The 55,140-nt window shown below is 42.9% G+C and carries 69 protein-coding genes, 1 pseudogene and 1 riboswitch (2 of these 71 only partly in view); of the genes and pseudogenes, 27 read left to right on the top strand and 43 right to left on the bottom strand.

The window, feature by feature from the left end; genetic code table 11:
* Positions 1-776, top strand: a protein-coding gene (locus CZ434_RS21670; RefSeq protein WP_095742929.1) for an IS3 family transposase; it begins 582 nt to the left of the window's first position. Within the gene, positions 1-776 belong to an annotated coding region that runs on past the window's edge; the region does not span the whole gene.
* Positions 777-1,446: 670 nt separating this feature from the next.
* On the opposite strand, the gene thiD (CZ434_RS16215) is transcribed toward CZ434_RS21670, so the two are convergent.
* Positions 1,447-2,259: a bifunctional hydroxymethylpyrimidine kinase/phosphomethylpyrimidine kinase gene (thiD, locus tag CZ434_RS16215; protein WP_077624105.1), complete on the bottom strand. Its 813-nt coding sequence runs from the start codon at positions 2,257-2,259 to the stop codon at positions 1,447-1,449.
* A 130-nt stretch (positions 2,260-2,389) separates the two neighbouring features.
* Between thiD (CZ434_RS16215) and CZ434_RS16210 the strand changes: the two genes are divergently transcribed.
* A complete protein-coding gene (locus CZ434_RS16210) occupies positions 2,390-2,686 on the top strand; it encodes a DUF3817 domain-containing protein (protein ID WP_077624104.1) in 297 nt (98 codons plus the stop codon).
* Between the two features lie 43 nt (positions 2,687-2,729).
* On the opposite strand, the gene CZ434_RS16205 is transcribed toward CZ434_RS16210, so the two are convergent.
* The 12 genes and pseudogenes from CZ434_RS16205 to lepB all read right to left on the bottom strand — a co-directional run bounded on the left by CZ434_RS16205 (position 2,730) and on the right by lepB (position 11,310).
* A complete protein-coding gene (locus CZ434_RS16205; protein WP_245831010.1) occupies positions 2,730-3,215 on the bottom strand; it encodes a DUF456 domain-containing protein in 486 nt (161 codons plus the stop codon).
* A 132-nt stretch (positions 3,216-3,347) separates the two neighbouring features.
* Entirely contained in the window at positions 3,348-3,872 is a 525-nt protein-coding gene (locus CZ434_RS16200; RefSeq protein ID WP_077624103.1) for a type 1 glutamine amidotransferase domain-containing protein, read from the bottom strand.
* Positions 3,873-3,957: 85 nt separating this feature from the next.
* Positions 3,958-5,334 carry a BCCT family transporter gene (locus CZ434_RS16195; protein WP_281252280.1) on the bottom strand — a complete coding sequence of 459 codons (1,377 nt, stop codon included), beginning with the start codon at positions 5,332-5,334 and terminating at the stop codon, positions 3,958-3,960.
* Between the two features lie 80 nt (positions 5,335-5,414).
* Positions 5,415-5,471, bottom strand: a pseudogene (locus CZ434_RS22695) (hypothetical protein); the annotation flags it as partial.
* 193 nt (positions 5,472-5,664) lie between these two features.
* Positions 5,665-6,300, bottom strand: coding sequence for a thiamine phosphate synthase (gene thiE, locus CZ434_RS16190; protein WP_077624102.1), 636 nt, complete (start codon positions 6,298-6,300; stop codon positions 5,665-5,667).
* Positions 6,293-7,108 (bottom strand): hydroxyethylthiazole kinase, encoded by an 816-nt coding sequence (gene thiM, locus CZ434_RS16185; RefSeq protein ID WP_245831009.1) that lies wholly within the window; start codon positions 7,106-7,108, stop codon positions 6,293-6,295. Before thiM ends, thiE begins: the two co-directional genes overlap by 8 nt.
* Positions 7,092-7,931 (bottom strand): bifunctional hydroxymethylpyrimidine kinase/phosphomethylpyrimidine kinase, encoded by an 840-nt coding sequence (gene thiD, locus CZ434_RS16180; protein ID WP_077624101.1) that lies wholly within the window; start codon positions 7,929-7,931, stop codon positions 7,092-7,094. The genes thiM and thiD (CZ434_RS16180) overlap by 17 nt, the downstream gene beginning before the upstream one ends.
* Positions 7,928-8,632, bottom strand: coding sequence for a thiaminase II (gene tenA / locus CZ434_RS16175; protein WP_077624100.1), 705 nt, complete (start codon positions 8,630-8,632; stop codon positions 7,928-7,930). The genes thiD (CZ434_RS16180) and tenA overlap by 4 nt, the downstream gene beginning before the upstream one ends.
* Positions 8,633-8,770: 138 nt before the next feature.
* A riboswitch (TPP riboswitch) is annotated at positions 8,771-8,873 on the bottom strand.
* A gap of 54 nt (positions 8,874-8,927) precedes the next feature.
* Positions 8,928-9,956: a spore photoproduct lyase gene (gene splB / locus CZ434_RS16170; protein ID WP_077624099.1), complete on the bottom strand. Its 1,029-nt coding sequence runs from the start codon at positions 9,954-9,956 to the stop codon at positions 8,928-8,930.
* Positions 9,949-10,206: a transcriptional regulator SplA domain-containing protein gene (locus CZ434_RS16165; RefSeq protein WP_077624098.1), complete on the bottom strand. Its 258-nt coding sequence runs from the start codon at positions 10,204-10,206 to the stop codon at positions 9,949-9,951. Before CZ434_RS16165 ends, splB begins: the two co-directional genes overlap by 8 nt.
* Positions 10,207-10,413: 207 nt before the next feature.
* On the bottom strand, positions 10,414-10,632 hold the full coding sequence (locus CZ434_RS16160; protein ID WP_425442062.1) for a TIGR02328 family protein: 219 nt from the start codon (positions 10,630-10,632) through the stop codon (positions 10,414-10,416).
* A gap of 129 nt (positions 10,633-10,761) precedes the next feature.
* Positions 10,762-11,310, bottom strand: coding sequence for a signal peptidase I (gene lepB / locus CZ434_RS16155; protein WP_077624097.1), 549 nt, complete (start codon positions 11,308-11,310; stop codon positions 10,762-10,764).
* A 285-nt stretch (positions 11,311-11,595) separates the two neighbouring features.
* Here lepB and CZ434_RS16150 point away from each other — a divergent pair, with 285 nt between their 5' ends.
* A complete protein-coding gene (locus CZ434_RS16150) occupies positions 11,596-12,801 on the top strand; it encodes a CynX/NimT family MFS transporter (RefSeq protein ID WP_077624096.1) in 1,206 nt (401 codons plus the stop codon).
* 41 nt (positions 12,802-12,842) lie between these two features.
* Here the strand turns inward: CZ434_RS16150 and CZ434_RS16145 are convergent, their stop codons facing one another.
* From CZ434_RS16145 to CZ434_RS16125, 5 genes are all read right to left on the bottom strand, one after another.
* Positions 12,843-13,877, bottom strand: a complete 1,035-nt coding sequence (locus CZ434_RS16145) for an EAL domain-containing protein (protein ID WP_077624095.1) — start codon at positions 13,875-13,877, stop codon at positions 12,843-12,845.
* 12 nt (positions 13,878-13,889) lie between these two features.
* A complete protein-coding gene (locus tag CZ434_RS16140; RefSeq protein ID WP_077624094.1) occupies positions 13,890-14,318 on the bottom strand; it encodes a hypothetical protein in 429 nt (142 codons plus the stop codon).
* 102 nt (positions 14,319-14,420) lie between these two features.
* Complete coding sequence (proC, locus tag CZ434_RS16135) at positions 14,421-15,212, bottom strand: pyrroline-5-carboxylate reductase (RefSeq protein ID WP_077624093.1); 792 nt, start codon at positions 15,210-15,212, stop codon at positions 14,421-14,423.
* A 17-nt stretch (positions 15,213-15,229) separates the two neighbouring features.
* Entirely contained in the window at positions 15,230-15,703 is a 474-nt protein-coding gene (locus tag CZ434_RS16130) for a GNAT family N-acetyltransferase (RefSeq protein WP_077624092.1), read from the bottom strand.
* A gap of 12 nt (positions 15,704-15,715) precedes the next feature.
* On the bottom strand, positions 15,716-16,348 hold the full coding sequence (locus CZ434_RS16125) for an SGNH/GDSL hydrolase family protein (RefSeq protein ID WP_077624091.1): 633 nt from the start codon (positions 16,346-16,348) through the stop codon (positions 15,716-15,718).
* A 113-nt stretch (positions 16,349-16,461) separates the two neighbouring features.
* Between CZ434_RS16125 and CZ434_RS16120 the strand changes: the two genes are divergently transcribed.
* Entirely contained in the window at positions 16,462-17,250 is a 789-nt protein-coding gene (locus CZ434_RS16120) for an ion transporter (protein ID WP_077624090.1), read from the top strand.
* Positions 17,251-17,303: 53 nt separating this feature from the next.
* Here the strand turns inward: CZ434_RS16120 and CZ434_RS16115 are convergent, their stop codons facing one another.
* On the bottom strand, positions 17,304-17,723 hold the full coding sequence (locus CZ434_RS16115; RefSeq protein WP_077624089.1) for an organic hydroperoxide resistance protein: 420 nt from the start codon (positions 17,721-17,723) through the stop codon (positions 17,304-17,306).
* Between the two features lie 184 nt (positions 17,724-17,907).
* On the opposite strand from CZ434_RS16115, the gene CZ434_RS16105 reads away from it, so the two are divergent.
* From CZ434_RS16105 to CZ434_RS16095, 3 genes are all read left to right on the top strand, one after another.
* Positions 17,908-18,189 carry a DUF1292 domain-containing protein gene (locus tag CZ434_RS16105; RefSeq protein WP_077624087.1) on the top strand — a complete coding sequence of 94 codons (282 nt, stop codon included), beginning with the start codon at positions 17,908-17,910 and terminating at the stop codon, positions 18,187-18,189.
* Positions 18,190-18,209: 20 nt separating this feature from the next.
* Positions 18,210-18,458 (top strand): hypothetical protein, encoded by a 249-nt coding sequence (locus CZ434_RS16100; protein ID WP_077624086.1) that lies wholly within the window; start codon positions 18,210-18,212, stop codon positions 18,456-18,458.
* A 246-nt stretch (positions 18,459-18,704) separates the two neighbouring features.
* Positions 18,705-19,337, top strand: a complete 633-nt coding sequence (locus CZ434_RS16095) for a LysE family transporter (protein ID WP_077624085.1) — start codon at positions 18,705-18,707, stop codon at positions 19,335-19,337.
* 4 nt (positions 19,338-19,341) lie between these two features.
* On the opposite strand, the gene CZ434_RS22260 is transcribed toward CZ434_RS16095, so the two are convergent.
* From CZ434_RS22260 to CZ434_RS16075, 5 genes are all read right to left on the bottom strand, one after another.
* A complete protein-coding gene (locus CZ434_RS22260; RefSeq protein ID WP_179107294.1) occupies positions 19,342-19,488 on the bottom strand; it encodes a hypothetical protein in 147 nt (48 codons plus the stop codon).
* 114 nt (positions 19,489-19,602) lie between these two features.
* Positions 19,603-19,767, bottom strand: coding sequence for a YvrJ family protein (locus CZ434_RS16090; protein WP_077624084.1), 165 nt, complete (start codon positions 19,765-19,767; stop codon positions 19,603-19,605).
* Between the two features lie 128 nt (positions 19,768-19,895).
* Positions 19,896-21,230: an amino acid permease gene (locus CZ434_RS16085; protein WP_077624083.1), complete on the bottom strand. Its 1,335-nt coding sequence runs from the start codon at positions 21,228-21,230 to the stop codon at positions 19,896-19,898.
* Positions 21,231-21,327: 97 nt separating this feature from the next.
* Positions 21,328-22,758 (bottom strand): DHA2 family efflux MFS transporter permease subunit, encoded by a 1,431-nt coding sequence (locus tag CZ434_RS16080; protein ID WP_077624082.1) that lies wholly within the window; start codon positions 22,756-22,758, stop codon positions 21,328-21,330.
* Between the two features lie 10 nt (positions 22,759-22,768).
* The gene (locus CZ434_RS16075; RefSeq protein WP_077624081.1) at positions 22,769-23,653 is read right to left on the bottom strand and encodes a TetR/AcrR family transcriptional regulator; all 885 of its coding nucleotides are present in this window, start codon (positions 23,651-23,653) and stop codon (positions 22,769-22,771) included.
* Between the two features lie 743 nt (positions 23,654-24,396).
* On the opposite strand from CZ434_RS16075, the gene CZ434_RS16070 reads away from it, so the two are divergent.
* Positions 24,397-25,278 carry an SDR family oxidoreductase gene (locus CZ434_RS16070; RefSeq protein ID WP_077624080.1) on the top strand — a complete coding sequence of 294 codons (882 nt, stop codon included), beginning with the start codon at positions 24,397-24,399 and terminating at the stop codon, positions 25,276-25,278.
* Between the two features lie 107 nt (positions 25,279-25,385).
* Complete coding sequence (locus CZ434_RS16065) at positions 25,386-26,552, top strand: iron-containing alcohol dehydrogenase (RefSeq protein WP_077624079.1); 1,167 nt, start codon at positions 25,386-25,388, stop codon at positions 26,550-26,552.
* 54 nt (positions 26,553-26,606) lie between these two features.
* On the opposite strand, the gene CZ434_RS16060 is transcribed toward CZ434_RS16065, so the two are convergent.
* Both CZ434_RS16060 and ytzI read right to left on the bottom strand, forming a co-directional pair.
* Positions 26,607-27,341, bottom strand: a complete 735-nt coding sequence (locus CZ434_RS16060; protein WP_077624078.1) for a YqjF family protein — start codon at positions 27,339-27,341, stop codon at positions 26,607-26,609.
* Between the two features lie 110 nt (positions 27,342-27,451).
* A complete protein-coding gene (ytzI, locus tag CZ434_RS16055; RefSeq protein WP_077624077.1) occupies positions 27,452-27,601 on the bottom strand; it encodes a YtzI protein in 150 nt (49 codons plus the stop codon).
* Positions 27,602-27,810: 209 nt separating this feature from the next.
* On the opposite strand from ytzI, the gene CZ434_RS16050 reads away from it, so the two are divergent.
* The gene (locus CZ434_RS16050) at positions 27,811-28,233 is read left to right on the top strand and encodes a pyridoxamine 5'-phosphate oxidase family protein (protein ID WP_077624076.1); all 423 of its coding nucleotides are present in this window, start codon (positions 27,811-27,813) and stop codon (positions 28,231-28,233) included.
* A 36-nt stretch (positions 28,234-28,269) separates the two neighbouring features.
* Here the strand turns inward: CZ434_RS16050 and CZ434_RS16045 are convergent, their stop codons facing one another.
* The 5 genes from CZ434_RS16045 to CZ434_RS16025 form a co-directional block, all read right to left on the bottom strand.
* A complete protein-coding gene (locus CZ434_RS16045; protein WP_077624075.1) occupies positions 28,270-29,031 on the bottom strand; it encodes an STAS domain-containing protein in 762 nt (253 codons plus the stop codon).
* A complete protein-coding gene (locus tag CZ434_RS16040) occupies positions 29,018-29,668 on the bottom strand; it encodes a cobalamin B12-binding domain-containing protein (protein ID WP_077624074.1) in 651 nt (216 codons plus the stop codon). Before CZ434_RS16040 ends, CZ434_RS16045 begins: the two co-directional genes overlap by 14 nt.
* Positions 29,658-30,056: a globin family protein gene (locus CZ434_RS16035; protein WP_077624073.1), complete on the bottom strand. Its 399-nt coding sequence runs from the start codon at positions 30,054-30,056 to the stop codon at positions 29,658-29,660. Before CZ434_RS16035 ends, CZ434_RS16040 begins: the two co-directional genes overlap by 11 nt.
* Positions 30,053-30,358, bottom strand: a complete 306-nt coding sequence (locus CZ434_RS16030; protein WP_077624072.1) for an antibiotic biosynthesis monooxygenase family protein — start codon at positions 30,356-30,358, stop codon at positions 30,053-30,055. The genes CZ434_RS16035 and CZ434_RS16030 overlap by 4 nt, the downstream gene beginning before the upstream one ends.
* 539 nt (positions 30,359-30,897) lie before the next feature.
* Entirely contained in the window at positions 30,898-32,031 is a 1,134-nt protein-coding gene (locus CZ434_RS16025) for a zinc-dependent alcohol dehydrogenase (RefSeq protein ID WP_077624071.1), read from the bottom strand.
* A 144-nt stretch (positions 32,032-32,175) separates the two neighbouring features.
* On the opposite strand from CZ434_RS16025, the gene CZ434_RS16020 reads away from it, so the two are divergent.
* Complete coding sequence (locus CZ434_RS16020; protein ID WP_077624070.1) at positions 32,176-32,976, top strand: SDR family NAD(P)-dependent oxidoreductase; 801 nt, start codon at positions 32,176-32,178, stop codon at positions 32,974-32,976.
* A 55-nt stretch (positions 32,977-33,031) separates the two neighbouring features.
* On the opposite strand, the gene CZ434_RS16015 is transcribed toward CZ434_RS16020, so the two are convergent.
* The 4 genes from CZ434_RS16015 to CZ434_RS16000 all read right to left on the bottom strand — a co-directional run bounded on the left by CZ434_RS16015 (position 33,032) and on the right by CZ434_RS16000 (position 36,876).
* Positions 33,032-33,721, bottom strand: a complete 690-nt coding sequence (locus CZ434_RS16015; RefSeq protein WP_245831008.1) for a lysozyme family protein — start codon at positions 33,719-33,721, stop codon at positions 33,032-33,034.
* Positions 33,722-34,183: 462 nt separating this feature from the next.
* Positions 34,184-34,531: a DUF1360 domain-containing protein gene (locus tag CZ434_RS16010; protein ID WP_245831007.1), complete on the bottom strand. Its 348-nt coding sequence runs from the start codon at positions 34,529-34,531 to the stop codon at positions 34,184-34,186.
* A 123-nt stretch (positions 34,532-34,654) separates the two neighbouring features.
* Positions 34,655-35,110: a GNAT family N-acetyltransferase gene (locus tag CZ434_RS16005; protein ID WP_179107293.1), complete on the bottom strand. Its 456-nt coding sequence runs from the start codon at positions 35,108-35,110 to the stop codon at positions 34,655-34,657.
* Between the two features lie 782 nt (positions 35,111-35,892).
* The gene (locus tag CZ434_RS16000; protein WP_077624067.1) at positions 35,893-36,876 is read right to left on the bottom strand and encodes a sodium:calcium antiporter; all 984 of its coding nucleotides are present in this window, start codon (positions 36,874-36,876) and stop codon (positions 35,893-35,895) included.
* 186 nt (positions 36,877-37,062) lie between these two features.
* On the opposite strand from CZ434_RS16000, the gene CZ434_RS15995 reads away from it, so the two are divergent.
* From CZ434_RS15995 to CZ434_RS15985, 4 genes are all read left to right on the top strand, one after another.
* On the top strand, positions 37,063-37,398 hold the full coding sequence (locus CZ434_RS15995) for a hypothetical protein (protein ID WP_077624066.1): 336 nt from the start codon (positions 37,063-37,065) through the stop codon (positions 37,396-37,398).
* A 24-nt stretch (positions 37,399-37,422) separates the two neighbouring features.
* Positions 37,423-37,548: a hypothetical protein gene (locus CZ434_RS22690; RefSeq protein WP_281252279.1), complete on the top strand. Its 126-nt coding sequence runs from the start codon at positions 37,423-37,425 to the stop codon at positions 37,546-37,548.
* 209 nt (positions 37,549-37,757) lie between these two features.
* A complete protein-coding gene (gene katA / locus CZ434_RS15990; RefSeq protein ID WP_077624065.1) occupies positions 37,758-39,215 on the top strand; it encodes a catalase KatA in 1,458 nt (485 codons plus the stop codon).
* A gap of 159 nt (positions 39,216-39,374) precedes the next feature.
* Complete coding sequence (locus CZ434_RS15985; protein ID WP_245831006.1) at positions 39,375-39,986, top strand: DNA-3-methyladenine glycosylase; 612 nt, start codon at positions 39,375-39,377, stop codon at positions 39,984-39,986.
* 39 nt (positions 39,987-40,025) lie between these two features.
* Here the strand turns inward: CZ434_RS15985 and CZ434_RS15980 are convergent, their stop codons facing one another.
* Complete coding sequence (locus CZ434_RS15980) at positions 40,026-40,481, bottom strand: DUF2188 domain-containing protein (protein WP_077624064.1); 456 nt, start codon at positions 40,479-40,481, stop codon at positions 40,026-40,028.
* Between the two features lie 299 nt (positions 40,482-40,780).
* On the opposite strand from CZ434_RS15980, the gene ectA reads away from it, so the two are divergent.
* The 6 genes from ectA to CZ434_RS15950 all read left to right on the top strand — a co-directional run bounded on the left by ectA (position 40,781) and on the right by CZ434_RS15950 (position 45,621).
* On the top strand, positions 40,781-41,368 hold the full coding sequence (gene ectA, locus CZ434_RS15975) for a diaminobutyrate acetyltransferase (protein ID WP_077624063.1): 588 nt from the start codon (positions 40,781-40,783) through the stop codon (positions 41,366-41,368).
* Positions 41,369-41,421: 53 nt separating this feature from the next.
* Positions 41,422-42,705 carry a diaminobutyrate--2-oxoglutarate transaminase gene (gene ectB / locus CZ434_RS15970; RefSeq protein WP_077624062.1) on the top strand — a complete coding sequence of 428 codons (1,284 nt, stop codon included), beginning with the start codon at positions 41,422-41,424 and terminating at the stop codon, positions 42,703-42,705.
* Between the two features lie 52 nt (positions 42,706-42,757).
* Positions 42,758-43,156: an ectoine synthase gene (locus tag CZ434_RS15965; protein ID WP_077624061.1), complete on the top strand. Its 399-nt coding sequence runs from the start codon at positions 42,758-42,760 to the stop codon at positions 43,154-43,156.
* A 177-nt stretch (positions 43,157-43,333) separates the two neighbouring features.
* On the top strand, positions 43,334-44,158 hold the full coding sequence (locus tag CZ434_RS15960) for a glutamine ABC transporter substrate-binding protein (RefSeq protein WP_077624060.1): 825 nt from the start codon (positions 43,334-43,336) through the stop codon (positions 44,156-44,158).
* Between the two features lie 99 nt (positions 44,159-44,257).
* Entirely contained in the window at positions 44,258-44,899 is a 642-nt protein-coding gene (locus CZ434_RS15955; protein ID WP_077624059.1) for an amino acid ABC transporter permease, read from the top strand.
* The gene (locus tag CZ434_RS15950; RefSeq protein WP_077624058.1) at positions 44,899-45,621 is read left to right on the top strand and encodes an amino acid ABC transporter ATP-binding protein; all 723 of its coding nucleotides are present in this window, start codon (positions 44,899-44,901) and stop codon (positions 45,619-45,621) included. The genes CZ434_RS15955 and CZ434_RS15950 overlap by 1 nt, the downstream gene beginning before the upstream one ends.
* A 110-nt stretch (positions 45,622-45,731) precedes the next feature.
* Here CZ434_RS15950 and CZ434_RS15945 read toward each other — a convergent pair whose 3' ends face one another.
* Positions 45,732-46,358: a flavodoxin family protein gene (locus CZ434_RS15945; protein ID WP_077624057.1), complete on the bottom strand. Its 627-nt coding sequence runs from the start codon at positions 46,356-46,358 to the stop codon at positions 45,732-45,734.
* Between the two features lie 179 nt (positions 46,359-46,537).
* On the opposite strand from CZ434_RS15945, the gene CZ434_RS15940 reads away from it, so the two are divergent.
* The 3 genes from CZ434_RS15940 to CZ434_RS15935 all read left to right on the top strand — a co-directional run bounded on the left by CZ434_RS15940 (position 46,538) and on the right by CZ434_RS15935 (position 47,447).
* Positions 46,538-46,960 carry a CBS domain-containing protein gene (locus CZ434_RS15940; RefSeq protein WP_077624056.1) on the top strand — a complete coding sequence of 141 codons (423 nt, stop codon included), beginning with the start codon at positions 46,538-46,540 and terminating at the stop codon, positions 46,958-46,960.
* A 25-nt stretch (positions 46,961-46,985) separates the two neighbouring features.
* Positions 46,986-47,144, top strand: coding sequence for a hypothetical protein (locus tag CZ434_RS22255; RefSeq protein WP_179107292.1), 159 nt, complete (start codon positions 46,986-46,988; stop codon positions 47,142-47,144).
* A 129-nt stretch (positions 47,145-47,273) separates the two neighbouring features.
* Positions 47,274-47,447, top strand: a complete 174-nt coding sequence (locus CZ434_RS15935; protein ID WP_077624055.1) for a YfhD family protein — start codon at positions 47,274-47,276, stop codon at positions 47,445-47,447.
* 29 nt (positions 47,448-47,476) lie between these two features.
* Here the strand turns inward: CZ434_RS15935 and mscL are convergent, their stop codons facing one another.
* The gene (mscL, locus tag CZ434_RS15930; RefSeq protein ID WP_245831004.1) at positions 47,477-47,977 is read right to left on the bottom strand and encodes a large conductance mechanosensitive channel protein MscL; all 501 of its coding nucleotides are present in this window, start codon (positions 47,975-47,977) and stop codon (positions 47,477-47,479) included.
* A gap of 183 nt (positions 47,978-48,160) precedes the next feature.
* Here mscL and CZ434_RS15925 point away from each other — a divergent pair, with 183 nt between their 5' ends.
* On the top strand, positions 48,161-48,631 hold the full coding sequence (locus CZ434_RS15925; RefSeq protein WP_077624054.1) for a YueI family protein: 471 nt from the start codon (positions 48,161-48,163) through the stop codon (positions 48,629-48,631).
* A gap of 117 nt (positions 48,632-48,748) precedes the next feature.
* A complete protein-coding gene (locus CZ434_RS15920) occupies positions 48,749-48,934 on the top strand; it encodes a YjzC family protein (RefSeq protein ID WP_077624053.1) in 186 nt (61 codons plus the stop codon).
* Positions 48,935-49,790: 856 nt separating this feature from the next.
* Here the strand turns inward: CZ434_RS15920 and CZ434_RS15915 are convergent.
* Genes CZ434_RS15915 through CZ434_RS15905 form a run of 3 tightly spaced genes read right to left on the bottom strand, consistent with a single transcriptional unit; the run spans position 49,791 to position 52,082 of the window.
* A complete protein-coding gene (locus CZ434_RS15915) occupies positions 49,791-50,537 on the bottom strand; it encodes an amino acid ABC transporter ATP-binding protein (RefSeq protein ID WP_077624052.1) in 747 nt (248 codons plus the stop codon).
* A gap of 14 nt (positions 50,538-50,551) precedes the next feature.
* A complete protein-coding gene (locus tag CZ434_RS15910) occupies positions 50,552-51,256 on the bottom strand; it encodes an amino acid ABC transporter permease (protein ID WP_077624051.1) in 705 nt (234 codons plus the stop codon).
* Entirely contained in the window at positions 51,240-52,082 is an 843-nt protein-coding gene (locus tag CZ434_RS15905; protein ID WP_077624050.1) for an amino acid ABC transporter substrate-binding protein, read from the bottom strand. The genes CZ434_RS15910 and CZ434_RS15905 overlap by 17 nt, the downstream gene beginning before the upstream one ends.
* Positions 52,083-52,307: 225 nt before the next feature.
* On the opposite strand from CZ434_RS15905, the gene CZ434_RS15900 reads away from it, so the two are divergent.
* Positions 52,308-53,438 carry an NAD(P)/FAD-dependent oxidoreductase gene (locus CZ434_RS15900; protein WP_425442060.1) on the top strand — a complete coding sequence of 377 codons (1,131 nt, stop codon included), beginning with the start codon at positions 52,308-52,310 and terminating at the stop codon, positions 53,436-53,438.
* Positions 53,439-53,486: 48 nt separating this feature from the next.
* On the opposite strand, the gene CZ434_RS15895 is transcribed toward CZ434_RS15900, so the two are convergent.
* A complete protein-coding gene (locus CZ434_RS15895; RefSeq protein ID WP_077624048.1) occupies positions 53,487-54,665 on the bottom strand; it encodes an aminotransferase in 1,179 nt (392 codons plus the stop codon).
* A protein-coding gene (locus CZ434_RS15890; RefSeq protein WP_077624047.1) for an Lrp/AsnC family transcriptional regulator crosses the window boundary here: on the bottom strand, positions 54,662-55,140 show its 3' portion. It continues 22 nt past the right edge of the window; 479 of the gene's 501 nt are visible here — the last part of the coding sequence; the start codon falls outside the window, past its right edge; it ends in the stop codon at positions 54,662-54,664. The genes CZ434_RS15895 and CZ434_RS15890 overlap by 4 nt, the downstream gene beginning before the upstream one ends.

Here is a 55,140-nt window from a genome sequence, read left to right as displayed (position 1 = left end):
GTACGTATTATTACTGGGTGAGCACATTTGACTGCCCTGACAAAGATGCCGAATTAAAAACGTTGATTCAGTCCATTTATCATGAACATAAAGGGCGTTATGGCTATCGCCGTATTCAAGATGAGTTAGAAAATAAAGGACATAAGGTGAACCACAAAAAAGTGCAGCGATTAATGAAAGAGTTAGGTTTGAAAAGCATCGTCCGCATGAAGAAGTACCGATCATACAAAGGCAAAGTTGGCAAAACCGCTCCAAATATCCTGGAACGGAACTTCCAAGCAGACAAACCAAATGAGAAATGGGTTACCGATATTACAGAATTTAAATTACTAGGAGAGAAACTTTACCTATCTCCCGTTCTGGATTTATTCAATGGCGAAATTATCACCTACACCATTGGTTCACGTCCAACTTACTCCCTAGTCTCAGAGATGTTAGAAAAATCTTTTGAACGCTTGAAGGATAGGGATGAACTATTGATCCACTCGGATCAAGGCTGGCATTACCAAATGAAACAGTACCGCGATGCTTTAAAGGAGCGAGGCATCACACAGAGTATGTCACGAAAAGGAAACTGTTATGACAACGCCGTTATCGAGAATTTCTTTGGCATTATGAAATCTGAATTTCTTTACTTAAATGAATTCGAAAGCATCGAGCAATTTAAAAAGGAACTGGAAGAATACATGGATTACTATAATCAAAAACGGATAAAGACCAAATTAAAAGGCAAGAGTCCGATCGAATATCGAACTCTATACCAACAAGCCGCTTAACCAAAATCTGTCCAACTTTTCGGGGTCACTTCAAAGCGCTTCTTGCGGGGTCTTCGGACTCGTGGGACTGCGGTTACTCGCCCCATCGAAGACCTTTCGCTGTTCCCACAGGATAAGGAAGGCTTCGTCAGCAATACCTCGCACGAAGAAAATCGATTTGTATTTTCGAGGAGTCTGCGTGTTCTGCCTCCGCTGTTAGATTTTTTCTGAATTTTGGTTAGGGAGTATCCCATGTTAAACAAATTTAGGACCACTTCCCACTTGTTCAGAAGTTCTATCCAAAGCGGAGGAAAAATGCGAGACTCCTTGAAAATTAAGTTCGATTTTCTGCGTGCGGTGTAAGTTCACGGAGGTCTTTTCAAAGTCCAGTGGGAAAGGAACAGTCTGAAGACCCCGCAGTGATGCGTCTGCGTCTTCTAGTATCGCTTCGTAGTAAGCTTCCTCGACGCAAAGGTTTTCGGTGGGACGAGTAACCGCAGTCCCAAGGGAGCAAAGGAGCCCACCCAAGTAGTACCCTGGCTGAAGCGTTCCCCACGGAAAGCGAGTATTTTTCCGCAGCGCCGGCTCAGCACTCATTCCGAAAAGGATGGGAGGAAGCTACACTGGAGTATGTCGCAGTGTATGTTTTTTACGGATAGGTAGTCTTATAGAAAAGATTTGCTGCCAAATGTCATTGGTCATGCTTGTCGGCGTATTTCCGGTATGCTGCATGATAGGTTGAGCCTATTCCTCTTCCAAATGACAAGGCATGTTTTATGGCGTAGGTCACATATGCTTTCGCCAGGGTGACTGCTTGTTCCATTGTCTGTCCTTTGGCTAGTTCGGCGGCAATTGCGGCGGAATAGCTGCATCCCGCTCCACTGGTATGAATAGTGTCAATCCGTTCCTGTGGGAGCTCCATGAAGTCTTTCCCATCGTACAATACATCGACTGCTGAGTCTTTAAGGGCTCCCCCTTTTACAAGAACATAATCAGGTCCGAATTCATGAAGCTCTTTAGCAGCCTCTTTCATCGCTTGCAGCGTGTTTATGTTTCCCATGTCCAGAATTTTCTCTGCTTCATGAAGATTGGGGGTAATCAACGATGCCAGCGGAAAAATGCGTTCCTTCATTGCTTCGATCGCATCATCCCTTAATAATTGGGACCCCATTTTTCCGATCATGACTGGGTCTACTACCAGTTGCGGGGGCGTGTGGTTTGATAACAACTCTGCTGTCTTTTCGATGATTTCCTTTGTAAACAGCATTCCTGTTTTGACAGCATCAAAACCTACACTTTCATTTGCGGCATGAAATTGAGCTTCCACTGCTTCTAAATCGCTGGTGAAAATGCTGCTTTCTGTGACAGGGTTTTTTGCCACTATCGCGGTCACTACTGCCATTCCGTAAACATCCCTTTCCTGGAATGTTTTCAAATCGGCTTGAATGCCCGCACTACCTTGTGCAGCTGAACCCGCAATTGTCAGGACTCTTGGTAAAACCATTATATTACGCTCCCTTTTCACAGTTGATTTATTGCTTGATTAAGTGAGGAACTTCTCTCCGAAGTATAGTGTAGCATCTTGTTATGCATTATACTATTGAATAGAAAGACAACTGAATGGAGGAATGAATATGCAACCAAATTCTTTACGCTTGTTCAGACTGCTGGGCATCATTGAAGGTACGTCTCTGATCGTTCTGCTTTTTATTGCCATGCCATTGAAGTATATGGCTGATTTGCCTGAAGTTGTGACCGTTGTCGGCTCCCTGCATGGATTCTTTTTCGTTCTGTACATATTGATGATTGCATTTCTGACATTTAAAATCCGTTGGGCATTTAAATGGGTTTTCAGCTCCGTATTAGTAGCTTTTATCCCATTCGGAAATTACGTATTGGACTACAAACTCCAACGTTCCTATCTAAGATAAAAACGAATCCGGAGTTGGGAGGGGAGGGTAAGACCTCCCGTTCCTACAAGTAAACATCAAGAAAAAACCATATTATCATGATTAACTGAAGGACAACTTTGGCAAAGGCTCCCCCGAGAAATCCAATCAAGGAACCAATGGAAGCTCTTATGGATTCCTGCATAGTCCTTTGCTGAATCATCTCTGTTGCAAACACTGCTATAAACGGCACAATGATTATACCGAACGGCGGCACGATGAAAGAACCCACGATCACTGCTACTGCAGCTACTCTCTCTCCCCATTTGGAACCTCCGTATTTTTTCACAAAATAACTGTTGGCGATAATATCGGAAACAATCAATATGACGGTCAAAAAGATCATCCCCAGCCAAAAAACCCATGATAATTCATCGACGTTAAGGAAAAAGAAGTACAGCAAGAAGCCGATCCATAACACGAGCGGAGAGGGGATTAACGGAAATATAATCCCGGCAAAGCTTAATGCAAAACAAACAATTATTAATATCCATAACACAATATCCATCATCACAACACTCCTTTCCTTCTCTGTGTGCCCATTTCACTTACTATGTAATCATGAATGTTTGTATCCGTAGTTTATGATTTATCACTAAAAAAACAGCGGGACGGAATGTAATCCGGGCCGCTGTTTTTTTGATTAGGATTCTGCCAGCAAGTCAGCAAATTCTTTCATATACGGCGGGAGGTCAGGTGGTCGGCGGCTTGAGACGATATGGCCGTCGACAATGACTGGAACGTCCTTCCAATTGGCTCCTGCGTTTGTCATGTCATCCTTGATCCCTGGTGTGCTGGTAACATTACGCCCACGTACAATATCGGCTGAAATCAACACCCATCCAGCATGGCAAATCTGTCCGATCGGCTTCTCAAAATGATCCATATGACGAAGCATCTCCAGCACTTCCGGATACCTTCTTAATTTATCTGGAGCCCATCCCCCAGGAACAAGGATTGCGTCATAATCCTCCGCTTTCACGTCTGTAAAAGCGTAATCGGAAACTGCCGGAACGCCATATTTTCCAATATATTTTTCACCCGCTTTTTCTCCCACCAAATGAACTGTTGCTCCTTCCTCCTGCAAACGAAGGATCGGATACCAAAGCTCAAGGTCTTCAAAATCGTCTGATACTAAAGCGATAACCTTTTTATCTTCAAGTCTCAATTGAACAACCTCCTTAACTGAACGCTACTGTTAGTATTATAGCACGGTATCATGACCGAAAAAAAACAGAAAGATTTTCTTGTATTTAATGGATAGCTGTACTTTCGCGGTCTCTTCGGTCTCTTCTCCCTCTTTTCTTCTCTATTGTTTTAGTAGACTTAACTTCTTTCCTGGCAGCCTTATAAAATGATAAACCCATCAACAATATAACAACTGAAAACGGCAGGGCCGCAATGATCAATACATTCTGAAGCCCCTGTGTCCCTCCGAAATACACGACAATAGCAGCCATGGCTGACTGGGTCAGACCCCAAACAATTTTGATGGTATTAGAGGGATTTAGAGAACCGGATGTACTCAACATACCTAAGACAAAAGTGGCCGAATCCGCCGATGTGATGAAAAAGATCGCAATGACAAAGATGGTAAGTATGGACAGGACGGCGCCCCAAGGATAATTCTGCAAAACACCGAATGTTGCTGTTTCCAATGACAAGCTGGAGATTTCTGCAATACCGTTTTGTTCAAGATTCAATGCGGATACACCGAAAACCGCAAAGAAGATGAAGCATACCAATGACGGAACAACGAGGACCCCGAGCATGAACTCCTTAATTGTTCTGCCCTTTGAAATTCTGGCAATGAAAATGCCGACAAAAGGAGCCCACGAAATCCACCATGCCCAATAAAATATCGTCCAATTATCAATCCATGTCCGATTTTGCTCATTCAAAGGCGCCAAGCGGAAGCTCATATCAAAGAAATTGGCGATATACCCGCCCAGGGTCGTCGTAAACATATTGAGGATATAAAGGGTAGGCCCAACGATGAACAAAGCCAACAGCAATATAAATGCCAACCCCATGTTGATATTGCTTAAATATTTGATTCCTCGGCCGACTCCAGTCCATGCCGAAAAAACAAACAACAATGTGGCTATAATCAAGATGAGAAGTTGGATAGTGAAAGTGGCAGGTACACCGAACAAATAGGAAATTCCACCGTTAATCTGAGCAGAACCAAATCCCAATGTGGCCGCCACCCCCACTACTGTAGCGATAACTGCTAGTGTATCAATTAATTTACCGGGAACGCCTCTCATGCTGTTTTCCCCGAAAAGCGGAACCAGAGTGGCACTCACTAAACCTGGCGCACCTCTATGGAACTTGAAGTAGGCAAGAACGAGTGCTACAATTCCGTACACTGCCCAAGCATGTACACCCCAATGGAAAAAAGAATACTGCAAGGAGTCACGGATCGCTTGGTCTGACCCAGGCTCTGCACCAGGCGTGCTTTTAAAAGCATGGGAGACTGGCTCTGCTGTTGTCCAGAAAACCATTCCCATCCCCATCCCTGCACTGAATAACATGGCAAACCAAGTCGGAAGGCTGAAATCCGGTGTGTATCGTGCTCCTTGCCTAACTTGATTTTCCCGAACCGTGAAAATATTAAATAGACACAAAAAGCGAGCATTAACATAACAATCAACAAATAATACCAGCCAAACACTTCAGAAATAAAAGCGGTAACACTTGCCGATACCTTTTCTAAATTTCCCGGGGCAACTGCTCCCCATAGAACAATTCCGAGACAAATCACGATTGCATTCCAAAAAACAATAGATACCTTCTTCACAAACTCACCTCTGTCAAATTTGATACGATCGGTCAAATCCTTTCTAGCATATGTACTTCCCCACTCTTACACTAACCAAACAACTTACCGCCAACTTGATAGAAACATAAAAAACTAGAGAGGCCGCATCTCTCTAGTTTTTTTCACTATATTCTTTTTAAAACTCTGTCAGACTGCTTAATTCCCGGGCGGCACTTTCTGGTTCATCTGCCTGGCTGATCGCGGAAATAATTGAAATCCCGGCTGCACCTGAATCCATGATGGCTTTGGCATTGGAAGCATTGATGCCTCCAATCGCTACTACAGGGGTACCGCCAGCGAGCCGGCTTATTTCCTTTATCCCTTCCAACCCAATCGGGGTTTTGGCATCTGTCTTTGTTTTCGTAGCAAATACGGGGCCTGCTCCTATATAATCCGCACCATCAGCAACGGCCTGTCTTGCCTCCTTAACATTGGTAGCAGAAACTCCGATGATAAAATCTTCCTGGCAATATTTCTTTACAGAGGTGATCGGTTCATCCTCCTGTCCTATATGGACCCCATCAGCCTTTACTTCCAAGGCCAAAGAGACATCATCATTGACAAAGAACGGCACCCCATATCGATTACATAGTTGTTTCATATCAGCAGCAAGAGACTTTTTTTCCTCCCCCATTTTGGCCCCGGGTCCTTTTTCCCGAAACTGAAAAGCGGTAATGCCGCCTCGCAATGCCTTTTCCAGTACAATCAGCGGATCACCGGTACAATTGTTTGTACCCATGATGAAGTAATTACGCAGCATATTTTTATTCATGCACAATCTCGCTTTCTATCCATTCATTGATGGTTGCTTTTTTCTCTAATATCTTTTCCGTGATCAAATAAAGACTATCCAGGAATGCAGGTTGGAAGGTACCCGGACCGTTACCATCGGCTACAGCTATTTCTGCAGCAACCCCGTACGCACTCACTGCCGCAGCCGCAGCTTCCAGACTGTCTTCCCCAACAGCCAAGAAAGCACCGACAACAGAGCTTAACAAACAGCCTGCACCGGTAACTTTGGTTAGAAGTGGATTTCCATTACTCACAGTAAATCCTTTTACCCCATCCGTGATGATATCTTCTGCTCCAGTGACAATAACGGGAATCCCGAGATTGTCAGCGGCCTTAATGGCAATGGCCCGATTATTGCCCGCAAAAGCAGAATCCACTCCTTTCATTTGTGTATCAACTCCGGCAAGGAACGCTATCTCCCCGGCATTACCTCTGATGATCGATACTTCGACCTCATCCAGAATCCGTTTGGCCGATTGGTTACGGTAAGGTGTCGCCCCCACTCCTACTGGATCAAACACTACAGGAATACCTTTTTGATTGGCCGCTTTCCCTGCAAGAATCATGGCTTCTACTTGTGGACTCGTAAGTGTGCCGATATTGAGAATTAGAGCATCGGCTACTCCAGCCATATCGGCCGCCTCCTCCCCGGCATTGGCCATCACCGGTGAGGCTCCCAAAGCCAGCAATCCGTTGGCAGTAAAATTAATCACTACATTGTTAGTGATATTATGGATCAATGGCTTTTCTTCCCTTAATTTGATCAATAAATTAGTAATTCCGTTCACGATTCATCCCTCCTAAATGAGCAGGAACCCCTTTGATCCGGTAGCCCCAATGGTTAGTCGGGCCATTCCCTTTACCTATTTCGAGAGAATAGCTGATAGCATCTGTGATAAATGCTTTGGCAGTCGCAACGGCATCGGCAATACTCCTGCCTTTGGCCAATTCTGCTGTTATAACGGCGGAAAAAGTGCAGCCCGTCCCGTGTGTATGCTTGGTTTCTGTCCGCGATGACGCAAAGTAATAATAATCGCTGCCATCATATAAAACGTCCAAAGCTTCGCCTTCCAAGTGACCGCCTTTCACTACGGCAGCTGTGGCTCCCAGTTCACTAACTATTCGTTTGGCCGCCCTTTCAGAATCTTGTTTATTATGAATCTCGAAACCTACCAATATCTCTGCTTCTGGCACATTCGGAGTAACAACGGCTGCCAAAGGGACAAGCTGGTCCCTGATCACTTTTTTTGATTCGTCTTCCATTAGCGAGTGACCGCTTTTAGCCACCATCACTGGGTCGATTACATAGGGGACTGAATGCCTGCTGATTTCCGATGCAATCAGTTCCATCATTTCTTTCTTTGCAATCATACCTGTCTTGACAGCCTGGGGCTCAATATCATTCAATACGGCATGAAGTTGTTTTTCCAGAAAAGAGATTGGCAAATGATAAACATCTTCCACTCCAAGGGTATTTTGGGCGACTACTGATGTCACGACACTCATCCCGTACACTTCTCTCTCCTGAAAACTTTTCAAATCGGCCTGGATTCCTGCACCGCCGGTGGGATCCGTGCCGGCTATAGTCAAAGCACTTGCTATCGCCGTCATTTGATCCCCTCCCCGATTTGACTTAATTCAAAGGCAAAAGGCCATTCTTCCTCTTCATAAGCCATGTCCCAGAATTTGTACTCAAGCTGGCAGCTCTTAATGAAAGCAGTTGCTGCCTTTTCTTTATCTGTGCTACTTGCCGTCTCAGCCCATCTGTCGAGTTTACGCCTGATTTCTGCTGTGACACCTCTTATCTCGCCTTGCGCATAAAAGGTGATCCATTCATGAAAAGGGTGGGAAGCCTGCGGATGGTGATTTTCCATGATATACTGACCGATTTCCAAATATGTCCATGGACATGGAAGCAGGGCCGCAAGCAATTCCCCAATGCTTCCTCCCATGGCTGTTTTCATCATATGGCTGACATAGTGATCAGCTGTCGGAGGGAGCGGATTTCCCTGTAAATCATCGTAATCGACTCCTGCTACCTCACAGAAATTTTCATGGGGATGAATTTCACTATTCAGGACGAATCCAATCTGCTCTTGAAAAAAACTCATATCCTCCCGCTCTGCACATTTGGAAATGGCAATACCATAAACTCGATTGAAAGCACTCAAATATTCATAATCTGCTTTCACATAGTGGATCAAAGCTTCTTTCGGAATATTTCCTTCCGCGATTCCTTTAATAAAGGGGTGGTGAAAAATCCCTTCATAAATGTTGTCTGCCCTTTTTCTTAAATCGTCTGTGAATGTCATCTAATTCCTCCTCAATTGGAGGAAGTCCACTTACATGCAGGAATCAGCTCAAACTGGCCCGGTTTTTACATACAAAAAAACCGCTCCATGATAAAACTGGAGCGGTTTGTCGACATACATAAATAACCAAAAATGAAACTTATCCCGTCTCCACTTTCCTACGCTGGTATTAACCATTTCAGGTTCAAAGGGACCAAGGATTACTCCTTATCTCAGCCATCTGGCGCCCCTAGTGGACTTCCTTTATTTAGTTACTTTTACTAAAACATGAATACAAAGATCTGTCAAATCTTCGTCATGTGAAGTATTCTATCTTCGAGTCTGGGAAAAGTTTGCCGATATGCCCTTTCAACGTATCCTTCATTTCTTCCTGTTCGGGATCCGTGTACACATATTTCCCTATGCCGTACCGGCCCCATTTCCACTTACGCTTGGATTCATCCAGTTCCAGCTTGGACATCGGATAATTTTTTTGAATCACCCGCTTAGCCGGTTGTGTGAACCGGTGCTGGATCAGTTCAAAGGTAAGATCCTGCTTTGCTTTCTGCGGCAGTGCTTCTGCCAACCTTTCCAGCATTTCCCCATACCCTTTCTTCCATCCTTCATGCAGATAAATCGGTGCAATAATAAAACCTAGAGGATACCCTGCTTCTGCCACTTTCACGGCAGCTTCGATCCGCTCCGGAAGCCTTGACGTGCCAGGCTCAAAATACTTAATGACATAATCATCATTAATGCTGAAGCGGAATCTCGTCCTGCCTTTATGGTCGGCATCCAACAGATGATCGACATGGGCAAACTTTGTAACAAACCGAAGTCTGCCGTGATCGGTTTTTCCGAAATATTCAATTGCTGATTTGAGTGTATGTGTCAGATGATCGATCCCTACGATATCAGAGGTACAAGAGGCCTCAAAACGGGTGATTTCAGGCGCTCTTTCTTTCATGTATTTTTCCGCTTGTTCGAATATCTCGTCAGTGTTCACATAAGTACGGATATATGGCTTGCTCCCCATCGTGGTTTGCAGATAACAGTAATGACAGTGGCCCATACAGCCTGTCGCAAAAGGAATGGCATACTCGGCAGAAGGTTTAGAGGTATCGAACTTCAGTGTTTTTCGGATACCGACAACAAGGGTTGATTTCGCATTTCTATACTTTTGAAAATCATTATCCCCCGGCAGATTTCTGACCTGGTTATGTGAAGTGGTTTCTCTTATTTCAATTCCCATATCCTCGAATTTGTCCCTTAATTTACGGGCAAGTGGATAATCCAAGGCTCTCGGCTCTATATAAACGAGTTGCGGTACAAACGGTTTAACCATGAAGACCCTCAATCTCATCTGTCCCGAATGCAGCCTGGTAAGCCTGTTCAGCCTCTTCTTCGGATCGGTATACGGCAACCTCTTCTGTCAATGGGTAGTATGTTTCATACAAAAATAAAGATAGATCTCCCGGCTGATCGGGACTCGAGACAACAGCGGCTTCTTGCACATTCGCCACGCCTTGGACATGGGGGTTTCTGATAATTACATAAACAATTTCTCCTGGAAGGTATCCCTGATTATATTCCATTTCTTCACCCTGCTTTTTATTAGTTTGTCCTTAGTGTCTCTCATTCCCTGATATTTATCATAAAAAGCCTTAGTCCCTTAACCGGCGTTACTGAGCGTCGAGATATATCCCTTTTTCCTTTAGTTATCCATGTATTCTTGTTTATACTTGTCGTCTTGTTCTTTGTACAATCGTCCTTCTTCCTGTTCCGATGCCTGCTTCCCCATTTCAGCCAAACCATATGGCTGCTACAGCCTTACCCCGATAGGTCGGTTCATACCACATTGGATCAACATTGTAGCCGCGCTTTTTCATTTCGTCCATAATCAGTAAATGATACTGAAACAGCTTATAAGGCGGGTAGTTAAAAACATAGTTCACAGTGGAATGCGGCTTCCCCCAGCCGTTTCCCCTAAGAGCACAGCATTCCCTGTGCTGCCCGAGCAATTGCTGTCTGGCAGTCTTGTTATAAGTGATTCATGCCATAATCGCATTTTGCTCCGCTCCAATCTCAAGTTGCAAAAACAAAAAAAACTGCTAATGGTTTTATGAAACCATGTAGCAGCTCCTATATTTCTATTCCGGAAAACCTATCGACTCGATCGGCCAAATCCTCAATTTTACATCGCCGATGACACTTTCTTGAGAAATGAAGCCGAAATATCTGCTATCCTTACTAATTAACCGATTGTCTCCGAGCACAAACAACTTGCCTTCCGGAACTTCGGTTTCCCCTGTAATCTCTTTCAAGGTGAAATTGTTGGTGAGGTATTGACCCTCTGCAAGTTCTCCCTTAAATTCCTTTAGATAAGGTTCCGGGATAGGTTGACCATTAACCAGCAAAGTATCTGCCCTCATTTCAATCGTATCCCCTGGCAGCCCGATTACTCTTTTCACATAGGCATCACTAGAATCCGGCGCCTGGAAAGCTATCTCGTCAAACCGTTCTATTTTTCCGATTTTGCTTAAAATGATACGATCCCCATCATGTAGAGTGGGCATCATGGATTCTCCTTCTACAATCGATGGTGTAATAAGGAAACTACGGCACACTAATACGACAATAATGGCAATGGATATCGTTTTTAACCACGAAAAAATTTCAGATTTTATATTGCTTTTCACACATACACAACCTTTTTAAAATAAATCTTGTTTCTTGTTATTTTATTGAACCCCAAGAGGAAATAGAACGCTGCTCATTGTGATTGCACTTATCTTCTTACCTTCTATTATAACCATTTATTAGGAATTAGAAATAAAAAATTGCCGTTTTATCTGCTGTAAAATTGGCTGAGCAAGTTAAACAAACGTTTGATCAACACTTACCTCTCCATTGCTAGCTTACTATAGTTGGGCTATACTTTACCACATAGAAACGCAAACAAATTAATTCAGGAGTATATCGACATGTCCAGTTTTCTCGTTAGACATCATCACAAATTACTTATAATCGGTATTATCTTTGTCGCATTCAATTTGAGGCCCGCAATTACTTCTGTCGGTCCGTTAATCGGAACGATCCGTGATGCCATCGGACTTTCAAATTGGAGCGCTGGATTGATCACAAGCCTGCCGTTGCTGGCCTTTGCTTTCATATCACCGATTGCCCCTGCGATCAGCAGAAAAGTGGGAAATGAACGGGCACTTCTCTTCGGGCTTGTCTTTCTGCTCATCGGCATCAGCGTCCGTTCGATCGCCTTTACCTTCACTTTATACATGGGTACGACGATGATCGGGATGGGTATTGCTATTTGCAACGTCTTGCTTCCAGGCCTCATCAAAGAGAAGTTCCCTGATAAAGTAGGTTTGATGACAAGTGTGTACTCTACTTGTATGTCGACATTCGCAGCCCTGGCTTCAGGGCTCAGTGTTCCGTTGGCAAACAACTTGGACTTAGGGTGGCAATTGTCCTTGTTCAGTTGGGCCGGCTTAGTTGGAATCGGGATTCTGATCTGGCTCTATTTGTTGCCCTCTTCCCGGACACAGCCTGAGACCGTACAGCATTTTTTCAAACCTTCCAGCAATGATTTGATCAAATCACCGCTTGCATGGCAGGTCACATTATTCATGGGGACCCAATCCTTTTTATTTTATGTAACGATTTCATGGCTTCCGGAAATATTGCATGACTTTGGGCTCGCGATTGGAACTGCGGGTTGGCTGCTTTCCTACATGCAGTTCATAAGTCTGCCGGCAACCTTTCTGGCGCCTATTATTGCAGGTCGCTTCAAGAATCAGCAAGGGATCATATTGGCTATAGGTTGCTTTGCACTTACAGGTTACGGTGGCTTATTACTGGGAAATTCCTTGCCGTTTTTGGTCTTTTCTATCACCTTGATCGGATTTGCCTTGGGAGCGAGTATAAGCCTTGCCCTCGCTTTCCTCAGCATGCGTTCTGCCAACCACAGGCAGGCCGCCGAATTGTCGGGTATGGCTCAATCCTTCGGCTACCTGCTCGCTGCTACCGGACCCATCGTGATCGGTTACCTTTACGATGCCACACAAAATTGGTCTGCACCGCTCTTTACAATTCTAATCGTTTCCCTTGTAATGGCCGGTTTCGGATTAGGGGCAGGAAGAGATCAACATGTTGTATCGGACCAGTCATCATAAAGAAAATCCGGAAGACCTCATATCGGGGTCTTCCGGATTTTTCAATTGAACTGGATTTCTCTTAAAGGTTCTGCCTCCGGCTTACCTATGTAGTAACCCTGTGCCAAATCCACTTGGATAGATTGGCAGTATTCCAATTCCTCTTTTCTTTCAATACCTTCCGCAAGCACTCTGATTCCCATGCCACGGGCGATTCTCATTACTTCTTCAAGGAACTGTTGTTTTTCTCTGGATTGATCGCAATAGGAAACGTAAGAACGGTCTATTTTCACATAATCCGGTGACAAGGTTTTCAGCATTTCCACTGTTGCAAATCCGGACCCCAAATCATCCAGAGCAACTTTCACTCCGGATTCTTTATACGTATCAAGTATATCCTTGAGTAAAGGGATATTGTTGATTTTCTCTGTTTCCACCACTTCGAAAACAAGATTGTCCGGTGCTACATCATACTTTTCTACCACTGAAAAAGTGTGCCTCAAACAAAATGCCGGATTATAGATAGTAGATGGCAGGAAATTAATAAAACTTTTCACTCCATGTGGAATATTATTCACTCTCGACCTAATGGCGGTTTCCCTGGCTTTCTGATCCAATAAAGAATTCAACCCCGTGTTCTGCGCCACTTCGAATAACTGCACGGGTGAAACATTGATTTCCCTTTCGCCACTGCGAAGCAAAGATTCATATCCATAAACATGGTAATCAGATAAAGAAACAATCGGCTGAAAATGATTGACAAACTGCCCCGTTGCAATAAAATTCACTACTTGTTCATTCTCCAGCCGCTGTGCAAGTTTGCCGAGCGGTATCATTGGCTGTTTTATCTGTTCCTCTGTTCCAGTATAGGCAAGCCACTCGGTTTCTGTCCTATGTTGAACGGTCTGGACCAAGTCTTTTAAATGATCCTTGCTGTAATAGCCGGCCCTGACCAAGTGCCAGTCCAGCTCTTCAAAAGGAATTTCTGCAAATTCAATAGCATCCTCGGCTGAAGATTTTGTGTATAAGTATAAATATCCTCTGTCATGAATGGAAAACGGCAATCCGCATTCCACACATTTTTTTCTAGTGCTCATTCCCACACTTCCTTATTGTTGATAGAGTTCTTTATAGAGGATCACTTTCACTGCATCTATCTCTTGTTTGGTCAGCTTCTCCTTCAGCTTGTTCAACAGTTCTTCTTGTTGATCTTCTGTCATGGATGTCCCTGCATATTCCCGCAGCTCTTGCAATTCACCGATGCTGAATTTCGGAGCTAATTTTTTCACCGCTTCTTCTTTGGTATCGAACGGCAGGCTGCTTTGATCTATTTCTGGTACATCAGCAAGAAAAGCCTGCAGCTCTGGATTTTTTTCCAACGTCTTTGTTCCATTCAGTTCTTCTGAATTTAAGTCCATGCCTTCTCTTACTTTGTCCATTGTCAAATTCGCTACGAAATCTGCACCAAAGTGAACAACAATATAACCAAGAGTACCGAGTATAGACAGAATAATGATTAAATTCCGGATTGTTCTCAAACATTTCCCTCTTTCTCTAAATTAAAGGATGCCTCTGAAAGGCTTTTCTATCATCTTATAGGAAAGTCATTCAGGAGAAAAGTTTTAAACGAGTAACTTCGACTAGTCCCGGCTCTTCTGACGGCAAGCCTCGATTGCTTCCTTTAACATTTCATCCAAGTGATAATCCTTAAGCACTTCAAGCCCAACAGCAGTAGATCCGCCTGGCGTAGCAACTTCTCCGGTGAGTTGGGCAGGATCTTCTCCTGTTCTCAACATTGCCGCTGAACCGAATATCATCTGGGAGACTAGTTTTCTTGCCTGGGCAGTCGAAATCCCTGTTTCGGCTGCCATCTCTGTTAAAGATTCAGCCACCTTATAAATGAAAGCTGGCGCACTTCCGGTGATTGCGGTCAATTGATGTATTTGCTCTTCCGTTACTTTTTCGAACAACCCAATGCCCGCAAGCAGGGACTCGATGACGTGAAGATGTTGTTCTTTTGCGTACCGGCCAGGAGCATAGAGGGTCATGGACTGGCCAATTTTCCCTGCAGTATTCGGCATTATCCAGGCAGTCGGTGTTCCAACGGGAAGGCGGTCTTCTAGATAGGAAGGCGCAATACCGGCAGCGACAGTTACGATAAGCTGTCCATTAACGTATCGATACAACTCTTTCAAAATCTGGTCATGAGATTCCGGCGGCATGGCCAGCACAACGATATCTATGTTGTCGATCTGATAGACCCAATCACGGGTAATGTCGATTTGATATGTATCCCTGACATACTCCAGTCTCTCTTGATTACCGTTATTGGCAGCCCATATGAAAAATTCTTCTTTCTTTACAAGCCCACCAATGATCGCCTGGGCCATGCGTCCTGCTCCGATGAAGAGCACTTTCTTTTTACCAGTCATCCCTTACTTCCCCTTTGCTATACACGATATGACAGTGTTTTCGTTTTTGGTTTCAAGCGAAGTCTTTCTTCGTAATATTCAATGGTCTCCTCCCGGGAAACCGGTATTTCCATCTTGATTTCCTTTGCACCTTTTCCGGCAGCAAACCGTTTTATCTTTTCAAACAAATGTTGGTCGATGCCCTTTCGCAAGTTTTCTTTTGTTACATAGAACTCATCCACCATGACGGTGACATACTCCTTAGTGGAAACAGTCTCTTGATTAGAAAAATAATGGAAGACTGTGAAGGCAACCAAACTGCCGGCATTTTCAACTACATACATCCTTGTATGGTCATCTTCCAGTACATGAGTTAAATATTCCTCTGTGATCGGTGTGTCTGTTTCTTTGTAATAATCCGGTTGTTCGTCAACTCGCAGTTGGTGCTGTTCTCGGTAAATCGGCAGGATCTGCTTAAAATCCTCCATTTTACCCTCCCTGATTTTAAACATGTTGTTCCTCCTTTAATGCTCCAGCATACTTTCTCTGCATGCCTGCAACCATGTTTTTGCCATCAGCATGTCTCCGACCGAATTCATATGGACACCATCTGTCGTCAACGCTGATGTCTTCTGGTGTTCCAAAAAGGATATAAATGCTGCATGTGTTGGCACAAGGATTCCATCATACTTCTCAGCGAGCCTTTGTACGATTTCCACATACGGCTTTAATTTCTGATTACCTGCTGAGTCCGTATTTTCTTCAATAATGGTAGGTTCCATGAGAATCGGCAAAGCTTTCGTTTCTTTTTTTAATTGTTCTAATAATGCAACGTAAATTTGTTCAAAGCGTTCCGGCAATACCGGTTCCATTTCCGGGTGATCCAGCTGCCGCCACACGTCGTTGATGCCGATTGATACGGATACATAATCCGGAGATTGACTGATAACATCTTCTTCCCATCGGACAGCCAGCTCCGTGACTTTGTCACCGCTTACTCCCTTATTGACCACTTCCAAATGTTCAGCGTCTTCCTCCGTCAAAAAGTAATCCCGGATCAATCGGACATATCCATTCCCTATTCCTTCTTGATCTTCTCTTCTGCCGGAATCCGTTATGCTGTCCCCTATGAATACAATTCGCTTATTAGTATGCATCCTTGCAGCCTCCCCAAATTTTTTCACATCTCTTTCAAGTTAACTATACTCAAAAGGTGACAGTCAATTATTGTATTAGTAAAATATTAAAAGAAGGAGGCTACACTTACATAATGAAAACTATAAAAGAAACTTTTTACAATCTATCCCATCATAAGCTGTTCACAAACACAGTCATTTTCTTAATATTAATCAATGCTATTTTAATAGGCTTGGAAACCTATTCTTCCGTTATGGCCAATTATTCAAGCTGGTTATATGCAGCAGACCGGATTCTTCTCTGGCTGTTCACTATAGAAATCGTTATCAGGCTGATTGGCAGCAGATCACTAAAGACCTTCTTCAAAGAACCATGGAATGTGTTTGATTTTGTCATTGTGGCGGGAGGGCATTTGTTAGTAGGGGCCCACTATGTAACAGTATTGAGAATTCTTCGTATTCTAAGGGTGCTGAGAGCCGTATCGGTCATTCCTTCTTTGAGAAGAATGGTCAACGCACTCTTGATGACTATACCTTCAATGGGTACCATTTTATTGCTTTTATCGATTTTCTTTTACATATATGGTGTAATCGGCACGATGTTATATTCATCGATTGCTCCAGAATATTTCGGAACATTGCATCAGTCTTTGCTGAGCCTTTTCCAGGTGGTCACCTTGGAATCATGGGCAAGTGGAGTCATGCGTCCTATCCTCGCCGAAGATCCATCCTCCTGGTGGTATTTTGTCACTTTTATCTTGATTGGCACCTTTGTCATATTCAACTTATTTGTAGGGGTGATTGTCAATAATGTGGAAGAAGCCAATAAAGCAGATCATCCTAACCCGACAGATGTCAGGCTCGACAAAGTCCAAAAGGAATTAGCAGAACTGAAAGAAATGCTTAAAAAAATGGAAAAATAAACGTAAAAAAACCTTCCCGGCCTAGTCCGGAAAGGTTTTTCATTTTTTTCCTGTTAAACAGCTTTAGCATTCAGCTTAACTTCAATATTTCCGCGGGTCGCCTTGGAATACGGACATACTTCGTGCGCTTTTTCCACCAGCTCCTCTGCCTCTTGCTGGCTAACACCTTTAATTTCGGCATTTAATGTCACGCCGATTTTGAAGCCGTTGTCTTCCGGGTCTTTCATAAAGTCAACATCAGCTGTAATTGTAGAATCAATATCCTTTTTCTGTTTGCCAGCCACTAAGTTCAAAGCGCCATCGAAACATGCAGAGTAACCTGCTGCAAAAAGCTGTTCCGGATTTGAACCCTTGCTTGAAGAGTCCTCCGCCGGGTTGACCAGGTTTAAATCGATAACACCATCATCAGATTTCACGCTTCCATTCCTGCCGCCTTTTGCTGTCGCTTGGGAAGTAAAAAGTACATCACTCATTCAGACCACTCCTTCGAATTTGAATTCTACTTGTATATTTTCCTTATTCTCATTTATTTTAAACACTTTTTCTCCAAACTTTTCCTGTAAATATCCTGTAAATATCCTGAGGCCGACGTATCTGTCCTGCATAATAAACACGTTCTTTACAAAAGCTAAGAAAAACGTATGAGAGGTGAAACCCATGCAGCCAAACCAACCAGAAACTAACAATTCTGAGAAAGATTACGAAAACCTGATCATAGAAGATGAAGCCGGTAACGAGGAATTATATGATGTAGATGCCGTCATCGAGATGGACAACAAAGAATATGTATTGTATTCTTCTGGCGAAAATATGAAAATGAAAAGGATTCTACACGAAGATGATGAAGAATTCCTGCTGGATGTATCGGAAGAGGAAATGGACAAATTAATGAATGCCTATGAAGAAGCACTGGCTGAGGATATCGACGAAACACATTGAGTGAGCAGGAGGCAAGACCATTGACACAACACCAAATTCAAGAGGCAATGGAGGCTGTGGACAGAGCCCGCAATTGGGTGGAACTTGCCCAGTCGAACCCAGCCGGCTACACGGAGTCTCAAAATCACTTGAATTATGCAGAACAACAACTTTCCAATGCCATCAGGGAATTAGATAGCTGCTCAGAGGATGACAGGCGGAAATTGCAGGCAGCTTCCGATTTATTAAGACTGCTGCAAGAAACCCAACAATCATTGCGCCTGCACTGAATTAACAGGAAGCTCTCCAACCTAATCGTTGGGGAGCTTTTTTAATTTCCTTTATTCATACAGTTCCTGTCAGATACAAAGACTCCGCCGTTGAATAAAACCAGTCACTCCCCCATACTCCATTATGGTACTAACGCACTTTCCCATCGCATATGATGTACAAGCCTGTTTATGGAGAGCCTACAGGCACAAACAGGCAGGAACTTTTGCGGTCGGTTGCATAGATATCTAGGAGGAGTGGATAAATTGGCGATATTTTTCAGTTATGTTTTTTTAGGACTTTCTTTAGCAGCCCCAATAGGACCAATCAATGCAGCTCAGCTGGACAAGGGTATAAAGAATGGCTTCCTCCATGCATGGCTGATCGGACTTGGTTCTGTAACTGCTGATATTTTGTATATGATCACCGTCTATCTAGGCATAGTCCATTTTCTGGAAACATCCTTTATGAAAACATTCCTTTGGTCATTTGGTTGTTTTGTCCTTTTGTACACTGGCGTGGAAAGCATGGCAGGGGCCAAGCATATAACTACAGAACAATCCCGTGATGAACAGGTATCCCTGACAAAAACCTTTTTCACCGGATTCTTCCTCGCCCTGTCCAACCCATTGACCATTCTGTTCTGGCTCGGCATCTATGGGTCAATACTTGCAAAAACAGCATCACAGTATGATACCTTCCACCTTATTTTATACAGTTGTGCCGTCATTACCGGCCTTGTCATCTGGGATATTACGATGGCGCTGATCGCTAGCAGTTTCCGGAATTTATTAACAAAGAAGACATTGGTATGGATATCTTTTTTATCAGGTCTTTCTTTGGTGGGTTTCGGAATTTACTTCGGTTACCAGGCGTTACAGGCATTGTTCCATTTTTAACCGTTCAACGTTCCATCCTGAATTGTAAATAAACCATCATAATTATCTTGCACGTCTCCTCTTCAAAAAAAGGGGAAGCAGCTGCTTCCCCTTTTTCCTGATGGCTGTCAGGCCCAGATGGGTCTTCGAATAGTTTGAGGCAATTCTGCATCCCCTCAAACTCCACAAAGAGATAAGGCAATACCTAACCGAATATGATGCGACCCAGTCGCCAATACAACGTTGGCATCTATACTAGCAGGTCATGCGTTCTAAATAAGATGAATTAGTCGTGATGATGGTGTTGATTTTCGATGATTTTCACCAATTCGGTTACTGCTCGTTCTAGCTCTTTGATGCGTTTTTCGAAGCGATGCAGCAAGTAAATTGTAATAGCTATCGGAAAACCTAAATTGCTGATTAGTTGGATGTAATTAAAGTTCTCGAACATAATCCAACCCCCTCCTGGTTCCCACCATATTAAGATTTCAAGCACTCTAATAAGAGGCTTGCTTCTTTATATGTTGAAAATCAAGGAGATGAACCGGACAACCACCCTCTGTTCTTTATAAATCCATGTCAGCGGAAGAGAGAGCCCTCATTATCAGGCTTTTTCCATTTCTTTCTCATTGCCAATGTAACCAGGCCGATGACAGCAAGGAAACCTACGCTGACAAAAAAGCCAGGTCTGCTCGTATTGTGAAACAAAGTACCGGTTACCGCCAATAAGATGAGAAATATACCAATATAACGAATAACCGCTTGTACACCCGACGGCTCCATCAGCTTTCTGAAGGATAAAAGGATAAACAGCCATGTGTACAAAAGCATCAACCCAGCTGCAGTCGTAAAATACTCATAAATTTTCTCCGGCAGCAACAAGGAAACGACAATCGAAAGGATAAGCCCGCAGGTGGTCATGCCGAGAGCCCGGTATGGCATGTTTCGTTTGCTGACCTTTGAAAAAAATGCGGGAGCATCTCCATCTTTGGACAAGCTGACAAGTATCGTCGTAATCGCGAATAAAGACGCTACCATTGTGGAAAAGCCGGCGATAATCAAAGCGCCATTGAAAACGTGGGGGACAAATGAAATATGGTATTTATCCAATGCCAGTATAAAGGGGCTTTCATCGGTAGAAAAACGATCCCAAGGCACTAAGTACAGAGCAAGGCCGAGCGAAAGGATGTAAACAAAGGCAAGGGAAAAGAGCATCACTTTACCTGCTTTGGGTGCCTCCTTAGGTTCTTTTAATTCATTTGCCATAATCCCCATCACTTCTATTCCTCCAAATGCGTAAAAAGCAAAGATTAATGCTGTCCAAAAACCAATCAAGCCATTTGGGAAAAATCCGCTGTAACCTAAAGAAAAAGAAGCAGCTTCTTTGTGGCCATTCAACACTCCGGTCACTGCCAGGACTGCAATAATGATAAACATCACAATTGCTGCGACTTTCACCACTGCGAAGATGTTTTCAAACTTCTCAAACCCGCTGACACCCGTTAAAATGACGATTAACCCAAGTCCTCCATAAATACATGCCAGAACCCATAGTGGCACATTAGGAAACCAGAACTGTGAAAAGATTCCCAAGGCAGTCAACTGGCTGCCCATAATCAACATTTCAGAAGACCAGTACACCCAGCCATTGCTGAAACCGGCCCAATGACCGAAGGCTTTTTTGGCATATGTCCGGAAAGAGCCTTCAACAGGATGCTCGGCAGTCAACCGTGCCAATGAATCAAATACGATATATGTACCGGCAGCAGCCAAGATAAATGCAAGCAATACAGAAGGTCCGCCTTGCTTAATCGCAATGCTTGAACCTAGAAAATAACCCGTTCCGATAATACAGCCAATACCGATCAGAGAAAGCTGCCACCATTTAATTTTTTTCTGTTTAGTTTTGCCCATAGAAAAATCCCTCCGTTCATCTGCCTTATTGTTGCAGAGAACGGAGGGATTTATTCAGCAAATAACCCTTGACTGTTTATCCAGTTCTTCCTTTAAGTCATGCTTCCCTGTTTTCGGCTTGTGCGGCTCTTTCCTGGGCAGGTGTCGTTCCTTTGATGAACAAGGATAACAACAGGCCAACTACGGATAAAACAGTTGCCACCCAAAACGCTACATTCACACCGTGAATCAATTCAGAAGCTGTGGCACTTTCACCCGCATCAAGAGCTGCACTTGTCATGACAGTAACCAGGATAGCTGTTCCAATAGATGCTGCAACTTGTCGCATCGTATTGTTCATTGCCGTGCCATGGGGAATCAATTTTAATGGAAGCTGGTTCAATCCAGCAGTGGTGACAGGCATCATAACCATCGACATACCGAACATCCTGATGCCAAACACGACGGTTAAGTAGACCAGCGATGTTTCAGTCGATAAATTGGTGAATAGAAACGTTGTCACAGTCATAATTGTCAATCCGATTATCGCCAGCCAACGGGCCCCCACCTTATCGAAAATTCTTCCTGTTATTGGAGACATGAAACCCATCAGCAGGGCCCCGGGCATAATCATAATCCCGGACTCTAAAGCCGAGTAGTTCATCATATTCTGCATATAGATGGGTAGAATCGTTTCAGACCCGATTAACCCCATGAAAACGATCATTCCTATAGCAGTCGTAATGGTGAATGTCTTGTACTTAAACACTCTGAACTCCAAAATGGGTTGTTCCAGTTTGAACTGACGTAAGATGAACAGTGTGAGCGAAACTGCCCCTACAGCCAGGGAGACAACCACCTGGGTACTGTCCCACCCGCTGTTCCCGGCACTGCTGAAACCATACAATAGTCCACCGAACCCTAAAGAAGAAAGGAGTATGGAAAGGATATCCACTTTCGGGAACGTTCTGCTTGTCACATTTTTAAGGGCAAAATATGCAAAGATGATATCGATAATAACTATTGGCAAAATGATAAAAAACATGAGCCTCCAAGGATACGTCTCTACAATCCATCCGGATAAAGTCGGCCCGATAGCCGGAGCAAATGAGATAACAAGTCCTACGTTTCCCATTGCAGCCCCCCGTTTTTCAATCGGAAATATCGTCAAAAATACGGTCATCATCAATGGCAGCATAATTCCTGCACCAGCCGCTTGTATGACTCTCCCTACCATTAAGAGAAAAAAGGAAGGAGCAATGCCGCATATCAACGTTCCGACAGCAAACAAGGTCATGGCTGAAAGGAACAATTTCCTTGTGGTGAAAGTTTCAATTAAAAAGGCTGTTATCGGAATCATGATCCCATTGACCAGCATGAAAATGGTTGTTAACCATTGAGCAGTATTTTCGGAGATTTGAAAATCACTCATAATATGAGGAATGGCAGTAGCCATCAAAGTTTGGTTCAATATAGCGACAAACGCACCTGCAATCAGTACGGCGACAATTGGAAATCTATTTTCGACAACCGGGTTTTCTTCTCCCATGTAATCACTCCTATTCCTTAACTTTTAACGATCTATCGATTTTGTGGACAATGCTTTGTAATGCCTCTTGTCTTTCGAGGAAGAGAAGCAGTGATTTCATTAAAAACGGCCGGGGTTGCGTCTCTTCTTTCTCATGTGCAAGATAATCAACCGCCTCTGCCAATTCCTGTTTTTCCTCCTCCGGGACATTAAGCTGCTCAATTTTTTCTTTTAACTCAGATATTAACGAATCAATTGTAAAGGCTTTGTCGATTGTTTGATTTTCAAAATCAAATTCCTCATATTCTTTCATTAAATGCGGGGTGAAGACAGGACTTTCTTCCAGCCTTTTTTCTACCATTGCATCTAAGGCATGGACGATAAACTCTGCCACTCTTTCCAACTGGACTGGTTTCCGCTCTTGGACAGTCATCTGGATAAACTCTTTGACCATTCCTTGAAAGGCAATGGTCAAATCCCAAATAAATGGCTCTGCTTGTTCCGCATATGCCTTCAGGAGCAAATTTTTGTGCCATTTGATCATGGCCATCCTCGTGCGCTTCATCAGACTTAAAATTTGACCATCGTCCTTTTTAGGGAGGGACTTATACAACACGTTGAAAAAATCCCGATTTTCGAGCATTCCCTCCAGTTCGATCACAATGGTTCTGATAAACACTTCACTTGGTGACAAGGAGTTGTCTAAATGGATGTTTCTTGCCCTTTCAAACATTTTCCCATGATTGTACTCAAACAATTGAATCAGCAGGTCTTCCTTGGAATCAAAATATTTATACAGAGAGCCTTTAGAAATGCGGCAGTCTTCGGCAATCTCCTGCATCGATGTGGAAAAATACCCTTTTCTCGAGAAGTGCTTTATGGCGGATTCCATAATTTTTATTTTTTTATCATTCATCGAATCATCACCTTTTATGACTTATCGGTCAATACAGAACCGGTTAGTTTTATAAGAGACTATTGTGCATTATATTACCGTGAACAGCACGTGTCAATTTAAAAAACTGAACAAATCAATCACCATCCCCAAGCAAACCAAAAACGACACTAACCCCCCTCTTCCTCGAACTCATTTTCACAATTGAGGGAAACTGCGACATAGTGACAATTCTATTTTGTGAAGTTTTCACTCCTTCTGATTTTAGTTGAGTGCTAACCCAACGCTGCGGTAAAATACTCGCTTTCCACGGGGAACGCTTCAGCCTCCTCGCTGGCAAAAAGCGCCGACTGCGGGGTCTTCAGACTGTTCCTTTCCCGTTGGAGTCTCGCATTTTACCGCAGCTTTTAATGGCATTCTTTAATAGGAAGAGGAAATAACCCATGTTAGATATATTGAAGGACCACTTCTCACTTGATCAGAAAGTCTATCTTGAGCGGAGGAAAAATGCGACACTCCTGGGGGAAGAGCAGCTTCCGAAGACCCCGCAGTGAGTGCGTTTTGCTCACGAGGAGGCTGAGGTGCTGCCCCCGGAAAGGGAGTATTTTTCCGTAGCGCTGGCCTACCATTTAATACGAAGAGGATGGAAGGAAGCCACACTGAAGTTATGTCGCAGTTTATGGTTTTTGTGTAAAAGCAACAAGTTTTGAAGAAACAGCCATAAACTTAGAAAGTATAGGTTTCATAAAGGAGGTTTATTATCGATGGATGAATCACGTTCATACAAGAAATATAGTCAATTCCCACCCCAGCATCAGCCGCAACAGCCCGGAATCGAATCACTGATGGTTCCAAGACCGATTATTGAAGACCCTGAATATAAAGGATCCGGAAAACTGAAAAACAAAGTCGCCATCATTACCGGTGGGGACAGCGGAATAGGTGCAGCCACCGCAATTGCTTTTGCTAAAGAAGGGGCCGATATTGTGATTGTTTATTACTATGAGTACGAAAATGGCGATGCATATCGGACCAAACGACGGGTTGAATCCTTAGGGAGACGGTGTTTGCTGTTGGTGAAGGATTTACGCGAACCTTCCAACTGCCGGGAGGTCGCAGCTGAAACGATCCAGTGCTTTGGCAAAATAGACATTTTAGTCAACAACCATGGTGTACAGTTCCCTCAGGAGAGTTTACTGGATATCAGCGATCAACAATGGGATGACACGTTCAAAACAAATATATACGCCTTTTTCTACTTAACAAAAGCAACTCTTCCCTATCTAGAAAAGGGTAATGCCATAATCAATACTACATCGGTTGTCTCCTATGAAGGAAACAAAAGATTGATTGACTACTCTGCAACAAAAGGGGCAATCGTGGCATTTACCCGGGCATTGTCCCAAAACCTGGCCCAAAAGGAAATCAGGGTGAACGGTGTTGCTCCCGGGCCGATTTGGACACCTTTAATTCCAGCTAGTTTTCCTCCAGATTTAGTAGCATCGTTTGGGAAAGACGTTCCTTTTAAACGGGCCGGCCAACCTTACGAACTCGCTCCTGCTTATGTCTATCTTGCTTCATCTGATTCCTCTTATGTATCTGGACAGATAATCCATGTCAATGGTGGAACGATGGTGAGCTCCTGAACACCGACAGCAGCATTCTCCGGAATATGCTGCTGTCCCGTTCTGAAGTATATTCCTTTACAACCTTTTCACAGTTCGGCATTATATCAGTAAAGGAGGATGTTAACATGCAAAACTTTACATATTACAATCCAACGAAATTGATTTTCGGTAAAGGACAATTAGATCAATTAAAGACGGAAGTACCCCAGTACGGCAAGAAAGTCCTTATGGTATATGGGGGCGGAAGTATCAAACGTAACGGACTATATGACCAAGTTAAAAATACGTTGGCTGAAATTGGTGCAGAAGTTTTCGAACTTTCCGGGGTAGAGCCCAATCCTCGTGTTTCCACTGCCAGAAAAGGGGTGGACATCTGCAAAACGGAAGGTATTGAGTTTCTTTTAGCAGTCGGCGGCGGGAGTACGATCGACTGTACAAAGGCAATCGCAGCTGGCGCTAAATATGATGGGGATGTTTGGGACATCGTTACGAAACAGGCACCTGCAGATGATGCTTTGCCATTCGGTACCGTACTGACACTTGCAGCAACTGGTTCAGAAATGAATGCCGGCTCTGTCATCACTAACTGGGAAACAAACGAAAAATATGGATGGGGAAGTCCACATACCTTTCCGAAATTTTCCATATTGGATCCAGTTAATACGTTCTCTGTACCGAGAAATCAAACCATTTACGGAATCGTTGATATGATGTCCCATGCTTTGGAACACTATTTCCACCATGAGACCAACACGTTGCTTCAGGACCGGATGGTAGAGTCCATCCTGATTACCGTAATGGAAACAGCTCCGAAGCTGCTCGATGACCTGGAAAGTTATGAACATCGTGCCACCATTCTTTACAATGGAACAATGGCTCTTAACGGTGTAGTCAACATGGGATACCGCGGCGATTGGGCTACACACAATTTAGAACATGCTGTATCGGCAGTTCATGACATCCCGCACGGCGGTGGCCTGGCAATCATTTTCCCTAATTGGATGAAACACTGTCTGGATGAAAACCCGGCACGTTTCAAACAGCTGGCTGTTCGTGTGTTCAATGTGGACCCAGAAGGAAAATCAGATAGAGAAGCCGGTCTTGAAGGGATTGAAAAACTCCGGGAATTCTGGAACAGTATCGATGCGCCGTCACAGCTCCGTGATTATGACATTACAGAAGACAGCATCGAATTGATGGCCGAGAAAACAGTCGTCGCCAATCCGGAATTTGGCAACTTCAAAAAATTGAACAAAGAGGATTCCTTGCAGATCCTACGTGCAAGCCTTTAAGAACAAGTAAACCCCCAGGGATTAGTACCCTGGGGGTTTTAAACAAACGTTTGATTAAATACTAGTCTTCTCCGTTCTACCTACTTCCTCAAACGGGAAAAAACGGACTTTTTTCTCCTGGCAAAATTGAACAATCGGCTCCGCCTCCAAAAAAGAATCCGGTACAAAATCAGCCATCCCATCCATATCCAAATCAAGGATTGCCTCCTGCACATCCCAAGGCTCGTGCTTGATTGGCCCTTTCAAGACTTTATCCCCCTTTATTGTCCAAAGACAATACCTTTCTACAAGCCAGTGAGTCAGTGACCCTTCTCTCGCAGTTGACTTTTGAGAAATTGGTTTATAATGGGCGGAAAAAGAGGCAGGGTGGGCACCTTTTTCCGTTCTCCTGCTTGTAAACAAAATTCCATGCTTGTTACGCTCTTTTCTCATTTTCGCCTTGAAATAAGGAAGCGAAAATAACTTTCTCGCCCCCGCTACAGCAATGTCACTGCTCGCATCAAGTGAAAAAAAGTAAACTCCCGAATCCCCTTTGTAATTTACATAGGTACGGACATTCAATTCCAAAAAAGAACTAAACGGAATGGGTCCGGGCATGCCGCGAAAACGATTAGACGTTCCGTAAAACGGAACGATACTGAGCCATGCCTGGCCATCATAAGTTTCCACTTCGAACTCGTCAGGTACCTGAGTTCGTATCGATTCATATGGTACCGGCCAATGGATAAATAACAAATCATTCCACTTTTGAGTAGCTACCCACGGCTTCCATTTGGTTTCCGTCCTCATATACTATCAGCTCCTATTGTATGATAGTTATTCCTTGCCCATCCTTATCCCTTTTAAACATCAGCAAAAAAGCTGCCATACCGGACACTATCCGATACAACAGCTTACATTCAATCATTGTTATTGCTTTTCTCTTCCGTTTCTTGTGGCAAAGGGTCGATCGTGTGTTTGTAAGCATAACCCTTTGAAGTGGTCAGAAGCGATAAACCTATAACAAGCGCCACAATGATCACACTTATAATCGAAACAGTCACCATCATCTATATCACTCCATTGATAATGTTTCACGTAAAACAAAGAATCAGAAATTTCCCAACTATTCATCAGTTTTCAGACTGCACTTCAAGTATATCATCGATCTTATTTAACACAATAAAATATTCTATTTCTTCCCCAAAAAACAGAAAACCCGTTTTTAAAAGGGGGATTTAGGTAAAATACAATTAAGAAAGAAAAAAGAGGTGAGTTTATGGAACAAAGCACTATCAGAAAAACAGCAGAAGATATTTTGGACAGTAATTTGATCGGGACATTATCAACTGTAAAAAATGACAAGCCTTTCTCCCGCTATATGACCTTTTTCAATGACAACTTAACTCTGTACTCAGCTACAGATAAAGACACCCATAAGATAGAGGACATCGACCAAAATAACAATGTCCATATCCTTATTGGTTATAAAGGAGAAGGCCTGGACGACTCTTACCTGGAAATCGAGGGAAAAGCGTCTATCGAAGAATCTGCGGAGATCAAGGGAAAGATTTGGAATGACAAACTGGATCCATGGTTTGACGGTCCAGAAGATCCAAACTATGTTGTTTTAAAAATCACCCCAGAAACAATCCGTTTAATGAATACAAGTGAAAAAGAGCCACAAATTCTTGATTTATAAAAAAACATCCGGTCTCTCTTTGGAGATCGGATGTTTTTAACTAGTGGATTTACCAACATACATTCGGACTGCATCACTTAATTTATTTATTTTCTTTGACTTGAAAAGCCACTTAAAATCATTGATCATTTGAGCATGTAAAGGTTTGACTCCGCATATAATGCTGTCCTGCCCCATCACTCCGATGGTTTTAATCAATTCTTCCAGCGCGGCCATGCCGGATCTGCTGATTTCACCTACTACTGTAAAGTCAAATAAAATATAATGGAATTCTGAATGATACAAAGAATCTACAATTCCGCCTGAAATCGAGTGAAGCTTTTTGGAAGACAAGTCGCCGAATAAAGGAACTACTGCGACTTCTTTACTAAGTGGGATGAAAGGACCCGACAGTTTATCCGCTCGATCAATAGCCTGCTCCAGCTCTTCCTTTTTTTCCAATAAAGCAAAGTCCGTTTCCGCTAAACGATCCCTCAACCCTTGCAGTTGCCGAGAAACGTTGCCGACATTGGTGTTTGGTTCCTGACAAATAATGTGACCTTCTTTTTCGAACCATTTGATATCCAATTGAAAGGCTACAGCTGGGTCATTTTTTGTTTTTAAAACAAGTTCGATACTGTTCACTGGGATTTCGGGTGTGATATTTCTCGCTGCCTTTTCCTGGCTCCCCTCATCCACAAGGCTCATAAGGCCATCTCCATGCAAAAATTTAAGTTTGGATTCCTCCGACATAGCGGTGATTCGGTAGTTTTCGTCTATCTTGAAATATGGCAGAGGTAAGTGTTCAACTTGCTCCATTTACTTTTACCTCCTGTCGATATTCATCAAGCCATGCATCCATTGCATAAAGGTCCTTAAACAATTCTGTTTCCTTACTACAGTAATTATATAAATCATATGTGGATGCAAGTCTTCCTCCAATAATGACTTTCGGGGAAAACTCCAGAGCTTCCAGTTCTTTAACATACCGTTTGAGAACAGGCAGCCTGTAATGAAGCGCTACAGACAACCCGATTACGTCCGGCTCCCATGATTCTGCGCTAGATATGGCATATTCCAACGGAAGGTTTGCACCGAGCAAACGTACGTCCCAGTTTTTCTCTTCACACAGTGCTGCAGCCATCTTTGTTCCGAGCATGTGTTGTTCCTTCTCTAAACACAGAAACATGATTTTCCCTATTTTCTTTTTTTGTTGGTTTCTAAAAGAAAAACTGTAACGTGAGAGAACAAAATCACAAACACTTGTAGCAAGATGTTCATCAGCGACAGAAATTTCGTTATTTTGCCACAAGTACCCTACATACTGCATAGCATTTGTAACGATTTCCATGTAGATGGCAAGGCTATCTCTGCCATCCTCGCTTATTAACCTGAACGCACCTTCATCTTCGCCGGCTAGCAGGAGCTGTGCAAATTCTTTCCACCTATAGTCCATTATCACAGTCCTCCTCCCACTTGCTTTCTTCTCTTTTTTGAAGCGCTGTGATGGCCGACTCAAGTGCCTTTTTATAAGATTTTTCCTGTTCAGGATCCAATTTTCCTTCCACGGCAATGGCAATTCTTTCAAAGTTGTCGATAAGATGGTCAGGCTTCATCCCTCTTACGCATAAAATGTCATTCAGCCAGATAGCATAATCGACAAAGATTGCCGGATCTTCGACCTGATAAGCGGTTTCCAAGTGATGGATATGATGCTGATTATCTTCCCTGCATTTTTGTCTGCCCTGTTCTCCAAACCTTTGTAGTAATTGAGGGTATTTTTTGTAAATGCCCGCGACCACTTCATCAAGAATGCTTTCAATGGGGCTTTTCTGCAAAGTCATTCAGCCACCACCTGATATTTATGGACTTTTGGTACAATATTAGCCAGTTCTTTATCCGGATATTTCTTTTCGAGCTCGTGTATTCTTTTGTAATCTTCCCCTGTTACCCAGTCCAGATAATCCTGTTTCTTTTCCCATAAAATCTGCACCGTCAATTCACCAGGCTGGCGGTCGTTTTGCAAAAGAGAAAAATTGATGAATCCCGGCGCTTTATCGACCAGACCAGACCTGTTTTTATAAATAGCAATTACTTCATCGGCCTTTTCCGGCGGAACTTCAAATATCGAATGGACAACGTACATATAATAACACCCTTCGCCAATAAAAGTTGTATCTTGTGTAAAGTGACTCTATTCTCATTCGTTTAAATTAAACTGCTCAGTTGAGGCAAATTGCGACACAACTCTCAGTATGGCTTCTTTCCATCCTTTTCGAATGGAGTGGTAGTCCACGCTGCGGAAAAATAAAAGGTCTTCGGCGGGACGAGTAACCGCAGCCTGAATAAGTCGAAAGCTATAACTGCTCCGGTAGAAAACATCGCTTTCCGCAAGCACGGCCTCCATCAGGGTGCTACTTGAATAAGCATCCTTGCTCCCTTGGGACTGCGGTTACTCGTCTCATCGAAGCCCTTTTGGGACTGGGACGAATTCACACGAAAGAAAGTTAGCTAGTTCGCAGTTTATAGTTTTTGCTCGATAGAAAACTTGTCTAGATTCTACAATAATTATATACTATCATGAATTTTCTTCCGCTATAAACCTTTAAGGCTTTGAATAAAGAAAGCACCATCTTCCTTTATCTGGAACAAGGAAGATGGTGCTTTTGATTATATGGAAAAGCTTTATGGTTTTAACACTACTTTGATATTTCCATCGGCTTTTTCGTCAAAAATCCGATAGGCTTCAGAAGCGTCGGATAAATCCATTCGATGGGTAATAATATCCGTGGGATCGACATAACCGTTTTCCACCATATTATACAATTCAGGCATTAAGTGAATGACAGGCGCCTGTCCCATTTTCAAGGATACATTTCGAGAGAAGAAGTCCCCTAACGGAAAAGAGTTAGCATCCGTACCGTAAACACCTGTCAGTTGGACCGTTCCGAATTTCCGGACTGCTTCAGAAGCAGTGATGATCGGCCGTATCGTTCCGACTTGGTTATCATGCTCTGAACCAAAAGTTTCCCCTTCTGGAACGGTACCATCCATACCCACACAATCGATTACCACGTCTGCGCCACCTTGGGTTTTTTCATTAAGAAGAGCACCGAGCTCACTATTGTTGCTAAAGTCATATACTTCGACATTGTTTGTTTTTCTGGCGTGTTCCAGCCTATGGGGTACTTGATCCACTCCAATAACCCGGTCTGCCCCTTTCAACCAGGCGAACTTCTGTGTCATCAAACCAATAGGACCACAGCCGAGAACTACTACTGTATCTCCTTGTTTCACACCACTGTTTTCCACACTCCAATAGGAAGTTGGAATGACATCAGATAAAAACAGGACACTTTCATCATCCAATTCACTATTATCCGGAACTTTAAAAGAAGTGAAATCAGCATAAGGAACCCGAAGGAACTCTGCTTGCCCTCCCGGATAGTCTCCAAACATTTCAGAGTAACCGAACAAAGCCCCTGCATCACTGTGTGGGTTGGAATTATCGCATTGGCTTTCCATTTGGTTCTTACAATAGAAGCATTCTCCGCAGCCTATATTGAAAGGGATGACCACTCGGTCGCCTTTTTTAAGGTTTTTCACTTGAGAGCCTACTTCTTCGACTATTCCCATTGGTTCATGGCCGATTACATAATCTTCTCCTAATGGGATACCACCTTTCATCAAGTGAAGATCGGAACCACATATACCTGACGCGGTGATTCTTACAATCATATCGGTATTTTCTTGAATAGTGGGATCATCCACTTTTTTAACTTGGATATTATCTTTTCCTTGAAACGTTACTGCTTTCATTCTGTTGTCACTTCCTTTCTGTCATTTATTACCTGATTCCTCCCTTGGCTGTTATATAAACATGAACTCTTAAAGAGCGATTAGTCTTTTTCTGTATTGGGTATTTACTCATTATAGAAGCAATCGGTAGAAAGGATGGTGTAGATGAGTATTTATTCACAAGAAGCACTTAAAGGAAAGCATGCGCTGATCACAGGTGCCACCGGGGGAATCGGCTATGCCACGGCCCTCATATTGGCTCGAATGGGGGCAGCCATTACGATAACTGGAAGAAATGAGGAAAAACTAACTGAGCTGTCATCAGCGATTACAGAAGAAAACCCAAGGGCCCAAGTCTTCTCTTTCAAAGCGGATATAGGGAAACCAGAAGACAGAGAAAACCTGTTGAATACAGCCGAAGAAGCAAACGGGACTATCTCCCTGCTCGTCAATTCGGCCGGAATAGCTGGCGGCGGGCCTGTAGAGGACTTGAAACAAGAAGATTTGGAAAAAGTCATGCATCTTAACTACACGGTACCAGTTCTCCTCTCCCAGCAAGTATATAAAAGAATGAAAGGGCAGGAGAAAGGGGCAATTGTAAATGTATCTTCCTTATCCGGCCTGAGAGGAACATATGGAAACACTGCCTACGCAGGTTCCAAATTTGCTTTGATCGGCTTCACTCATTCCTTCTCACTCGAAGCAATAGAGCATGGTATCAGAGTAAATGCTGTATGTCCCGGATATGTTGATACTGAAATGGGCAGAAATGCCATCAAGAAGAAAGGAGATAAACAGGACCGTTCCTTTGAAGAACAGTTAGAAATAACCGAAGAAGGACTTCCTTCCGGGCGAATTACCACACCAGAAGAAGTTGCTAATGCCATTGCCTTTTTATTAACAGATGCTTCTGCCAACATTGTCGGGGAATCCCTGAAAATTTCCGGAGGCAGTGTACTGCGTTAATGATTGTAACATTAAACACCCCGTCGATGAGACGGGGTGTTCTTGTCCTTACCATCTATTGACCATCTTGTAAAACTAGTAAATTATCTTTACCTGCCACTTCCTCTGCCGCTTCATAGTATTCAAGAACGGCGTCGACATATTTGATATCTCCGTAACAAGCATCATTCTCTTCCGATTCCGGTCGGATACAACGAAAGTCAATGTCGGACTTCAACTTTTCATACATTTCAGCGGAATAGGATATTGCCAGTTCTTGTGAATACCGGCCTCCCCGCTCCATTACATAATCAATGAAACCAGGCCCGAAATTATATGATTGCAGGGCCAACTTTACGTCACCGTCAGCCTTGTCCAACACATAAGAAAAATGGGCTACACCTTGCTTGATTGATAGTTCAGGGTTGTCGATGCATTCCCGCTCTCCGCAGTAACTTTCTGATGCCTGCATAGGATCCTCTCCTCGCCCCCCGGACTCCTGCATCATCAAAGCAAGGACAATTCCTGTATATTGCTCTTTACCGTGATCTGCCAAATATTTATTGACCAAATTTTTATAATCCACAACCTGTTCAGTTAGTTGAGCCGAATTTGTTTTCTCTCCCGTACCGCCGCTTTGTTCAGAAGCTAAACCAGCAGCAAAAAAGAGCATAAAAACAATTCCTAATACGAGAAATGAACCAATCAGACTGTTAGTGAGCTTTCTCCAAAAGGAAAAACCATTCTTTCTATTATATTTCGGCACATCGTTTCCACCTTAATCTATTTTCTTCTATTATAATCTCTCACCGGTTGGCGGAAAAGACTTACGCTATATTTCCAGAATAATAACCCAAGAGATTGGAATTTTACCGATAAAATATGCTTTGGCCCTTCCCGATTTATCATTTTCAGCATATAAAAATATATAGCCATATTTCTTTTGACTCTCCGTTTCCGCCAACTTTTACAGACCGACTTTCCTATAGATTTCCTGTCAATTAACTAAGGAGTGAATTAGATGCGTACCAAACTATCTTCAGAACTGGTTAGAAGAAAGCCTCGTTCTAAAAATGCCCGCAAAAAAAAATCCGGCTGTGGCTGCGGCAAACGTATTAAAAAGTTAAACGACTAACTCCACTGTTTCACCATACAAAATAATCAACCATAACAAGATACATGCTTAAGGCTTAAAACCCAGGCTTTGTTAAAAGGCCTGGGTTTTGTATTAGCTTAACGATGTGACTATTACCTCTATTATAGACGCGGTTGCAGCAATAGCCAGAATGATGATAATCGGGTAAAACACCACCGGCCATAAAGTATAGCCTACATACAACAGGACAGAACTCCAGATACCTGTGCACCAATGACAACTCAATAATTCACCTATGAATTTACGCAAACCATTTCCCTTCAGATAAATAACCGCTTCGATGCTGCCATCTTCTTGCACTTCTTCTTTCCACTCATGAAATGGCGCCCTCAAGAACTCTGTTATCTGGTCGAAAACCAATAACCTCGTTACCCTGAAAGTCGCCAGACTAAATAGCACCAGTCCAAACCATGTAAACACATTTCCACCCTCCTCTAACTGTAAGCTACAGTGTATCTTATTCAAAAATCCGGAATAAGATATCCGCGGCTGAGTGGTAAAAGAAAAGGAAGACATATATTTCGTATGTCTTCCAAACCAGATTTAAAAAGTATGTTTTTTTTCCATCTTGGTCAACATGAATCCTTCAGAGGTTTTCACCTCATCTTTTTCACAAAAACCTAGTTTTTTATAAAGGTTAACAGCTGGTGTGTTCCTTTTTCCTGTGGTGACACGTACCACTTTCCCCTTTGCCCGTGTATTCAAGAGATGATCAATCAAGTCGTTGGCTATGCCTTTCCGGAAATATGGCGGCGCTACCACGAGGCGACAGATGTCCAGGACATTTTCAGTAATATCATATGATAAAACGCCGGCGAGCTCTTTGTTGAAATAATATCCTATATAAGTCTCTTCACTCGAAATAATCGACTCTACCGTATCATGCAAAGCAGGTATATCGTGACCGATCAAGCGAGCTTCGACCTTGTAAGCCGGAATCTGCACCTTCAGAATTGATCGTGCGATTTCTCTATCCCAATGCCGTAACTCTTCAATCATCATTTACCCCCTCCCCATATCCACCCACTTCACTTTAACTAAAAGGCTGTTTCCATTATTTTTTAAGTAATACAGTTTAGAGAAACTGCGAACTAGTGAAAATTTTATTTCTTGTTGTTCTGATGATCGTTGAGCGCATGGACTCGCTGCGGCAGAACACTTCACTTTCCACGGGCACGGCCTGCCTCATCAGCAAAGTACGCTTCCTGCGGGGGTCTTCGGACGCGTGGGACTGCGATTACTCGCCCCATCGAAGACCTTTCGCTGTTCCTGCAAGAGTCTTAAGGTTCTGTCTCTCGCCGGTAAAAGTTTTCTCCATTTTTGTTAGGAAGAACCATGTTAGACACCTTTCAGGATCACTTCTCACCTAACCAGTAATCTATGCCAAGATGCGGAAAAATGCGAGACTCCTTGAAAATAAAGAACGATTTTCTGCGTGCGGTGTAAATGCATGGATGTTTTTTCAAAGTCCTGTGGGAAAGGAACAGTCTGAAGATCCCGCAGGGGCGGTCTTTGCACCGAGGACAATGGGTTTCGGTGGGCCGAGTAATCGCAGGCCCAAGTAACGCTTCGACAGCGAAACATCGCACGCAGAAAATCGATTTGTATTTTCAAGGAAGCTGAAGCGTTCTCCACGGAAAGCGAGTATTTTTCCGCAGCGCTGGACTACCACTCAAACCGAAAAGAATGGAGGAAGTCACGCTATAGAGAGTTAGTTCGCAGTTTATGGATTTCACGAAATCACAGATGTTTTGTTGAAACAGTTCACTGCTCTTATTAGACTAACTTAGCAGAACGAGTGTAAATACACCATACCCTATGATTGCCAGGACTGAAGGTAATACATAGGTGAATGCATTTCTAGTTCTGTCCCTTTTTATCAGGAGCATGATACCAAGAGTCAGTAACATCCCTGTGACGATAGTAGATATATTTCCACCTTCCGCGTCGATCCAGACACTTCCTTCTCTGTAAAAAATATCGGCAATCGTGATTACAAAAATATTGAATAGGTTGCTGCCCATAATAGCACCGATTGCCAGGTCAATATTTGCCACACGGAGAGCAACATATACTCCAACAGCGTCCGGCAGAGACGTAGCAGCAGCAATCAATAAAGAACCTACTGCAGTTGCCGAAATACCTGTCGCTTCAGCCATTAAGTCCCCTGATATCGACAACCCGCTCCCTGAGACAAAAATAGCAACCGAAAACAAACCAAACCGGATGAGGGTCCTTTTGATTGACCCTGTCTCTTTTTTCTCCCCGCTTGCAGGCTCGTCCTCTTCCTGTTTGTTCTGATTTTGTTTTATGGAAATAATCCCCATTCCGATAAAGTACGCTACAGCAATTGAAATGCTCATGATCCCAATCCCAAAAATTTGAAAAGAAGGTTTCCAATATAAAGCAAAGCCAGCAAGCAGTAGCAAGATGAGTCCAAGCAGACCTGTTAGAAAATGATGATCGGAAATCCTCAGGAATAACTGCTGCCTGCGGAAATATATATCTAGTAAAAACAATACAAAGATATTAAATATTATACTGCCAAGCCCGTTACCCACCGCAATGTCGGCATTACCGATAACTGCAGCAGACCCGGTAGCCGTCAATTCCGGAAGGGAGGTCGCCACTGCCAGCAGAATAGTACCAGCCAGCATCCCCCCTATTTTCGTTTCCTTGCTAATAATATCAGCATAGGTCGACAATTTAATTGCAGAATAAACCGACACCGCAGCAGAGATGATGAAAAGAATAATATAGGTCAAAACCGATTAACTCCTTTATCTGTTTTCATGCTTGTTTAAGTTCCCCTGCCCTCCTCCCTGCAAACCAAGATATGGTTGGAACTATTAACCACTCCCTATGTTGGTTTTTGTAGAAGGGTTTTGGTTTACATTTATGGCATCCTGTATTATCATTTGTTCTTATCACCGAGTAAAGGAGGGAAAAGAATGATGAAGAAATCGTATTTATCCTGGATAAGCTTTGTAATTCTGCTATCCGTTTCGATCTTTTCATTCGCCAACCATCCTGGTATCAGCCCTTCTAAAGCTCTCATCGAAGAAACAAACCTTCATTCAACGGAATCGCTTCTGATATCCAACAAAGATCCTCTTAAGGATTCGCCGAAACACTTCCTTCTGCAAATTCTGGACATTGAACCAGCAATCTATCAAACTGGCGTTTTGATCGTGATTTGCTTGTTGACGTTTCTTATCATGCCTTTTTTGGTTACCATCTTTTATCAATCCTCCTATGTAGGAATTCATCGTTCAAACCTTCGTTGAAAATCGATGAAAGGAGGCTGAACGATGATTACGATTATCCGTTTTGTTTGCATTGCAGCATTTTCCTTAACGGCTATCAGCTTATTCACCTACCAGGGAATTGAAATTTTCCATTCCGTAAAGGATTTCCTGTTTCATAAATCATCCTAAAAAAATACTTTTCATAAATCAGGGGCTGGCTCATATGAATAGAGTCAGCCCCTTCTTATTGCGAAAAATCGACTTATCTTATACTTTTATTCTACTATTCTGTCATCAAAAATAAATTTTTGTTTAAAATTATTATAATTAAACATTGATTTTTAAAAGAATTATATTATAATTGTACATGTATTCCAGTTAAGGAGAGGTGTAAACATATGACAAATGAAAAAAGATACTTAACAACCGGCGCGGGTGCTCCTGTTGGAGATAACCAAAACTCAATGACAGCAGGACAACGTGGTCCGACGTTAATCCAAGATGTTCACCTGCTTGAAAAATTGGCTCATTTCAACAGAGAAAGAGTTCCAGAAAGGGTCGTTCATGCGAAAGGTGCCGGTGCCCACGGTTACTTTGAAGTTACTAATGACCTATCAAAATATACAAAAGCAGATTTCTTGTCCGAAGTAGGAAAAACGACTCCTATGTTCATTCGATTCTCAACTGTAGCCGGTGAACTTGGATCAGCAGATACAGTACGTGACCCACGAGGTTTCGCAGTGAAATTTTATACAGATGAAGGTAACTATGACTTAGTCGGAAATAATACACCCGTCTTTTTCATCAGAGATGCCATCAAATTCCCTGACTTCATCCATACCCAGAAACGTAACCCAGCAACACACTTGAAAGATCCTAACGCTGTCTGGGATTTCTGGTCTCTATCACCTGAGTCGCTTCACCAAGTGACAATTCTTCATTCAGATAGAGGAATTCCGGCTACATTACGTCACATGGATGGCTTTGGAAGCCACACGTTCAAGTGGACGAACGCTGAAGGCCAGTCAGTATGGGTGAAATATCACTTTAAAACAAAACAAGGCATCAAAAACCTTGATCCTGAGTTGGCGGCAAAAATAGCCGGGGAAAATCCGGATTACCACATTGAAGATCTGTATAATTCTATCGACAACGGAGAATTTCCAGAGTGGACATTATATGTACAGATTATGCCTGTAGAAGACGCCAACACTTACCGTTTTGATCCATTTGATGTTACAAAAGTATGGTCTCATAAAGACTATCCATTGATCGAAGTCGGCAAGATGGTGCTAAACAAAAATCCTGAAAATTACTTTGCAGAAGTGGAACAGGCAACTTTCTCTCCTGGTTCATTTGTACCGGGAATTGAAGCTTCTCCTGATAAAATGCTTCAAGGACGTTTGTTTGCATACTCTGACGCACACCGCTACCGTGTAGGAGCAAATCATCAGGCGCTGCCTGTTAACCGTTCTAAAGCCCCTGTCCACAATTACCAGCGCGATGGTCAAATGCGTTTTGACGGTAATGGCGGAGGCTCGCTCAATTATGAGCCGAACAGTTTCGGCGGTCCTGCAGAAACTCCTGAAAACAAACCAGCAGCTTTCGAAGTGAACGGGTTTGCTGACAGTGTCGGATATGATCACCATGATCACTATACTCAAGCTGGTGACTTATATCGCTTAATGAGTGAAGAAGAACGCACTCGTTTAGTCAACAATATTGTCGAAGGCATGAAGCCGGTTGAAAAAGACGAAATCAAGTTACGCCAAATCGAGCATTTCTACAAAGCTGACCCTGAATATGGCACTCGTGTCGCTCAAGGACTTGGCCTTGAATTGCCGGTAAAAGCTTAACATCTCCATTAAAAATTAATCTAATCCATTCCATTTCCATAGAAGCTGCCCTCCCTTTATCATATTGGGCAGCTTCTTTTTATTGTTTTATACGAAAGAAATGTACTATTATATGAAGAAATAAAATTCCCGCTTCAATAGCAATTAGGAGTAGTCAATATGTACAAACTGACAAAGGAAGACATCCCCCCAGCGAATATGCATTTTTACAAAAAACCCACCTTGGACTTGGCAAGAAGTCTCTTAGGCCGGCTGCTTGTTAAACAGACAACCGAAGGCACTGCCTCTGGGATAATTGTCGAAACAGAAGCATATATGGGACCACATGACCGTGCAGCACACAGTTTCGGGAACCGGCGCACAAAGCGGACCGAGGTAATGTTCGGGCCATCTGGATATGCTTATACATATGTCATGCACACCCACTGTCTCGTAAATGTGGTAAGCGGCGATGTAGGGGCACCGGAAGCAGTTTTAATCAGAGCCCTCGAGCCTTACTCCGGTTTGGAAATGATGGAAGAAAGAAGACCTAAAGCAAAAAAACAGATTCAATGGACCAACGGCCCCGGCAAGCTTACCAAAGCACTTGGCATCGGGATGAGTGATTATGGCCACCGGTTAGATCAAGAACCACTTTGGATTTCGGATAACTATCATAAAAATGACTTTTCTGTTGCCAGCGGTCCTAGAATTGGCATCGACAACTCAGGTGAAGCAAGAGAATACCCTTGGCGCTTCTGGATAAAAGATAACCCATATGTCTCAAGGTAACATTCAGGCAAAAAAGCAGGCTGTAGATTTTCTACAGCCTTAATCAGAAAAATTGTGCTTTTTTTCAATATCTCCGCTTCTTTTATGAATTACTGCTTCTGTCCCTTTGTTTTCCGCAATTTCTTTTGCGTGTTCGACAGCATCTGATTTGTTTTCATAAACTTTTGTCGGCTTTTTGGCATCTTTGGCCTGAACGGCCCATCCCTTGTCATGGGGTACCACGTGTTCACCTTCATCCAACAATTCCGGCCTGTTTTCGTATGATTTCTTTTTGTTCGAACGTTTTGCCGGGTTTCCTTGTTCTTCAAATTCCTTTATTTCTTTTTCGGAAGCATTCTCATACCATTCTTTCGCCTGCTCTGTGGCAATCGGAATGGCTCTCCCTTCTTCATAGCCCTCGTCTACCATTGCATTGGCTATCTCAATTGCTTTTTTACGAAGGACTGGTTCAAAGTTTTTCATCGATGATGGATAATCGTTCATAGTCCAAGGCATTTGTCTCATCCCCTTCCTTCAAAATTCATCTTTTGTTTATAATTCCCTCTATCCTTATCCATGTAAACACTGTTTTGCCCCATGTAATACGTCCGCATTCACAAATCGCTTGAAATCAACCTTAATGACAACTTGTCTTCCTGATTTTCATGGCAAAATCTTAAAGATTGTTAGAATTATTAACAATACAGGAGCAATTATCAGCTTTTTATTAGCTGTTATCTTCTCATCCTTATTAAGCGAATTTAAACAGTGTTAATCAAGCTTAAAATGGTTTGTGTAAATTTACCAAGTTTCCTATGATAATAAATGTACTTTTCAGAAAATCAAAAATAATCAAAGATTCATTGAAGGAGGAACTCAATATTAATAGTCAAAGCGTAACTGCTACTGCAGATACAGCTGAGAAGCTGGTATTCGAAAAACCGGCTGTTGAGGATGGCTCAGCGATGTGGCAATTGGTGAACGATTCCACGCTCGACCAAAACTCGGCATATAAATACATTATGATGAGTGAGTTTTTTTCAGAAACCTGTGTGGTAGCAAAAGAAGACGGCAAGGTCGTAGGCTTTGTGACCGCATTTATCCCTCCCGAGCGTCCGGATGCGGTTTTTGTCTGGCAGATCGGTGTCTCACCGGAACAAAGAGGTAAAGGAATTGCCTCCAAATTGTTGCATGAGTTAATCAACCGGGAAGCCTGTCAGGATGTTCGCTACGTAGAGGCGACAGTGACCCCATCCAACAATGCCTCTCAATCATTATTCCGGCGACTCGCACATGAGTATAACACCCGGTGCGAAGTAAGCGAATTATTTTCCAAGGACTTGTTTCCGACCGAAGGCCATGAGGAAGAGTTGAATTTCCGAGTCGGCCCCATTACCAGATAATCGCAAACCGGAACAATTGATAAAGGTTCAACAAATCGAAGGAGGAAATTATTTTGACTAAAACAAACTTAGATATCTTTGAAAAATTGGAATCAGAAGTACGCAGCTATTGCCGCAGCTTTCCGGCGGTCTTTACCAAGGCCAAAGGGGAAAGAATTTGGGACCAGGACGGAAACGAATACTTGGACTTCTTCTCCGGTGCCGGCGCCCTGAATTACGGCCATAACGACGATAAGATGAAAAACAAGCTCGTTGAATATATTTTGGATGACGGAATTACTCACTCCCTAGATAAAGCTACTGCTCCTAAAGCAGAGTTCTTGAAAAAGTTCAACGAAGTAATCCTGAAGCCACGCAATTTGGAATACAAGACAATGTTCCCTGGACCAACAGGAACAAACACGGTAGAAAGTGCATTAAAGCTTGCACGTAAAGTGACCGGACGTACAGATGTAATCAGCTTTACAAATGGTTTTCACGGAATGACTATCGGTTCTCTATCTGTAACAGGCAATTCATTCAAGCGTAAAGGGGCAGGTGTTCCTTTGCAAAACGTTGTCACCATGCCTTACGATAACTTCGTTAATGGTGATGAAGACAGTCTTGATTTAGAATACTTGGAGAGATTCCTTGAAGATGGAGGAAGCGGGGTCGATATTCCTGCAGCCATGATTTTGGAAACGGTACAAGGCGAAGGCGGTATTAACGCAGCCCGTTTCGAGTGGTTGAAAAAAGTGGAGAGTATTTGTAAGCGCTGGGGCATTCTGCTTATCATCGACGATGTGCAAGCGGGAATTGGCAGAACAGGAACTTTCTTCAGCTTTGAACCAGCCGGGATTAAACCTGACATCGTCTGCCTTTCCAAATCACTAAGCGGTTACGGACTTCCTTTTGCCGTAACATTAATCAGACCTGACTTGGATATTTGGGATCCGGGTGAACACAACGGGACGTTCCGCGGCAACAACCATGCTTTTATCACAGCAACTGCTGCACTTGAATACTGGGAAGATGAGAATTTCGAGAAAAGCATCCAGAAAAAGTCTCAATTAGTGCGTGATTTTCTTGAGAAAATGGTGAAAGATTTTCCTGAATTAGAAGGTAAAGTCAAAGGCAGAGGATTAATGGCTGGTATCTCTTCCGCAAAGGAAGGACTCTCATCCAAGATTGCCGGGGAAGCGTTCAACCGTGGTCTGATCATGGAAACTTCGGGTTTCAATGATGAAGTATTCAAACTTTTCCCGCCAATCAATGTTTCGGAAGAAAGTCTGAAAAAAGGCTTTGAAATTATAGAAGAGAGCATCAAAAGCACAGTGAAAGAACCTGTCACAAACTAAAGACCAGTTTTACTTCAATGTAAAATCAACAACTATAGGAGGTTTTTTTGAGATGAAAGTAGTAGCTTTGGATGATGTGAAAGGAACAGAACACGATGTAGACGGCGGCAATTGGGTCAGCAGACGTTTGATTTTAAAACAAGATGACATGGGATACTCTGTGCATGACACCCTAATCAAAGCCGGAACAGAAACTCATATTTGGTATCAAAACCATTTAGAGGCTGTTTATTGTATCGAAGGTGAAGGGGAAGTCGTTACCATAAAAGACAATAAGGTTTGGCCGATCAGAAAAGATATGCTTTATGCACTTGATGAGCATGATGAACACCTACTCCGCGCCCGTACCGATATGAGAATGATTTGTGTGTTTAATCCACCGATTACCGGCAAAGAGGTACATGATGAAAATGGTGTCTATCCGGTTCTGGAAGAAGTGGAAAGCAAGTAACCTCTGATTGATATAAGGGCTGTTCCAGAGGGATTAATTCCCTGGGGAACAGCTTTTTTATTACACATCATAAATATAAGGTACTGTTATATGACAAAATATTTCAGAAAATTCAATATTGTGTTATAATTTTGCTTAATAGGTTGATAAACCTAAAAATCTGGGGGGTAGGAGTTCATGTTAAAAAAAGGATTATTAACATTCTTACTAGCATTTTTGCTTGTAATCATCACAGCATGTGGCAGCTCGGATGATGAATCAAGCAGCGCAGAAGACACAGGAACTGACACAACAGAGTCCCAAGAAGAAGGCAGTGACGGTGATACCTATGTTGTTGCCACAGACAATGCCTACGTGCCTTTTGAATACTTAGATGAGGAATCGGGAGAATTAGTCGGATTTGATATCGACTTGATCAAAGCCCTTGCCGAAGAAGCAGGCATTGATATTGAAATTCAGGACATGGAATTCGACGGGGTAGTTGCCGGAATCGGCTCTGGTCGTTTCGATATCGGGATAGCCGGTATGACCATTACAGAAGAAAGAAAAGAAAATATCGATTTCTCACAGCCGTACTATGACGCCGGCCTTATATTAGCGGTAGCTGCGGATAATGAAGAAATCCAATCAGTAGATGATCTATCCGGCAAAACAGTTGCCACCCGCTCAGGAACAACAAGTGAAACCTACATAAAAGAAGAAACTGAAGGAGAGGTAGAATCCTTCCCGCAAATTACAGAAGCATATCAGAATGTTATTGCGGGCAGAGCGGACGCTGCTATTTACGACGTACCAAATGTGCAATATTACGCCAATACAGAAGCTGGTGGTCAATTAAAAACTGTCGGAGAGCTACTAACAGGCGAGCAGTATGGCATAGCTTTTCCGAAAGGATCAGAATTGCGAGATGTGATTGACGAAGCATTAACCACTTTAAAAGATAATGGAACCTATGGAGATATTTATGAAGAATGGTTTGGTGAACGTCCAGAGGGCATGTAAATAAAAGCACCTATTATCTGGATACTTGAAAAAAGCGTGGCAAACCGGTTGTCACGCTTTTATTCTGAAACTACATCAAACTATTAGAGGTGATAATAAGTGGAACATTATATAGGAGTACTACCCTATTTACTTGAAGGGATACAGTTAACCCTTCTCATCACAGTCATTGGAGTTCTGATTGGTTTTGTTATTGGAGCTTTCACTGGGATTGCCCGCCTTTCCAAAAACAAACTCATTTATGGAATTGCCACCGTGTATGTAGAAGTTATTCGGGGTACACCGATTTTGGTTCAAATATTATTTATTTACTTCGGCCTTTCCGATCTGTTCGGTATTGACCTGGATAAAATTACTGCATCTATTATTGCAATCGCCGTCAATGCAGGTGCCTATATTGCAGAAATTGTTCGGGGAGCAGTTCATTCCATCAACAAAGGACAAAAGGAAGCAGGGCGTTCTTTGGGATTGACATCCTCCCAAACAATGCTCTATATCATTTGGCCCCAGGCCTTCAAGCGGATGATTCCGCCACTTGGCAACCAATTTATCATCAGTTTAAAAGATACTTCCCTTTTCTCAGCTATAGCGGTAGGAGAAGTATTATATTTGGGACGCCAATATGCAAGTGCGACATTTACATACTTTGAGCCCTATGCAATGGTAGGCATTTTTTATTTGGCAATTACGATTCCATCGATGATTATTCTTCGCATGGTTGAACGGAGGTTGGATGTTTAATGATCAAAGTCGAGGACCTACATAAATCCTTTGGCGACACAGAGGTATTAAAGGGTATAACCACCGAAATTAAGGAAAAAGAAGTTGTATGCGTCATCGGCCCGTCTGGTTCAGGAAAAAGCACCTTCTTGCGATGCTTAAATCTCCTGGAAGATATCACTTCCGGCCATGTAATCATCGATGGCGACGATATAACCGACCCAAAAACCAACATTAACGACGTCAGGTCACGTGCCGGAATGGTATTTCAGCATTTCAATCTTTTTCCCCATCGAACCGTACTTGAGAACGTGACACTAGCACCAATAAAAGTTAAAGGTTTATCCAAAGAAGAAGCTGAACAGACAGCATTGCCGCTCCTGTCAAAGGTTGGATTGTCAGACAAGGCAGATGTCTATCCTGGCAGTCTTTCGGGAGGACAAAAACAGCGGGTTGCTATAGCCAGGGCTTTGGCCATGAATCCCACCGTCATGCTTTTTGATGAACCTACCTCCGCACTTGACCCCGAACTTGTCGGAGAAGTATTGGAAGTCATGAAGGAACTGGCACAAGAAGGTATGACAATGGTTGTGGTTACACATGAAATGGGTTTTGCAAGAGAAGTTGGCGACCGGGTCTTCTTTATTGATGAAGGTATTTTTATGGAAGAAGGTACGCCGGAAGAAATATTTCAAAATCCCCAAAGTCCAAGATTGAAATCGTTTCTTAGCAAGATACTTTAACAACAACCGCTTGACGGGATATAGCGTAAAGCTTGGAAGGGGTTTTACACTGTTAATCTCAAGAGACAAAAAAGGATGGGGCAACCCCATCCTTTTTTGTATTAGGCATGTTAGGATGCATTTCCCTCTGCAGGAATCGGCTGTTCATTCAGAATGCTGGCCAGGTGGACCAGGTTGTGTCCGGCCATTTGTATAGTGGATTGCGTGAATTCACTTTTGTACCCTTCCGCTTCAACATAAGAAGGACCCGGGCCGGCTTCTCCTACCCAGTATGCAAGTGGATTCGGCGGAACGGTATAACCTAGCTGAGCCAAACCGAAAATCAAATCCCCTCCAGCATTCTTCGCGCCGTCTTCATTACCAGTCACTGCAGCTCCGGCTACCTTGTTGTAAAAAATGGATTGCCCTTTCTCATTCGTTTCACTGCTGCCGCCATCCAGACGTTCCAATACAAGCTTAGATATACTGCTTTTCTCTCCAAGCCATACAGGTGTACCGACAAGTAGGATATCTGCCTCTTTTACCTTTTCCCAGATCTGCGGCCATTCATCACCATCACCCATGTCGGACGCAATACCATAGGCAACCTGGTAATCTGCAACACGAATCACTTCAGATTCCACCTGTTTCCCATCAAAAATTTTAATGAAATCGTTCAGCATGGCATCGGTATTAGAAGGTTCATTCGATTTCTTCAATGAACAATTTAAAATCAGTGCTTTTAACTTTCTACTCATCTCTATTCCTCCTTACCAAAATATCTCCTATACCTATACCCGATACAATTGACAGTTAAGCACAACTCCTGGTTGTCCACATTTATATTGAGTCTATGTTTGGGAAAAGCAGAAAGTGGATATGGAATAGTACAGCGTCACAACAGAAAAAATCATTTCTCATTAAGGAGGTACATCTTATGACAGCTCTACAAGATGTAATGGTAACCAATGTAGCGGAAGTGAAACCCTCGGACAGCTTAGAAACGTTGGCAAGAGAAATGGATGCACATGATGTTGGTTTCCTGCCAGTCGTCAGTGAAGACAAACTGGTAGGCGTTGTAACAGATAGAGATATTGTTCGACGTGGCTTAGCAAAAGATTTTAAAGCCAATAGCGTAGAGGCTCAGCAGGTAATGACAGAAAAAGTTATTACAGGCCTTCCGGATATGGACGTAGAAGAAGCTTCCCGATTGATGCAGGACCATCAAATTAAGCGGCTGCTTGTCACAGAAAACGATCAATTAAAAGGGGTTGTTTCCCTTGGTGACTTAGCAGTCAGCGGAAACGACCAGTCAGCGGAAAGCGCTCTGAGCGAAATCAAAAAATCCGACAAACAATAAAACGACTTAGCGAGGTGCATGAATCATGGCAGATAATAAGGACAAAGTAACAGGAGGAAACAATGGAAATTCTCCTGAACAGGAACAAAAAAGAAAAGATCCCAATAAAGATTATGATCCGGAACGCCAAGTAGAAAGCGACAAACAGAACCCATCAGAAAAAAACCCCGATGATTTTGAATGAGATAAAACGAGGCTGGCATAACTGCCAGCCTTTTCTTTTTCCAATAAAATAACACTCAACCTGTGAATACTTCTCCTCACTCCTTCCATATTAAATAAAGAATAAGCAACCCTTATTCTAATCCTTCTGATGGAAAGGAATGATAGAATGGATCGCAGAGACGAAGCCAAAGACGCATTGCAGAACATTGAAAAAACAGATGAAGTGGAATTTTCCTACGAACTGGCAGACTCAGAAGACATGGAAGCAATGGAACGAATGAAAAAAGCCAACGAACGTGCTGAAAAACACAAACGGCATTAAACAAAGACGAGCATACCGCTCGTCTTTTCTCACTTAATTCTTATCATTGCTTTTTTTCTGTTTACTTGCTTGTCTGTTGCGCTTTCGGCCGGTTTGTTTACATCCGAAATGCAATAGGGACATTTGACTGCCTTCGTTGGAATTCCCATTCCACAATAGGAGCATTCTTTCTTTGTCATCGCTGCGACCGGATCCTGGTTCGGCTTTTTCCACCTGTTCAGTTGCCTGATGACAATGAAAATGGCGAATAGAATCAATAGAAATCGGATAAATGAGGTAATGAACAAACCGTAGTTTATCGTAACTGCTCCCGCTTCCTGTGCATCAGTCAATGTCCGATAATGGGTGCCATTGAGACTGATATACAAGTTGGAGAAATTCATCTTCGCCATCACCAGACCTATAGGAGGGAGAAGTATATCTGTAACGAAAGAATCAATCAAGTTGCTGAATGTTGCCCCAAGCACCATCCCTATGCCTATTTCCGCAGCACTTCCCTTCATGACAAACTGACGGAACTCTCCCAACAATCGGATAGCTTTTCCCCCTTTCTTCAAATCCTTATAATGAGGATACAAGCAAGCTTTTGTATATAGTATGCCCTGGCTTGTCAGACCATGAGGATACAATGTTATATAGGTTAATAACAAGGGGAACATATAGAAAATGGCTTAAACTACATATTATGAGTTTGAAGTAAGGAGATGATAGTAGTGAGCAGAAAAGATGTAGACGACTATATCCAGGAAGGAATATATGGGGCAAAACAAACCAAACCAGGTGAAAGGAAACGATATCTCGGCACATTGAGGGAAAGAGTGATCCTTGCTCTTACTAAAGGCCAGGTAATGAAAAACAAAGGACATGATGAGCTTCTAGCCGGGATGAAAGAACATCCTGATTCCAGACTGCTGTTTAATGGAAATATCAACTCAAGATTTCTAAAGGATTATAAGAACATGGCAAGAGAGGCGGGAATCCAATATTCTTCCATTACAAATAAAGAAGCGAAAACAGATCTTGGAGCGATTTTGACAAGTGATCATGCTATCGATAAAGAGAATATATATTTAGAAGAAGCGGAAGAAGATGTTGACGAAAATACAGTTGAAGAGCAAGAACTATCAGATTCCTCTCCTATCAAAAAAGCGTGGTCCAATCTCAAGACGTTGTGGAAGAATTAAATTACAATTTGTTAACATTAGTGAATAGTTGTTTGAATTCCCCAAAAAGGTGAAATAGTCTAATGTAACGAAAAGTAGATCAATACTTTTCCACAATTTTTACGGAGGTGTTTACCAATGGCAGACAATCGTTTTAAGACTGGAGAAAATGTTCCTGAAAACGGGACCTATAAGGTAGACGGCTTTGTACACGAAGAAGATTCATCACAAAACGACGACACAGAAATCAATGTAGAACAAGGTGAACAATTCCCGCCGTCACCAACCACTCACAAAGCGGTATATTGGGTAAAAGCTTCCTAAATCGTCCCAAAGGCTGTATCAGGCCATTCCTGATACAGCCTTTTTATATAAACTCTTATCACATGCTTTTACCATTTTGAGTTTTATAGTTGAGGCAAACTGCGACATAGTGACAATTTTATTTCTTGATGTTCTGATTATTGTTGAGCGCATGCACTCGCTGCGGCAGAACACTTCGCTTTCCATGGGCCCGGCCTCAGCCTCCTCATCAGCAAAGTGCGCTTCTTGCAGGGTCTTCGGACTCGTGCTGTTCCCATAAGAGTCTGCGTATTCTGCCTTCGCTGTTAAGGTTTTTCTGAATTTTGATGTTAGGCATACCTATGTTATACATATTGTAGTATTTCCTTTCAATTAATCAAAAAACATCCTAGCATTGGAAAATTGCTTTTATTACTTTGGGAAAAAAGTTCGATTTTCTGTCTTGAGGTGTAAATTCATGGATGACTTTTTAAAGTGTAGGAGTAAGGCAGTCCCGAAGACACGCAGTGAGTGCTGTCAAATAACCACAGGAGTCTGGCTATCTGCCTCCCTAGTAAATGTTTTCTCCGTTTTTGATATGGAGAACCAAGTTAGACACATTTCAGGATCACTTCTCACCTAATTAGAAAACTATACCGAGCTGCGGAAAAATGCGAGACTCCTGTGGGAAAGGAACAGTCTGAAGACCCCACAGCCGGTGGTTTGAAGTGACCCACGGAAAGCGAGTATTTTTCCGCAGCGTCGGCTTACCACTCAATCCGAAAAGGATGATAGGAAGTCACACTGAAGTTAGTTCGCAGTCTATGGTTTTTACGTCGCTGTTCCAAAAACTTTTTGTAATAATTAAAGCAGCCTCCTTTTAGGGGAGACTGCTTTATTAAGGATGTAGGATTCTTTGTAGGAATTGCTGTGTCCGCTTTTCTTTTGGAGCTTTCAGCACCTGCTCAGGGGTGCCTTTCTCGACTATATATCCTCCATCCATGAAAAGTACCTGGTCAGATACTTGTTCAGCAAAATGTAGTTCATGCGTGACAATCACCATTGTCCAGCCTTCTCTGGCAAGATCTTTGATTACCGTTAACACTTCTCCGATCAACTCCGGATCGAGAGCGGAAGTTGGTTCATCAAACAACATAAGTTCAGGTTCTATCGCCAATGCTCTGGCAATCCCAACCCGCTGCTGTTGACCACCCGATAGTTGATGAGGGTATAAATCCATTTTATCCTTCAATCCAACCTTTTCCAATAAGTCGACAGCCATTTCTCTAACTTCTTGTTTGTTTCTTTTTTGAACAACAATGGGACCTTCTGTTACATTTTCCAAAGCTGTCTTATGAGGAAACAAGTTATAAGATTGAAAAACCATCCCGGATTTCCTTCTGAGTTCCAACCACTCTTTCCGTGTGATTTTCTTACTGAAATCAAGTGTCATTCCATCGTTGAAAGTGAAAATTCCCTTGCTTGGTTTCTCCAGAGCATTTAAACAACGGAGCAGTGTCGTTTTACCTGACCCCGATGGCCCGATGATCGACATTACCTGTCCTTTTTCGATATCTACATCTATTTCCTTTAGTACTTCCAATTCTCCAAAAGATTTGGCCAATCCTTTTATCGATAAAAACATCAATCGCTCCTCCTCTACCTGGCCGTATATCTTGCAAGACGACGTTCAATGAATTCTTGAACCAGTGATAATAGAAAACAAATGATCCAATACAGTATAGCTGCCTCTACATAAATTAACATAAAATCATAGGTTCTCGCCGCAATTTCCTGTGCTCTTCTAAACAATTCTGTAACAAGAATCAAAGAAGCGAGCGATGTATCCTTGACCAGACTGATGAATGTATTGGAAAGCGGAGGAATGGATACCCTTGCAGCCTGAGGCAGTATAATCCTTCTCATAGTAGTGTTGTATGTCATTCCAACTGTATAACCAGCTTCCCACTGGCCCTTTGGTATCGATTGGATGGAAGCACGGATAATTTCAGAAGCGTAGGCTCCGACGTTTAAGGAAAAGGCAATAATTGCACTTGGAAAAGGGTCAATCGTAATATTCAAACTTGGCAAACCATAGAAAACGATAAATAACTGGACAAGCATCGGCGTCCCTCTTATCGCCGACACGTATGCCACAGCAGGAGCCCGCAGGACCCTGGAACCGGACAACCTCATCATTGCTGTTAACAATGCCAACACTATACCTACAACAAAAGAAATAAGAGTAAGAGGAATCGTATATTTGATTCCTCCAGTAATCATGGGAAGCAGGGAGTTCTTAAATAACTCCCATCCCTCCATATTTGCGGTTATCGTAAATAATAGGTTATTGAGAAGATACATCTTCACCAAACCATTCTTTGGAAATTTCCTCTAAGGTGCCATCTTCCCTCATCGCTTCCAACTGCTCGTTGACAGCCTCCACTAGTTCTTCATTGCCTTTGTTGAATGCAAAAGCTGATTCAGAGGCCTCCTCCTCTTCAGCAGCAATTTCAATATTGGCATCCCCTTGCTGTTTTATATAATCCAATACCGCCAATTTGTCGTTTACCGTTACATCTGCACGGCCTTGTTTGATTAACTCAATTGATTGGGCCAGCCCTTCCACTTGGATGATCTCTGCTCCATTCTCTTTGGCAATAGCTCCATAGTTGCTTGTCAAAGACTGTGCAGATCGCTTTCCTTCCAAATCTTCAAACGATTGGATGTCTTCGTTATTCTTAGGCACTACTACTACAGCCGAGGAATAGGTGTACGGGTTGGAGAAGTCATAGTTTTCCAAACGGTCTTCATTTATACCAACCTGATTAGCAATTAGGTCGAAACGTTCAGCATTTAAACCAGCAAACATTGAATCCCATTGTGTTTCCTCGAATTCAGCCTCAACGCCCATCCGGTTGGCAATTTCACGAATAATTTCCACATCATAACCCGTCAATTCGCCTTCTTCATTATGAAAAGTAAAAGGGGCATATGTTCCTTCCGTGCCGATGGTAAGAACGCCTTCTTCCATGACCTGATCATACAGGCTGTTGTCGCCCTCTCCTCCATTTTCAGCGGTTTCTTGTTCCTCTTGGTTCTCTGAACCGCCATTTTCTTCATTTGTACCACATGCGGCAATAACAAGTATTAAGCCCAACATAATGAGCCAAGTACTAAATTTCTTCATGGTCTAAACCCCCAGTATTTTTATCGGAATTATAATAACAGACGTGATTATAACCCACAAACATTGGTTTGTAAAACAAACGAACTTCCTTTTCAGTATCTCCTTCCAAGCAATTCCTATGAAAAGAAAAAGGTATCACTTGTACAAAAAAAACACCTCAGGCACACTATAATAGTTAATACTTCCATTTACCAACAATCGATTATAGAAAATAATAGCAAGGGGTTGACTCATATGGCCGAGTATATTGTGATCGGAGGAGGAATATTAGGTGCATCTACTGCATTCCGTCTCGCTAAAGCAGGTGCTGATGTTACGGTGATTGACAGGTTTGACTCCGGACAGGCGACAGATGCTGCTGCTGGAATTGTATGCCCATGGCTTTCCCAAAGAAGGAACAAGGCATGGTATCAGTTAGCAAGGGGCGGGGCTGCTTATTATCCTTCCTTGATAAGAGAATTGGAACAAGAGGGAGAAACCGAAACAGGCTATAAACAGGTAGGGGCAATCAGCATCCATCATGATGAAAATAAGCTCGATGGCATGGAAACAAGAGCCCTTAAAAGGAGGCAGCATGCACCAGAAATTGGAGAAATCACCCGCTTAAACGCCGCGGAAACCAGAGAGATGTTCCCCCCTCTCGCTGAAGGGTTTAGTTCGGTCCATGTAAGCGGCGCTGCAAGGGTTGATGGCCGTTCATTAAGGAGTGCCCTGTTGAGAGGAGCAATGAGACATGGGGCTAAATGCATGGAAGGAAACGCCAGGCTTTATTTGAAAAACAGTAAAGTCACCGGAGTGGAGGTAAACGGAAGCGTATTGCAGGCAGATAAAGTGATTATAGCTGCTGGTGCTTGGGCTAAAAGCATCCTCAAGCCTTTAGGTATTGATTTCAACCTCCACTTTCAAAAAGCCCAGATTGTTCATTTGGAGATCCCGGATATGGATACAAGCAGATGGCCTGTGGTTATTCCTCCAAGCAACCATTATTTACTAGCTTTTGACCATAACAGAATAGTTGCTGGTGCGACGCACGAAGATAATACTGGTTTTGACGATCGTATCACCGTCCACGGCATAAAGGAAATCTTTGAAAAAGCTCTGGGTATCGCTCCCGGACTCGCACATAGTACTTTCCTTGAAGCAAGAGTGGGATTCCGTCCGTTTACTCCAGGCTTTCTGCCAATGTTGGGGGCACTTCCGGACCATCCTAATGTATTTGCCGCAAATGGTTTAGGTGCTTCCGGCCTTACAATGGGGCCTTATGTCGGGGCACAACTAGCCAAACTGGCACTTGAACAGGAAACGGAAATTAATCTAGAGGATTATGACATAACCGGTGCTATAGGTTCAATGTAGTTAAAAAAGGAAGAGCAGCTTGTTAAAAATGCCGCTCTTCCTTTCACATTATATCCTCTTAGCCACAAACCGTTCCATTCTCCGAACAGCCTCTTGTAAATCATCCATAGAAGCCGCATAGGAACAACGGACATGCCCTTCGCCTCCGGCACCAAAGACATCGCCAGGCACTACTGCCACTTTTTCCTCTTTAAGCAACTCCTCCGCGAACTGCTCCGAGGTAAGCCCTGTCCGTTCCACAGAAGGAAAAGCATAAAAAGCCCCTCCAGGCTTATGGCAGTCAAGACCAATTGTATTGAATGCTTTGACAATGTAATTTCGCCTCTGCCGGTAACTCGTCACCATTTTTTGGACATCTTCCAAGCCATTGGACAATGCCTCCAATGCTCCATGCTGAGCAATTGTCGGAGCACACATCATCGTGTACTGGTGAATCTTCAGCATTGCCTGAATGAAAGGCTCGGGTCCCGTCAGGTAGCCCAACCGCCATCCTGTCATGGCAAATGCCTTGGAGAAACCGGAAATAAGGATGGTTCTTTCTTTCATATCCTTTAATCCTGCAATACTCGCATGAGGTTGATCATAGCTAAGTTCTGCATAAATTTCGTCAGATAAAACCAACAAATCGTGTTTGACAACTACATCCGCAATCTTGGCAAGCTCTTGTTTATCCATCGTTGCACCGGTCGGATTGTTGGGAAAACAGAGCAATACAAGTTTGGTATTGTCGGTAATTTTTGCCTCAAGCTGTTCCGGTGTTAACTTAAATTGATTCTCGGAATTTGTTTCAACGGGGACAGGGACTCCCCCTGCCATTTGCACAATTGGAGCATATGCGACAAAACCGGGCTCTACTATCAAGACTTCGTCCCCTGGATTGACGAAAGCACGCAAGGCAAGGTCAATCGCCTGACTGGCTCCAGTTGTGACGATTATTTCTGTTTCGGGCCTATAGCTCAATTTAAACTGAAGCTGTAAGTATTCCGTGATGGCTTTCCTTAATTCCAACAATCCTGCGTTTGCAGAGTATGCCGTATAGCCATTTTCCATTGCTGCATAAGCAGCTTCACAAACATTCCATCTAGTGACAAAATCCGGCTCACCGACCCCGAGTGAAATCACATCTTCCATTTGATTTGCCAAGTCGAAAAACTTGCGGATTCCAGATGGTTTGATCGTCGATGCATTTTTCGATAAGTAATCTACAGGGCTTGTGACTTTACTCATGGAGACACCACTATCCGCTTATCCTTCTTGTCAGATTCGAATATAATGCCATCATGCTTATATTTTTTCAGCAAGAAATGGGTAGTAGTGGATAAAACAGAATCAAGTGTCGACAACTTGTTGGAAACAAAGAATGCTACTTCCTTCATTGATTTACCTTCAATTTGTACAGACAAATCATATGCCCCTGACATGAGGTACACCGCTTTCACTTCTGGAAATCGATAAATCCTTTCTGCTAAACTATCAAAGCCTACGTCCCTTTTCGGAGCGACTTTCACGTCGATCATTGCTGCCACCCCATCATCGATCGGGGCTTTATCCCAGTTTATAACCGTTTGATAGTTAAGAATGATTTCCCTTTCTTCCAGCGACTTAATAATATTCTGAACCTCTTCCTCTGTTAATTCCACCATATCGGCAATCGTTTCAATTGAAATCCTGGCGTCTCCCTCCAGTATCTGCAACACTTCCA

Source organism: Sediminibacillus massiliensis (assembly GCF_900156915.1).
Taxonomy (GTDB): Bacteria; Bacillota; Bacilli; order Bacillales; family Amphibacillaceae; genus Sediminibacillus_A; species Sediminibacillus_A massiliensis.
Note: the sequence above shows the minus strand (reverse complement) of the source record. Positions and strands in the feature narration are given on the sequence as shown.

Bases quoted from the DNA above. Each gene is read 5' to 3' on its own strand.
- katA (WP_077624065.1), top strand. From the start codon at position 37,758: ATGACAAATGAAAAAAGATACTTAACAACCGGCGCGGGTGCTCCTGTT.
- CZ434_RS16040 (WP_077624074.1), bottom strand. From the start codon at position 29,668: ATGGACTATAGGTGGAAAGAATTTGCACAGCTCCTGCTAGCCGGCGAA.
- CZ434_RS16090 (WP_077624084.1), bottom strand. From the start codon at position 19,767: ATGTTCGAGAACTTTAATTACATCCAACTAATCAGCAATTTAGGTTTT.
- CZ434_RS16050 (WP_077624076.1), top strand. From the start codon at position 27,811: ATGGAACAAAGCACTATCAGAAAAACAGCAGAAGATATTTTGGACAGT.
- CZ434_RS16130 (WP_077624092.1), bottom strand. From the start codon at position 15,703: ATGTTTAAAATCAGGGAGGGTAAAATGGAGGATTTTAAGCAGATCCTG.
- CZ434_RS15935 (WP_077624055.1), top strand. From the start codon at position 47,274: ATGGAAAGGAATGATAGAATGGATCGCAGAGACGAAGCCAAAGACGCA.
- CZ434_RS22255 (WP_179107292.1), top strand. From the start codon at position 46,986: ATGGCAGATAATAAGGACAAAGTAACAGGAGGAAACAATGGAAATTCT.
- CZ434_RS16070 (WP_077624080.1), top strand. From the start codon at position 24,397: ATGGATGAATCACGTTCATACAAGAAATATAGTCAATTCCCACCCCAG.
- CZ434_RS16145 (WP_077624095.1), bottom strand. From the start codon at position 13,877: ATGAGCACTAGAAAAAAATGTGTGGAATGCGGATTGCCGTTTTCCATT.
- CZ434_RS16080 (WP_077624082.1), bottom strand. From the start codon at position 22,758: ATGGGAGAAGAAAACCCGGTTGTCGAAAATAGATTTCCAATTGTCGCC.
- CZ434_RS16205 (WP_245831010.1), bottom strand. From the start codon at position 3,215: ATGATGGATATTGTGTTATGGATATTAATAATTGTTTGTTTTGCATTA.
- CZ434_RS16150 (WP_077624096.1), top strand. From the start codon at position 11,596: ATGTCCAGTTTTCTCGTTAGACATCATCACAAATTACTTATAATCGGT.
- CZ434_RS15895 (WP_077624048.1), bottom strand. From the start codon at position 54,665: ATGAGTAAAGTCACAAGCCCTGTAGATTACTTATCGAAAAATGCATCG.
- CZ434_RS16045 (WP_077624075.1), bottom strand. From the start codon at position 29,031: ATGGAGCAAGTTGAACACTTACCTCTGCCATATTTCAAGATAGACGAA.
- CZ434_RS15985 (WP_245831006.1), top strand. From the start codon at position 39,375: ATGTACAAACTGACAAAGGAAGACATCCCCCCAGCGAATATGCATTTT.
- CZ434_RS16165 (WP_077624098.1), bottom strand. From the start codon at position 10,206: ATGGAATATAATCAGGGATACCTTCCAGGAGAAATTGTTTATGTAATT.
- CZ434_RS16025 (WP_077624071.1), bottom strand. From the start codon at position 32,031: ATGAAAGCAGTAACGTTTCAAGGAAAAGATAATATCCAAGTTAAAAAA.
- CZ434_RS15910 (WP_077624051.1), bottom strand. From the start codon at position 51,256: ATGTATCTTCTCAATAACCTATTATTTACGATAACCGCAAATATGGAG.
- CZ434_RS15940 (WP_077624056.1), top strand. From the start codon at position 46,538: ATGACAGCTCTACAAGATGTAATGGTAACCAATGTAGCGGAAGTGAAA.
- CZ434_RS16210 (WP_077624104.1), top strand. From the start codon at position 2,390: ATGCAACCAAATTCTTTACGCTTGTTCAGACTGCTGGGCATCATTGAA.
- CZ434_RS15915 (WP_077624052.1), bottom strand. From the start codon at position 50,537: ATGTTTTTATCGATAAAAGGATTGGCCAAATCTTTTGGAGAATTGGAA.
- CZ434_RS16060 (WP_077624078.1), bottom strand. From the start codon at position 27,341: ATGAGGACGGAAACCAAATGGAAGCCGTGGGTAGCTACTCAAAAGTGG.
- CZ434_RS16065 (WP_077624079.1), top strand. From the start codon at position 25,386: ATGCAAAACTTTACATATTACAATCCAACGAAATTGATTTTCGGTAAA.
- CZ434_RS15980 (WP_077624064.1), bottom strand. From the start codon at position 40,481: ATGCCTTGGACTATGAACGATTATCCATCATCGATGAAAAACTTTGAA.
- CZ434_RS15950 (WP_077624058.1), top strand. From the start codon at position 44,899: ATGATCAAAGTCGAGGACCTACATAAATCCTTTGGCGACACAGAGGTA.
- CZ434_RS16030 (WP_077624072.1), bottom strand. From the start codon at position 30,358: ATGTACGTTGTCCATTCGATATTTGAAGTTCCGCCGGAAAAGGCCGAT.
- tenA (WP_077624100.1), bottom strand. From the start codon at position 8,632: ATGACATTCACAGACGATTTAAGAAAAAGGGCAGACAACATTTATGAA.
- CZ434_RS15995 (WP_077624066.1), top strand. From the start codon at position 37,063: ATGATGAAGAAATCGTATTTATCCTGGATAAGCTTTGTAATTCTGCTA.
- CZ434_RS15905 (WP_077624050.1), bottom strand. From the start codon at position 52,082: ATGAAGAAATTTAGTACTTGGCTCATTATGTTGGGCTTAATACTTGTT.
- CZ434_RS16125 (WP_077624091.1), bottom strand. From the start codon at position 16,348: ATGCATACTAATAAGCGAATTGTATTCATAGGGGACAGCATAACGGAT.
- CZ434_RS16005 (WP_179107293.1), bottom strand. From the start codon at position 35,110: ATGATTGAAGAGTTACGGCATTGGGATAGAGAAATCGCACGATCAATT.
- CZ434_RS15965 (WP_077624061.1), top strand. From the start codon at position 42,758: ATGAAAGTAGTAGCTTTGGATGATGTGAAAGGAACAGAACACGATGTA.
- thiE (WP_077624102.1), bottom strand. From the start codon at position 6,300: ATGAATAAAAATATGCTGCGTAATTACTTCATCATGGGTACAAACAAT.
- CZ434_RS16035 (WP_077624073.1), bottom strand. From the start codon at position 30,056: ATGACTTTGCAGAAAAGCCCCATTGAAAGCATTCTTGATGAAGTGGTC.
- CZ434_RS15960 (WP_077624060.1), top strand. From the start codon at position 43,334: ATGTTAAAAAAAGGATTATTAACATTCTTACTAGCATTTTTGCTTGTA.
- splB (WP_077624099.1), bottom strand. From the start codon at position 9,956: ATGGTTAAACCGTTTGTACCGCAACTCGTTTATATAGAGCCGAGAGCC.
- CZ434_RS16120 (WP_077624090.1), top strand. From the start codon at position 16,462: ATGAAAACTATAAAAGAAACTTTTTACAATCTATCCCATCATAAGCTG.
- ectA (WP_077624063.1), top strand. From the start codon at position 40,781: ATGATAATAAATGTACTTTTCAGAAAATCAAAAATAATCAAAGATTCA.
- CZ434_RS22690 (WP_281252279.1), top strand. From the start codon at position 37,423: ATGATTACGATTATCCGTTTTGTTTGCATTGCAGCATTTTCCTTAACG.
- CZ434_RS22260 (WP_179107294.1), bottom strand. From the start codon at position 19,488: ATGCAGAATTGCCTCAAACTATTCGAAGACCCATCTGGGCCTGACAGC.
- CZ434_RS15920 (WP_077624053.1), top strand. From the start codon at position 48,749: ATGGCAGACAATCGTTTTAAGACTGGAGAAAATGTTCCTGAAAACGGG.
- CZ434_RS15945 (WP_077624057.1), bottom strand. From the start codon at position 46,358: ATGAGTAGAAAGTTAAAAGCACTGATTTTAAATTGTTCATTGAAGAAA.
- CZ434_RS16020 (WP_077624070.1), top strand. From the start codon at position 32,176: ATGAGTATTTATTCACAAGAAGCACTTAAAGGAAAGCATGCGCTGATC.
- CZ434_RS16115 (WP_077624089.1), bottom strand. From the start codon at position 17,723: ATGAGTGATGTACTTTTTACTTCCCAAGCGACAGCAAAAGGCGGCAGG.
- CZ434_RS16105 (WP_077624087.1), top strand. From the start codon at position 17,908: ATGCAGCCAAACCAACCAGAAACTAACAATTCTGAGAAAGATTACGAA.
- ytzI (WP_077624077.1), bottom strand. From the start codon at position 27,601: ATGATGGTGACTGTTTCGATTATAAGTGTGATCATTGTGGCGCTTGTT.
- proC (WP_077624093.1), bottom strand. From the start codon at position 15,212: ATGACTGGTAAAAAGAAAGTGCTCTTCATCGGAGCAGGACGCATGGCC.
- thiD (WP_077624101.1), bottom strand. From the start codon at position 7,931: ATGACGGCGATAGCAAGTGCTTTGACTATAGCCGGCACGGATCCCACC.
- CZ434_RS16085 (WP_077624083.1), bottom strand. From the start codon at position 21,230: ATGGGCAAAACTAAACAGAAAAAAATTAAATGGTGGCAGCTTTCTCTG.
- CZ434_RS16075 (WP_077624081.1), bottom strand. From the start codon at position 23,653: ATGAATGATAAAAAAATAAAAATTATGGAATCCGCCATAAAGCACTTC.
- thiD (WP_077624105.1), bottom strand. From the start codon at position 2,259: ATGGTTTTACCAAGAGTCCTGACAATTGCGGGTTCAGCTGCACAAGGT.